Origin of the sequence: Bacillus sp. 2CMS4F (assembly GCF_023161785.1) — a bacterium.
GTDB lineage: Bacteria > Bacillota > Bacilli > Bacillales > Bacillaceae > Bacillus > Bacillus halotolerans.
The window spans coordinates 56629-114299 of sequence record NZ_JALNTO010000005.1 but is presented as its reverse complement, the minus strand read 5'-3'; the positions used below and the strand labels follow the sequence as shown (position 1 = coordinate 114299).

The 57671-nt window shown below is 47.4% G+C and carries 57 protein-coding genes (1 of these 57 running past the window's edge); 15 read left to right on the top strand and 42 right to left on the bottom strand.

Annotated features, from left to right (window positions below):
- The 7 genes from MTN95_RS09950 to MTN95_RS09920 form a co-directional block, all read right to left on the bottom strand.
- Nucleotides 1-2630, bottom strand: the 5' portion of a protein-coding gene (locus MTN95_RS09950; RefSeq protein WP_248338016.1) for an amino acid adenylation domain-containing protein. The gene continues 4510 nt to the left of window position 1, outside the view; 2630 of the gene's 7140 nt are visible here — the first part of the coding sequence; its start codon is at nt 2628-2630; its stop codon lies beyond the left edge, outside the window.
- A gap of 18 nt (nt 2631-2648) precedes the next feature.
- The gene (locus MTN95_RS09945; protein WP_105955489.1) at nt 2649-3584 is read right to left on the bottom strand and encodes an isochorismatase; all 936 of its coding nucleotides are present in this window, start codon (nt 3582-3584) and stop codon (nt 2649-2651) included.
- 25 nt (nt 3585-3609) lie between these two features.
- Nucleotides 3610-5229: a (2,3-dihydroxybenzoyl)adenylate synthase gene (locus MTN95_RS09940; RefSeq protein WP_105991638.1), complete on the bottom strand. Its 1620-nt coding sequence runs from the start codon at nt 5227-5229 to the stop codon at nt 3610-3612.
- A gap of 28 nt (nt 5230-5257) precedes the next feature.
- Nucleotides 5258-6454, bottom strand: a complete 1197-nt coding sequence (gene dhbC, locus MTN95_RS09935; protein WP_202852989.1) for an isochorismate synthase DhbC — start codon at nt 6452-6454, stop codon at nt 5258-5260.
- A gap of 25 nt (nt 6455-6479) precedes the next feature.
- Nucleotides 6480-7265, bottom strand: a complete 786-nt coding sequence (locus MTN95_RS09930; protein ID WP_095714062.1) for a 2,3-dihydro-2,3-dihydroxybenzoate dehydrogenase — start codon at nt 7263-7265, stop codon at nt 6480-6482.
- Between the two features lie 187 nt (nt 7266-7452).
- Nucleotides 7453-8322, bottom strand: coding sequence for a ferri-bacillibactin esterase BesA (gene besA, locus MTN95_RS09925; protein ID WP_105991636.1), 870 nt, complete (start codon nt 8320-8322; stop codon nt 7453-7455).
- A gap of 212 nt (nt 8323-8534) precedes the next feature.
- Nucleotides 8535-9131, bottom strand: coding sequence for a sulfite oxidase-like oxidoreductase (locus tag MTN95_RS09920; protein ID WP_105955493.1), 597 nt, complete (start codon nt 9129-9131; stop codon nt 8535-8537).
- A gap of 100 nt (nt 9132-9231) precedes the next feature.
- On the opposite strand from MTN95_RS09920, the gene MTN95_RS09915 reads away from it, so the two are divergent.
- Nucleotides 9232-9834: a biotin transporter BioY gene (locus MTN95_RS09915; protein ID WP_105955494.1), complete on the top strand. Its 603-nt coding sequence runs from the start codon at nt 9232-9234 to the stop codon at nt 9832-9834.
- 71 nt (nt 9835-9905) lie between these two features.
- Here the strand turns inward: MTN95_RS09915 and MTN95_RS09910 are convergent, their stop codons facing one another.
- Together MTN95_RS09910 and MTN95_RS09905 are read right to left on the bottom strand one after the other, a co-directional pair.
- Nucleotides 9906-11234: a Na+/H+ antiporter family protein gene (locus MTN95_RS09910; protein WP_105955495.1), complete on the bottom strand. Its 1329-nt coding sequence runs from the start codon at nt 11232-11234 to the stop codon at nt 9906-9908.
- 143 nt (nt 11235-11377) lie between these two features.
- Entirely contained in the window at nt 11378-12880 is a 1503-nt protein-coding gene (locus MTN95_RS09905) for a leucyl aminopeptidase (RefSeq protein ID WP_101860008.1), read from the bottom strand.
- A 155-nt stretch (nt 12881-13035) separates the two neighbouring features.
- Between MTN95_RS09905 and MTN95_RS09900 the strand changes: the two genes are divergently transcribed.
- Nucleotides 13036-13512, top strand: a complete 477-nt coding sequence (locus tag MTN95_RS09900) for a divergent PAP2 family protein (RefSeq protein ID WP_044158979.1) — start codon at nt 13036-13038, stop codon at nt 13510-13512.
- Between the two features lie 32 nt (nt 13513-13544).
- Here MTN95_RS09900 and MTN95_RS09895 read toward each other — a convergent pair whose 3' ends face one another.
- From MTN95_RS09895 to MTN95_RS09880, 4 genes are all read right to left on the bottom strand, one after another.
- Nucleotides 13545-14204, bottom strand: a complete 660-nt coding sequence (locus MTN95_RS09895) for a 3D domain-containing protein (protein ID WP_081638361.1) — start codon at nt 14202-14204, stop codon at nt 13545-13547.
- A gap of 104 nt (nt 14205-14308) precedes the next feature.
- Complete coding sequence (locus tag MTN95_RS09890; protein ID WP_024122715.1) at nt 14309-14629, bottom strand: YuiB family protein; 321 nt, start codon at nt 14627-14629, stop codon at nt 14309-14311.
- Between the two features lie 50 nt (nt 14630-14679).
- The gene (locus MTN95_RS09885; RefSeq protein ID WP_024122716.1) at nt 14680-14823 is read right to left on the bottom strand and encodes a YuiA family protein; all 144 of its coding nucleotides are present in this window, start codon (nt 14821-14823) and stop codon (nt 14680-14682) included.
- A 175-nt stretch (nt 14824-14998) separates the two neighbouring features.
- Nucleotides 14999-16219: an NAD(P)/FAD-dependent oxidoreductase gene (locus MTN95_RS09880; protein WP_029441137.1), complete on the bottom strand. Its 1221-nt coding sequence runs from the start codon at nt 16217-16219 to the stop codon at nt 14999-15001.
- A 330-nt stretch (nt 16220-16549) separates the two neighbouring features.
- Between MTN95_RS09880 and yumC the strand changes: the two genes are divergently transcribed.
- On the top strand, nt 16550-17548 hold the full coding sequence (gene yumC, locus MTN95_RS09875) for a ferredoxin--NADP reductase 2 (protein ID WP_024122718.1): 999 nt from the start codon (nt 16550-16552) through the stop codon (nt 17546-17548).
- A 40-nt stretch (nt 17549-17588) separates the two neighbouring features.
- Here the strand turns inward: yumC and MTN95_RS09870 are convergent, their stop codons facing one another.
- Nucleotides 17589-17729, bottom strand: coding sequence for a hypothetical protein (locus MTN95_RS09870; RefSeq protein WP_044158982.1), 141 nt, complete (start codon nt 17727-17729; stop codon nt 17589-17591).
- A gap of 279 nt (nt 17730-18008) precedes the next feature.
- Between MTN95_RS09870 and guaC the strand changes: the two genes are divergently transcribed.
- Nucleotides 18009-18989: a GMP reductase gene (gene guaC / locus MTN95_RS09865; protein ID WP_248338014.1), complete on the top strand. Its 981-nt coding sequence runs from the start codon at nt 18009-18011 to the stop codon at nt 18987-18989.
- Nucleotides 18990-19043: 54 nt separating this feature from the next.
- On the opposite strand, the gene MTN95_RS09860 is transcribed toward guaC, so the two are convergent.
- The 4 genes from MTN95_RS09860 to MTN95_RS09845 all read right to left on the bottom strand — a co-directional run bounded on the left by MTN95_RS09860 (nt 19044) and on the right by MTN95_RS09845 (nt 22049).
- Nucleotides 19044-19406: a HesB/IscA family protein gene (locus MTN95_RS09860; protein ID WP_248338012.1), complete on the bottom strand. Its 363-nt coding sequence runs from the start codon at nt 19404-19406 to the stop codon at nt 19044-19046.
- 78 nt (nt 19407-19484) lie between these two features.
- On the bottom strand, nt 19485-20339 hold the full coding sequence (dapF, locus tag MTN95_RS09855) for a diaminopimelate epimerase (RefSeq protein WP_248338010.1): 855 nt from the start codon (nt 20337-20339) through the stop codon (nt 19485-19487).
- Between the two features lie 122 nt (nt 20340-20461).
- On the bottom strand, nt 20462-21676 hold the full coding sequence (locus tag MTN95_RS09850) for a NupC/NupG family nucleoside CNT transporter (RefSeq protein WP_105991632.1): 1215 nt from the start codon (nt 21674-21676) through the stop codon (nt 20462-20464).
- Nucleotides 21677-21812: 136 nt separating this feature from the next.
- Nucleotides 21813-22049, bottom strand: a complete 237-nt coding sequence (locus MTN95_RS09845) for a YuzB family protein (RefSeq protein ID WP_010331736.1) — start codon at nt 22047-22049, stop codon at nt 21813-21815.
- A gap of 263 nt (nt 22050-22312) precedes the next feature.
- Here MTN95_RS09845 and MTN95_RS09840 point away from each other — a divergent pair, with 263 nt between their 5' ends.
- Entirely contained in the window at nt 22313-23380 is a 1068-nt protein-coding gene (locus MTN95_RS09840; protein WP_024122723.1) for an NAD(P)/FAD-dependent oxidoreductase, read from the top strand.
- 20 nt (nt 23381-23400) lie between these two features.
- Here the strand turns inward: MTN95_RS09840 and MTN95_RS09835 are convergent, their stop codons facing one another.
- On the bottom strand, nt 23401-23727 hold the full coding sequence (locus MTN95_RS09835; protein ID WP_024122724.1) for a YuzD family protein: 327 nt from the start codon (nt 23725-23727) through the stop codon (nt 23401-23403).
- 99 nt (nt 23728-23826) lie between these two features.
- Between MTN95_RS09835 and MTN95_RS09830 the strand changes: the two genes are divergently transcribed.
- Nucleotides 23827-24162: a NifU family protein gene (locus MTN95_RS09830; protein WP_175422398.1), complete on the top strand. Its 336-nt coding sequence runs from the start codon at nt 23827-23829 to the stop codon at nt 24160-24162.
- A 39-nt stretch (nt 24163-24201) separates the two neighbouring features.
- On the opposite strand, the gene MTN95_RS09825 is transcribed toward MTN95_RS09830, so the two are convergent.
- The 5 genes from MTN95_RS09825 to cotNH form a co-directional block, all read right to left on the bottom strand.
- Nucleotides 24202-26178 (bottom strand): S9 family peptidase, encoded by a 1977-nt coding sequence (locus MTN95_RS09825; RefSeq protein WP_248338008.1) that lies wholly within the window; start codon nt 26176-26178, stop codon nt 24202-24204.
- A 108-nt stretch (nt 26179-26286) separates the two neighbouring features.
- Nucleotides 26287-27216 carry a homoserine kinase gene (thrB, locus tag MTN95_RS09820; RefSeq protein WP_105953816.1) on the bottom strand — a complete coding sequence of 310 codons (930 nt, stop codon included), beginning with the start codon at nt 27214-27216 and terminating at the stop codon, nt 26287-26289.
- Nucleotides 27213-28271 (bottom strand): threonine synthase, encoded by a 1059-nt coding sequence (thrC, locus tag MTN95_RS09815; RefSeq protein WP_105954119.1) that lies wholly within the window; start codon nt 28269-28271, stop codon nt 27213-27215. The genes thrB and thrC overlap by 4 nt, the downstream gene beginning before the upstream one ends.
- Nucleotides 28271-29572 (bottom strand): homoserine dehydrogenase, encoded by a 1302-nt coding sequence (locus MTN95_RS09810; protein ID WP_101864117.1) that lies wholly within the window; start codon nt 29570-29572, stop codon nt 28271-28273. Before MTN95_RS09810 ends, thrC begins: the two co-directional genes overlap by 1 nt.
- Before the next feature lie 204 nt (nt 29573-29776).
- On the bottom strand, nt 29777-30790 hold the full coding sequence (gene cotNH / locus MTN95_RS09805) for a spore coat-associated protein CotNH (RefSeq protein WP_059292705.1): 1014 nt from the start codon (nt 30788-30790) through the stop codon (nt 29777-29779).
- 153 nt (nt 30791-30943) lie between these two features.
- Here cotNH and MTN95_RS09800 point away from each other — a divergent pair, with 153 nt between their 5' ends.
- Complete coding sequence (locus MTN95_RS09800; protein ID WP_024122730.1) at nt 30944-31444, top strand: phosphatidylglycerophosphatase A family protein; 501 nt, start codon at nt 30944-30946, stop codon at nt 31442-31444.
- 26 nt (nt 31445-31470) lie between these two features.
- Here the strand turns inward: MTN95_RS09800 and nucF are convergent, their stop codons facing one another.
- The 3 genes from nucF to MTN95_RS09785 are packed head-to-tail and all read right to left on the bottom strand — an operon-like array spanning nt 31471 to nt 33005.
- Nucleotides 31471-32241, bottom strand: a complete 771-nt coding sequence (gene nucF / locus MTN95_RS09795; RefSeq protein WP_044158995.1) for a 5' nucleotidase NucF — start codon at nt 32239-32241, stop codon at nt 31471-31473.
- A 29-nt stretch (nt 32242-32270) separates the two neighbouring features.
- Complete coding sequence (locus tag MTN95_RS09790; protein WP_248338005.1) at nt 32271-32705, bottom strand: DUF86 domain-containing protein; 435 nt, start codon at nt 32703-32705, stop codon at nt 32271-32273.
- Between the two features lie 24 nt (nt 32706-32729).
- The gene (locus tag MTN95_RS09785) at nt 32730-33005 is read right to left on the bottom strand and encodes a YutD family protein (RefSeq protein ID WP_003228682.1); all 276 of its coding nucleotides are present in this window, start codon (nt 33003-33005) and stop codon (nt 32730-32732) included.
- Between the two features lie 112 nt (nt 33006-33117).
- Between MTN95_RS09785 and MTN95_RS09780 the strand changes: the two genes are divergently transcribed.
- A complete protein-coding gene (locus tag MTN95_RS09780; protein WP_202852983.1) occupies nt 33118-33747 on the top strand; it encodes a YhcN/YlaJ family sporulation lipoprotein in 630 nt (209 codons plus the stop codon).
- A gap of 15 nt (nt 33748-33762) precedes the next feature.
- On the opposite strand, the gene lipA is transcribed toward MTN95_RS09780, so the two are convergent.
- On the bottom strand, nt 33763-34659 hold the full coding sequence (lipA, locus tag MTN95_RS09775; protein WP_010331747.1) for a lipoyl synthase: 897 nt from the start codon (nt 34657-34659) through the stop codon (nt 33763-33765).
- Nucleotides 34660-34896: 237 nt separating this feature from the next.
- Between lipA and lytH the strand changes: the two genes are divergently transcribed.
- Complete coding sequence (lytH, locus tag MTN95_RS09770) at nt 34897-35877, top strand: L-Ala--D-Glu endopeptidase (protein ID WP_044159001.1); 981 nt, start codon at nt 34897-34899, stop codon at nt 35875-35877.
- Between the two features lie 27 nt (nt 35878-35904).
- On the opposite strand, the gene yunB is transcribed toward lytH, so the two are convergent.
- From yunB to MTN95_RS09735, 7 genes are all read right to left on the bottom strand, one after another.
- On the bottom strand, nt 35905-36672 hold the full coding sequence (yunB, locus tag MTN95_RS09765; protein ID WP_248338003.1) for a sporulation protein YunB: 768 nt from the start codon (nt 36670-36672) through the stop codon (nt 35905-35907).
- Nucleotides 36673-36744: 72 nt separating this feature from the next.
- Nucleotides 36745-37050, bottom strand: coding sequence for a YunC family protein (locus MTN95_RS09760; protein ID WP_105953819.1), 306 nt, complete (start codon nt 37048-37050; stop codon nt 36745-36747).
- Nucleotides 37051-37114: 64 nt separating this feature from the next.
- Entirely contained in the window at nt 37115-38503 is a 1389-nt protein-coding gene (locus tag MTN95_RS09755) for a bifunctional metallophosphatase/5'-nucleotidase (RefSeq protein WP_248338000.1), read from the bottom strand.
- Between the two features lie 20 nt (nt 38504-38523).
- Nucleotides 38524-39345: a sulfite exporter TauE/SafE family protein gene (locus MTN95_RS09750; protein WP_024122737.1), complete on the bottom strand. Its 822-nt coding sequence runs from the start codon at nt 39343-39345 to the stop codon at nt 38524-38526.
- Nucleotides 39346-39362: 17 nt separating this feature from the next.
- Nucleotides 39363-40211, bottom strand: coding sequence for a DUF72 domain-containing protein (locus MTN95_RS09745; protein WP_105954120.1), 849 nt, complete (start codon nt 40209-40211; stop codon nt 39363-39365).
- A 37-nt stretch (nt 40212-40248) separates the two neighbouring features.
- Nucleotides 40249-40596 (bottom strand): YunG family protein, encoded by a 348-nt coding sequence (locus MTN95_RS09740; RefSeq protein ID WP_059334803.1) that lies wholly within the window; start codon nt 40594-40596, stop codon nt 40249-40251.
- A gap of 98 nt (nt 40597-40694) precedes the next feature.
- Entirely contained in the window at nt 40695-42038 is a 1344-nt protein-coding gene (locus MTN95_RS09735) for an allantoinase (RefSeq protein WP_248337998.1), read from the bottom strand.
- Nucleotides 42039-42218: 180 nt separating this feature from the next.
- On the opposite strand from MTN95_RS09735, the gene pucR reads away from it, so the two are divergent.
- From pucR to MTN95_RS09705, 6 genes are all read left to right on the top strand, one after another.
- Nucleotides 42219-43814, top strand: a complete 1596-nt coding sequence (pucR, locus tag MTN95_RS09730) for a purine catabolism transcriptional regulator PucR (protein ID WP_059292619.1) — start codon at nt 42219-42221, stop codon at nt 43812-43814.
- A gap of 200 nt (nt 43815-44014) precedes the next feature.
- Complete coding sequence (locus MTN95_RS09725) at nt 44015-45310, top strand: nucleobase:cation symporter-2 family protein (RefSeq protein ID WP_282459460.1); 1296 nt, start codon at nt 44015-44017, stop codon at nt 45308-45310.
- 6 nt (nt 45311-45316) lie between these two features.
- On the top strand, nt 45317-46609 hold the full coding sequence (locus MTN95_RS09720; protein ID WP_105991623.1) for a nucleobase:cation symporter-2 family protein: 1293 nt from the start codon (nt 45317-45319) through the stop codon (nt 46607-46609).
- Nucleotides 46610-46622: 13 nt separating this feature from the next.
- Nucleotides 46623-48107: a factor-independent urate hydroxylase gene (gene pucL / locus MTN95_RS09715; RefSeq protein ID WP_248337994.1), complete on the top strand. Its 1485-nt coding sequence runs from the start codon at nt 46623-46625 to the stop codon at nt 48105-48107.
- The gene (gene uraH / locus MTN95_RS09710) at nt 48107-48460 is read left to right on the top strand and encodes a hydroxyisourate hydrolase (RefSeq protein ID WP_248337991.1); all 354 of its coding nucleotides are present in this window, start codon (nt 48107-48109) and stop codon (nt 48458-48460) included. Before pucL ends, uraH begins: the two co-directional genes overlap by 1 nt.
- Before the next feature lie 289 nt (nt 48461-48749).
- Entirely contained in the window at nt 48750-48827 is a 78-nt protein-coding gene (locus MTN95_RS09705) for a YjcZ family sporulation protein (RefSeq protein WP_072175780.1), read from the top strand.
- A 576-nt stretch (nt 48828-49403) separates the two neighbouring features.
- Here the strand turns inward: MTN95_RS09705 and pucE are convergent.
- From pucE to allC, 7 genes are all read right to left on the bottom strand, one after another.
- Nucleotides 49404-49964 carry a xanthine dehydrogenase subunit E gene (gene pucE / locus MTN95_RS09700; protein ID WP_248337988.1) on the bottom strand — a complete coding sequence of 187 codons (561 nt, stop codon included), beginning with the start codon at nt 49962-49964 and terminating at the stop codon, nt 49404-49406.
- The gene (gene pucD / locus MTN95_RS09695) at nt 49955-52192 is read right to left on the bottom strand and encodes a xanthine dehydrogenase subunit D (RefSeq protein ID WP_248337986.1); all 2238 of its coding nucleotides are present in this window, start codon (nt 52190-52192) and stop codon (nt 49955-49957) included. Before pucD ends, pucE begins: the two co-directional genes overlap by 10 nt.
- Nucleotides 52193-53026, bottom strand: a complete 834-nt coding sequence (gene pucC, locus MTN95_RS09690) for a xanthine dehydrogenase subunit C (RefSeq protein WP_248337984.1) — start codon at nt 53024-53026, stop codon at nt 52193-52195. It abuts the gene before it with no gap.
- Complete coding sequence (gene pucB / locus MTN95_RS09685) at nt 52965-53630, bottom strand: xanthine dehydrogenase accessory protein PucB (protein ID WP_248337982.1); 666 nt, start codon at nt 53628-53630, stop codon at nt 52965-52967. Before pucB ends, pucC begins: the two co-directional genes overlap by 62 nt.
- Nucleotides 53627-54628, bottom strand: coding sequence for an XdhC family protein (locus MTN95_RS09680; RefSeq protein ID WP_248337980.1), 1002 nt, complete (start codon nt 54626-54628; stop codon nt 53627-53629). The genes pucB and MTN95_RS09680 overlap by 4 nt, the downstream gene beginning before the upstream one ends.
- 216 nt (nt 54629-54844) lie before the next feature.
- Nucleotides 54845-56095: a pyridoxal-phosphate-dependent aminotransferase family protein gene (locus MTN95_RS09675; RefSeq protein WP_202853947.1), complete on the bottom strand. Its 1251-nt coding sequence runs from the start codon at nt 56093-56095 to the stop codon at nt 54845-54847.
- A gap of 16 nt (nt 56096-56111) precedes the next feature.
- Nucleotides 56112-57350 carry an allantoate deiminase gene (gene allC, locus MTN95_RS09670; RefSeq protein ID WP_248337978.1) on the bottom strand — a complete coding sequence of 413 codons (1239 nt, stop codon included), beginning with the start codon at nt 57348-57350 and terminating at the stop codon, nt 56112-56114.
- Nucleotides 57351-57671: the final 321 nt, after the last annotated feature.

Below are 57671 nucleotides of genomic sequence, written 5' to 3'. Positions count from 1 at the left end.
TGTTTAGCAAGCACGGCATCAATTTCTCCAAGCTCAATGCGGAAACCGCGAATCTTGATTTGATGATCGGCCCGCCCGATGTAATCCAGAGACCCATCCGCACGCCAGCGGGCCTGATCTCCGGTTCGGTACATCCGTGTGCCCGGCGGTCCGTACGGATCAGCAACAAAGCGCTCCGCCGTTAAATCAGGGCGCCCTAAATATCCGCGGGCCAATCCGGTTCCCGCAATATAGAGCTCTCCCACAATGCCTGGCGGAACGGGCTGCAAACTATTATCGAGCACATATACCTGCGTATTCCAAATCGGCTTTCCGATCGGAGGCACACCCTGTACTCCTTTTTCGAGAAAAGCTGCCGCAGACCAAATGGTTGTTTCAGTAGGACCGTATAAATTAGTCACTGGACAATCAAGCGCCTGCAAGGCCTCTAAAAGCCCGCTCGGAAGCGCCTCTCCCCCGACAAGCACCCTGAGCTCCCGAAGTTTCTCAGGTTCGTTTGTGACCAACGCATGCCACAGGGTCGGCGTTGCCTGCATAATTGTTATATCAAAATATTCAATCATTTCGGCTAATGCCTGCGGCTCACGGATTGTATCTTTTTGAGCAACAACAATACTCGCTCCGCTGATAAGCGGGAGGAATAATTCTAAAGCAGAAATATCAAAAGCGACAGTCGTCACAGCCAGCAGCCTGTCTTGTTCATTAAGAGAAAATGTCTCCTGCATAGACAGCAGAAAATTACTTAAACTTTTCAGCGTAACAACAACACCCTTTGGCCTTCCTGTTGATCCTGATGTATAGATGATATACGCTGGATGGGCAAGAGATACATGTACATTTGGGTTGTCGGCAGAATAACGCTTCACAATCTCTTTTGTCACAGGCAGATCCAGCACAAGCTGCGGTGCCGTTAGATCGTCAGGCAGACTGTCTGCAATTTCCTCAGTCGTTATAATGCATGATGGCTTTGCATCCTTTAGCATGTATGAAATTCTGTCAGCAGGAAACTCAGGATCAAGCGGAAGATAAGCAGCACCAGTCTTTAGTACGGCGAGCATTGCAGCTACCATTTCGGAAGACCGCGGCAGGGCCAAGGCGACAAACTGCTCCGGCCCAAGCCCCTTTTCTATCAAAAGATGCGCGAGGCGGTTTGCTTGTTCATTCAGCTCTTGATAGCTTAATTGACTGTGATTGCAAATCAGGGCGATACGTTCAGGGGAACGGTCAGCCTGCTCCTGAAACATATCCGGAAGGCTGAGCAGCCGCTCGGATTTTGCTGTCTCATTCCATTCGCTTATGACCCGTGTTTTTTCTGCAGGCAAAAGAAATTCCATTTGCCCAATCAGCATGTCCTCACCGGCTGACGCCGTTTGTAAAAGCTGTAAGATCCGCTGCTGATGCACCTTTATTTCTGACTCGCTGTATACTTCAGGATTGGCATCCACATCAATTCGCAGCCCGCTTCCGTCTGTTCTGTCATAGACATTTATCGACAAATCATCCACAGGACCGGCTGACAGATTGTGCGTCGTCCCCCGGGCTCCGGCAAAGTCGAGACCGTAATCAAAAGGCATAAGATTAATTTGCGGGCCAAATAATCTATGATTTTCTCCTATTAGTTTCAGGTCCCGCCTCAGTTCCTCATGGCGGTATTTATGATGCTGCCGGATACTGCGGATTTCCCGGGAAATTTGCAGCACAAGCTCAGAAAAGCTCATCGAAGGACTCACAGACAGCCTCAGCGGGAGAAGATTCATCACCATAGCCGGAACATTCAAGGATGCCGATCCCATCCGTCCCATCATAGGCAGTCCGAGCACAACATCCTCAGAGCCGGTCATACGGTGCACATAAGCAGCTGATACCGCAATCACGACTTCATGCCAGCTTCCGGCGTAATAGCGCGCCGCCTCTTTCAGCGCGTTTACATCTGATGGCGGCAAATAAGCAGTCTCACGCAGAAAGCTTTTTGAGGTTCGCGGCGCCCGTTCTGCTAAACTGACAACTTTAGGCCTGTCCGCAAAACGATTCAGCCAGAATTGCCGATCCTCTTCATATGTTTCAGACGCGCGGTACGCTGCGTCCTCCTCCAAAATATCCTGCAAAGAGCCGAAGGAACGATCATCAGCGGACCGCCCTCCTGCAAGTGCAGTATAAGCATGTGCAGCCCGCTGGGCGATCAGAGAAAACCCAAAGCCGTCGATCGCAATATGGTGAATGCGCTGATACCAAAAGAAACGCTGTGGCCCGGCTTTAAACAAAGCTTCGCGGAACAATGGGTCATGCTGTAAATCGACCGGCTTTGCCAAATCAGCTTTCATCCAGTGTAAAGCTGTCTTTTCCGGATCAGGCTCAGAGCTGACGTCAATGACTTGGAGCTGTACATCCGGTGATGGATTCATCATCTGCCAAGGCCCGTCCATATCTTCACCAAAGCGGACATGAAGTGATTCCGCTTCTTTTATCACGTGCCGTAAAGCTTCTTCGAAAAGAGAAATGTCGATTGGGCCGTTGATTTCTATATATTCGGCTGTATTGTAGATTGGATTATCCGGATCAAGCTGCTGAGCAAACCAAATACCGGTTTGCGCTCCGGTTAAAGAATATTGAAGATCTTTTGTATCAGGCATCCGTTTTTTTACCTCCTTTTATAAATAGTCCGCGTTTGGCAGCACTCTCTCAATGCGGATTGAAAGCAATTTCTGCCATTCTTCTATTGTCGGCCGTTCAGCCAGTTCGACGAATGTCACCTCGGCTCCTTCACGGCGCCATTGTTCAACTAATGTCATGATCCTTACAGAATCAAGTCCCCTATTCAGTAAGTCTTCGTTATCTGCAATATCATCAGGCGATTCTTGAAGAAGCTCAGCAATTTGTGTTCGGATACTCTCGCAGGTAAATACATGTTTTTCAGCTTTTTCTGATGGCTTTTGAGCCGCAGAAGGCGTATGTTTCAGCTGATCAAGCAAGCTGTCGGTCATCAGCGTAAACGCACAGCGCCCAGCCGCATAATCAAGCGCCATTTTATGCTTGTCCCGAGAAAAGTCCGCAACTGCATCAGCAACAAAAAATGCTTCGATATCCTCCATAAACGCTTCACATGCTGTAACGAGACAGCCAATATGAGCATAAATCCCGGAGATGATCAGCTGATCGCGCCCCTGTTCACGCATGATCTCAAGCAGATTCGTTCTCTTAAATGCGCTGTATCTCCATTTTGTCAATACGAGATCATTGTCTTCCGGTGCAAGCTCGGCCACAATTTTTTCCTCGTAAGGACCGCTGCTTAATCCAGGTCCCCAAAAATCAGTCAGCAACGCCCGGTCCTCCGGATTTTGACTGCCGGGCTGCGCTGTGTAGACAACAGGTATTCCGAGCTGAACACATTGATCCTTCAGCTTGCGTATATTTGCTGAAAGCTCTGTTACCGGAGACGCTCCTGCTGTAAACGCGTCGACAAAATAGTTCTGCATATCGTGTATTAAGAAGACTGCCCGATTTGGATCAGGCACCCATGATACTTTGTTTGCTGGCATATCAGACGCTGTCGGCATTTGATACGGCTGAATGGCAGGAATAGCCATTTGAACACTCCCTTTCAAATCGTTTCTATTTTTTCGAACCTGCAAGAAGTTTTTCGGCGATCGCTTCGCGAAGCGCCTTTTTGCTTACCTTTCCTACCCCTGTCTGCGGGAAGGACTCAACAAATTCGATCCGGTCTGGAATTTTATATGCTGCAAGCCCGCGTTCTCTTAGAAAAGCTTTGAGCTCTGCGGCTTTCGGCGCTTGATCCCGGGGAATAATGAAAACACATGATCTTTCACCAAGAAATTGGTCAGGCATTGAGACCATTGCCGCATCATGCACAGCCGGATGCGCCAGAAGATGATTTTCAACCTCTTCAGCCGCCACTTTTTCTCCGCCGCGGTTGATTTGATCCTTTGCCCGTCCTTCCACGACAACATAACCGTCGGGTGTCAGTCTCACTAGATCGCCAGTGCGGTAAAAGCCGTCCTCGGTAAACGAAGCCGCATTGTGCTCATCAGCCTTATAGTATCCCCGGATCGTATACGGTCCCCGTGTCAGCAGGTGCCCAGTTTCACCAGGTTTCACGTCACGGTCCTGGTCATCCCACACACGTATTTCATCGTAAGAAGACATCGGCTTACCTTGGGTATTAACAATAACTTCCTCCGGGTCATCAAGCCTTGTATAATTAACGAGTCCTTCTGCCATTCCGAAGACCTGCTGCAAGGTGCAGCCGAATACAGATTTCACTTTGCGCGCGGCTTCAGCGCTGAATTTCGCGCCGCCTACCTGCAGCACTTGAAGGCTTGATAAATCGTCATCTCGTGAGGCAGCAGCGTCCATCCATACCATTGCAAGCGGCGGGACAAGAGCTGTTATTGTCACCTGTTCCCGTTCAATCAAAGGGAACGAGTCGTCCGGACTCGGAGAAGGAGATAAAACCACTTTTCCTCCAGCGTATAATACGCCTAGCACCCCGGGTGAGCTCAGCGGGTAATTGTGCGCCATCGGCAATGCGGCCAAGTACACAGTGCTGTGATCAAGCCAGCAAACCTCCGCACTCATCCGCAGGCTGTATATATAATCATCGTGAGTTCGCGGTATCAGTTTCGATAAGCCGGTGCTTCCGCCAGAAAGCTGGAGAAACGCCACATCCGAAGATTTTACTTCAGGCAGCTCGCCAGGTTCTGTATGCAATGCCTCAAGCGGCTGGAATTCCTCCGCCTCACCTGCGACAATGATGTGTTTCAAGGACGGCAGCTTGCTTTGAACCTGTCTGGCAAGTGTGCGGTAGTCAAATCCCGAATAAGAATCGGGGATGATATAAGCCTCCGCTTCAGCAAACTCGCAAAAATATGTAATCTCACTGCTTCGATGAGAGGGCAGTGCAAAGACCGGGAGCGCTCCCAGCCGAAAAAGCGCAAAGATGACTTCGAAAAACTCCGCGATATTCGGCAGCTGCACCACTACACGATCCATTTGTTTAATACCGAGCTTCTGCAATCCGGCTGCCAGAGAGTCAGCCCTTGTGTCAAGCTCTTGATAGCTCCAATGGGTGTCCCCGCATGTAATCGCGATACGATCGCCATGTTTGGCAGCCCTGTCTCTTAACATGTCTCCAAAAGTCTCACCGGCCCAGCACCCGTTCTCCCGGTACTTTTCCGCAAACTCCTTGGGCCAAGGCGTAAATCCATTCAGCATGCTGTTTCCCTCCTGCATTTATTTCTGATCATATGTGATTGACACCCATTGCCCGAAGCATTGTCCGAAACTTTGCGGATGTCTCCTGGAGCTCGTCCTCTGCTTTTGATCCGGCTACAACACCGGCACCTGCAAAAAGACGAAGTGAACGTTCTTCAGCCTCTGCACAGCGAATCGTAACGATCCATTCGCCATCGCCTGCATCGTCACACCAGCCTACCATGCCGGTGAAGAAACCGCGGTCAAAAGGTTCAATTTCCCGGATGGCTTCTCTTGCAAGGTCAGTCGGTGTTCCGCAGACTGCCGGCGTAGGATGAAGCGCGGCGGCTAGTTCCAGCGCGGTTACAGTCGGATCAGAAAGCTCTCCTTTAATGACACTGGACAAATGCCACATCGTCTCAGTTTGGATCAGCGAAGGCTTTTCCGGAACGTCCAGCGTCCGGCAAAAAGGCCGCAGCCCGGCGGCAACCGCATCAGCCACAACAGCATGCTCATGAAGATCCTTTGCGGAGGAAAGCAATTCATCGGCCCGGCGCTGGTCCTCAACAGGATCATCACTGCGAGGTCTAGAGCCCGCTAACGGATTGGATACCACCTGAGTTCCCATTCTCGAAACGAGAAGCTCCGGACTTGCTCCGAGTAGTGTCCGATGGGAAGATGAATCATCTTGGCCGGATACATCGGCTGCAAAAGTATAACCGTGTGTATTATGCCGCGCCAGATGGTGAAGCAGTTCTCCCGTTTGTATCGCTTCAGATGATGTCAGATGCAGCGATCTGGACAGGACAATTTTGCTGAGTGTGCCGTCAGCAATGCTTGCCAATCCTTGTTCTACACCTTTTTTATAGTCCTCCGGTGCAGGTACAGGCTGTATTTGATATGTATGTTCCCGCTGCTGTTCGATGTTGGCATGATCGAATTGAAGCGGTCCCGACCACCGTACCTCCTCCGGAACGACGAGCCGGGGCGATTTCAAATGATCAAATGGAACAGCTCCCACAACAACCGGACGGCTTTGCCCCGATTGCTTTGCTTTGTTAAGCGCCTCAGCAATGCGGCCGGGTAAGGTTTCTAATTGGTTTTGGCCGTCTGCATCCGGCACGGTTTCACTTATTCCTTTTCCAAGCAGCACACGGTGAGGGGAAGCCAGGAAAAAAGTGCCCGGCTGATAATCACGAAGCAAATGCTCCGCCTTTGTTTCAGATATAACGTTTTGTTCCAACATCTTCATAAACCTCCTTTGAGTTACGTTATACGCCTAAGGTCGCGCCGCCATCTACACATAAATTATGCATCGTAATATGGCCTGCCTGCTCAGAAACCAAAAAGAGCACGGCATCCGCAATATCCGAAGGCTGGGCCAGTTTTTTGAGCGGAATTCCCGTTTTAAATGTATCAAGCGATCCTTTGATGACTTGTTCTGCTCCATTTTCATCAGCCCATAAGGACCACTGCATGTCTGTTTCCGTTGACCCGGGAGAAACAATATTGCAGCGAATGTTGTATTCTGCAAGCTCAAGGCCAAGGCACTTTGTAAACATCACGGCCGCTGCCTTTGATGAGGCGTATGCCGCCATAGATGTCCTTGGCACACCGGCTGCATTTGATCCTACTGTTACAATCGAACCGGATCTGCGGTTCATCATATATTTGCTGACTGAGCGCGACGCGTTAAAAACACCAGTCGAATTCACTGAGAAAGTGGCCTCCCATTCCTCATCACTGAGAGAATGAATCAGCCCTGGCCGAAGCACACCCGCTACGTTCACCAATATGTCAATCGGGCCCATGTCACGTTCGATTCGAGCCGTGATATCGTCAATCGCCGCACTGTCTCTCACATCCGCCGGAAAGGCTTCGGCATGACACCCCTCAGCTTTGAGGCTGTTCACGACTTTTTCGAGCTTTTCTGGATTGTAATCAACCGCAGCAATGTGCGCCCCCTGACCGGCAAGCGTCCGCGCAACAGCTTCACCTATTCCTTGGGCAGCCCCTGTAATCAATGCGATCTTGCCTTCTATACCTCTTACATTCATTTCATCATTTCCTTTCTTCGCTTGTAACGCCAAAAATGACATTTTGCGAAAAAGACTGCTTCACCTTACCATTAATCGCAATCAGTTGATAATGATTATCATTATCAATTATAAAAATAATCATATCCTTATGTCATCCGACAGTCAAATATAATTTTTGTGACAAATATGGGAGCTGAGACAATTCTCAACTCATTGAAATGTGCGGGCCGTCAGGGTGAAGCGCGAAACGCAATGCCCTGCTGACCAAAACAGGAAGAACCGAAATATGTCCTTCTCCTGAAAACTCGCAAAATTCTGTCCGTACGCCTTGTTCAGCCAAAGTAGCCAGCCGCTCGTAAAGCTCCTTCGCGTTATCGTTCATTCGGCATTTATGATGCTTTTCCAATTCTCCTGCCGCAAGCAGAAGATTAACAGGCTGACCGTTTTTCTTTAAACAGGAAGCGAAACGCTCAGTTTCCTTTTCAATAAATGGTTTATTCCAATGAATGGACGGACTGCCCGCGATATACGTTTGGAATGCATCCGGTTTCGTTAAGAGCACCTGCAAAACGAAGAGCCCGCCAAGAGAGTGGCCAAAGATCGTTTGTCTGTTTCTGTCAATCTCATAATCTTGTTCAATCTCCGGTTTGAGATCCTCTTCAATAAACCTTAAAAAGTCCCCCGCTCCGCCATGCTCCGGCCATTCTTTGCCGTCAGGCCTTACCGGCAGCTCCGAGTAAGACGTAGGCATTGTAAAATCCCGGTGGCGCGCAGAAGAAAACGGTTCTGTTGTGTCATAGCCAATACCGACAATCACAGCGGGAATCACCCCTGTTTTCTCAGGACGGCGCCCCTGCACTCGAACAGCTTCCGACATTGTACCAAAAATAGAATTGGCATCGAGCAGATAAATAACCGGATAACCAGAAGGCGGCGGCTCTGTGCTCGGTTTTGAGATAAAGATTTGATAGCCGCGGCTGCCATTGCGTGAAGACATTTTACGCACTTCCGTTCCCGGAATGGTAAATGCGTTGTAGGTCCCGCCTTTAGCCCCATCTGTTTTTTTCTCAATCATGCAGTACGACATTCCTCTCCTTAAAACTGGCTGCATTTATGATAATGATTTTCACTATCAACTAGACAACTCAAATAATAGGTTTTCTGGCAAACAAAGTCAACTTTTTCCTTAATAAAAAAGGCACCTTATCTAAATAAGGTACCTGATGACTAGCAATATGGAAATAAAATCCTTGAAAAGATGCTGATTATCCTACGTTTACTAGAACCTTAATCCCATGTAAATCTCTGATTCTGCCAAGGGTCGCCTCTCATATGATAGCCGTTCTGCTCCCAAAAACCGGGATGATTTTCTTTCGTAAATTGGATGCCGCGCAGCCACTTAGCGCTTTTCCAAAAATACAAATGAGGAAACACCCCTCGCAGCGGGAAGCCGTGTTCAGGCGTTAAAGGTTCGCCGTTATGCGCATAAGCGAGCAGTGATGTTTCAGCCAAAAAGTCATCGAGCGGCAGATTTGTCGTCCAGCCCTCTTCCGCGTGTAAAATGACATAGCCCGCCTCTTCTCTTACCCCGGCTTTCTCCGCAATATCCCTTGTCCTTACCCCCTGCCAAACATTATCAAGCCGCGACCAGCCTGTCACGCAATGAATGTCATTTTCCGATTCACACTGAGGAAAGGCTTTTATATCTTCAAAGCTTAAAAGCATAGGGTGATCAACCAATCCGTATACTTGCAGATTCCACTTCGTCATATCCTCATAATACGGAACGTTCCCCGTATGAAGCACAGGAAACGAAGTCGTCACATTTTGATTGGGCGGCACTCTTCCTGACTGATCTGCCTGTTTTATTTTTCCGAAATACATGCAAATCCTCCTTTTGTTAACCTAAATTATATTTATGTTGACAATCATTCAGATCTTTATTACTCTATGATTGTGTATGTAAACCTAAGGGGGAACAACGATGAAACAACATAAACTTCGTGCGGGTGATATGGCGCTGATCGGCATGTTCGCCGCACTTATGGCTGTCGGCGCCAACATTACATCAGTCGCGCCCTTTTTGCAAGTTGCCGGCATTCCGCTGTCGATGCAGCCGTTTTTCTGCCTCTTGGCGGCTTTGCTTCTCGGCAGCAAACGCGCTGCTATCGCGATGCTTGTATATGCGCTGGTCGGATTGGCCGGGGCACCAGTGTTCGCTCAGTTTTCCGCGGGCTTCGCACCATTTGCAGGTAAAAGCGGCGGCTTCATTATCTCATACATTCCTGCAGCATTCGCAGCTGGATGGTTATTAGAACGCAAAATTCAGCCAAGTAAAACCCGTTTTCTGATTGCTTCTCTTATCGGAACGGCCATTATGTATATCATCGGCACCACCTATATGTATCTTGCGCTGAATCTGTGGATTCATACACCGGTGAGCTACGGCACGGCTTGGGGCTTTATGACTTGGTTTATGGTAAAAGACACGGCGCTGGCTGTGCTGCTGACGTTTATCGCACCTGCGATCTACCGCTCTATTCATAAAGCAACCGGCTTTAACAGACATCAAATATCGTCCACTTAAAAACCGTTCCGATGGACGGTTTTTTGAAATGATAAACAAAAAAGGCTCTCCCGTTAAGGAGAGCCTTTTTTCTATAAGACAAGCGCCGCAATCCAGCCAAAAATAACAAGCGGAATATTATAAAAGATAAATGTCGGCACACAAGTGTCCCAAATGTGGTGATGCTGTCCGTCCGCACTCAGACCCGAAGTCGGGCCAAGCGTACTGTCGCTGGCAGGTGAACCGGCGTCGCCAAGCGCGGCAGCCGCTCCGATAATCGCAATCGTTGCCATCGGGCTGAAGCCGAGCTGCATACATAGAGGCACAAAGATCGTTGTGATCACCGGAATCGTTGCAAAAGATGAGCCGATTCCCATTGTAATCAGCAAGCCGACAATCAGCATCAGCAATGCACCCAGTGACTGACTGTGCCCGATAATACCAGCTGATGTTTTGACCAATGACTCGACATCTCCGGTTTTTGTCAATACATTTGAGAAACCGGCTGCAACAAGCATAACAAATCCGATAAAGGCCATTAATACCATACCGTCAGTAATCAATGAATCCGCTTCGTCACGTTTCATTACACCGCTGACAAACAGGATAATCAGGCCGGCCAGCGCCCCCATAATCATCCCTTCTACTCCCAATGTCTGCGATAAATAAAGCTGGACGCCGAGTGACACTACAATGGCGAGAACCGCGATTCCCAGGCTTTTTTTCGTATATGGAGATGCTTTTACACCTGAGATTTCTTTTGTTTCATACACTTTTGGTTTACGAAAAACGATTACTGATAAAATCAAACCGACAACCATGCCTGCAACCGGTATGATCAGCGCGTACGGGATATCGCCAAGCGGAACGTTTAAACCCGCATCGGCCATGTTGTCCTTCAGCATGCCTTGGAATATCTGGCCGAAGCCAACAGGCAGTACAATATAAGGAGCCGTTAAGCCGAACGTAATCACACACGCAATCAGCCTGCGGTCCATTTCAAGCTCATTAAAGATTTTCAAAAGCGGCGGTATCAGCACAGGAATAAATGCGATGTGAACCGGTACCACGTTTTGTGAAAAACAAGCTACGATTAAAATAATCAGTACGATAAGCACTTTAGACAGTGCCTTTTTTCGAGTATCTTCTTTGTTTCCAATTAATTTCACAGAAGCTTCCACCATAGCATCCGGAAGACCTGTTTTCGTTAAAGCCGCAGCAAACGCACCAAGCATAGCGTAGCTGACTGCAACGGTGGCATTTCCTCCGAGCCCTTCTGTAAAGGCTTTAACCGTTTCACCAAGGCCGAGTCCTCCTGTTAAGCCGCCGGCCAAAGCACCTATGATTAAAGCAATAACTATATTGACACGCAGAAGGCTTAAAACAAGCATAAGCAGCACTGCGATGACGACTGCATTCATGATACCCCTCCAAAATCCTTTAGTTTGCTAATGTAGTAGATAAATAAAGTACGAACGTATCGTATCATATTCATGATACTTTAGTCAACTAAAGATTTTGGAGAAAAAAAACCTGCCGCGAAATCGCAGCAGGGCTATATTTATTATGCTTTTGCGTCTTCTTCCGCTGTGAATCTTTCTGCCAGCGTAGCCAGTGTTCTTGCCATGACGCCGGTTGCACCGGACGGACCGAAGCAGCTTGCTTTACTTGAAGTTGCTGTGCCTGCAATATCAAGATGGACCCAAGGAGTCGTTTCAGCAAACTCACCAAGAAACGTTCCTGCCATAATGGCATGGCCTTCCCGTCCCGGTGAATTGTTTAAATCCGCCATTTGGCTGTTTTTCACACGTTTTTTATCCTTTTCTGTAATCGGCAGCTGCCAGATGGCCTCACCGCACTCTTCCGCAGCTTCAGCCACCCGCTGATAAAAGCTCTCGTTATTTGTCATGGCGCCGGTTGTTTCTGTGCCCAATGCCACAACAACGCCGCCGGTGAGCGTTGCCACATCAACAAGAACAGACGCGCCATGCTGTTTCGCATATGTAAGGCCGTCTGCAAGCACAAGCCTTCCTTCTGCATCCGTGTTAAGGATTTCAATCGTTTTTCCGCTTAATGACACGATGACATCGTCAGGCTTCATCGCTCCGCCTGAAATCATGTTGTCGGTTGACGGAATGACAGCCAGCACATTTTGCTCCGGACGAAGCTCGCCGATCGTTTCCATTGCGCCAAGGACCGCTGCCGCTCCTCCCATATCGGATTTCATGCCGACAATTCCTGTTTTCGTTTTAATAGAGTAACCGCCTGTGTCAAAGGTAATTCCTTTTCCGACAAGTCCGATAACGTTTTCCCATTCCTTTTTGCCCTGATACTTTAAGACAATCATTTTGGGCGGTTCGGCAGAGCCTTGGTTTACCGCAAGGATCCCTCCCATACCGAGCTCTTCCATATCCGATTTCTCCAATATTTCACACTCAAAATCATACTTCGCCGCAAGCTCGGACGCATAAGAAGCCAAGTCAGTTGCTGTCAGCATATTTCCCGGCATATTAACAAGCGTTCTCGCCGAATTTGTGCCCTGCCCGTATGCCCGGCCGACAAGAAGACCGGCCTGCACTTCTTGTGTATCTTCATCTGTGACGGCATAGATGGATTCAAGCTGTTTATCCGGCTCATTTGATTTGTGCTTATAATCCTGCACCTCATAAGAAGCAAGCAGGCAGCTCTCAGCTAATGCGTGAGCGGCATCCGCTGCGGGAACTTCTTCACAAATAAATGTGTCAAGCAGTACGGCAGCCTCTTGTTTTCTGTCTTTATGAATGGCTTGAAAAACATGGGCAAAGCTTTCCTTCGCCTCTTCAAATGAATAATTCGCCTCTCTTCCCAAACCGACGAAATAAATACGTTTCATACCAGCGGAGGACGGAGGGAATACTTTTGATACTTGATTCCGTTTGGCAGAGACATCACCGTCTTTCAGAAGCTGAGTCAGATGGCCTTCCAGTTTTTCATCAATTTCCTTTGCTTTGCCTGTCAGCTGGCTTTTTTGAAAAAGTCCGACCACTAGGGTTTCAGTATGCTCTAATTGTTGAACCGCATAAAACATAAGGCTTACACTCCTAACGTAATGGGTATTTGTAATGAACAATGGTATAATAGGAAAAACATTCTTTCCTTACATTTATTTTATCAAACAACAGACAAAGACCTGCTTTTTTCTTTTGTAACACGAAAGATTTTCATATAGAAAGGATGTCGCCTATGGAACTTTTTATGAATTTTCCTTTATTATCAAGCCTTGCTGCCATCATCTTTGCACAAGTCATTAAAGTGCCGATACAATTTATCGTATCCAGAAAACTGGACTGGTCGCTGGTGACAAGCACAGGCGGCATGCCGAGTTCCCACTCCGCAGCTGTTACGGCGCTCTCTACAGGCGTAGCCTTAGAGCATGGATTAGGTTCCTCTCTCTTTGCGGTTTCAGCCATTTTCGCCGTCATTACCATGTTTGACGCAACCGGCGTCAGACGTCATGCCGGCGAGCAGGCAACAGTCATTAATAAACTTGTGATTGATTTTAACCGTTTTGTGAATGAAGCAAAAGATTTCCCGAAAGCCGAAGAGAAAGAAAAACAAAAAAAGCTGAAAGAGCTTCTCGGCCATCAGCCAATCGAGGTCTTTTTTGGCGGATTGACAGGAATTTTATTAACACTGGCACTGGCATACTTTTTTCTGTAAAAAAATAACGCTTCAGCCGCAGCTGGAGCGTTTTATTCTTTCACTGTTTTGTATTGATTTCTGAACACCTGCAATGATTTTGTTTCATTAAGCTTTACCAGTTCATCCTCAGTGACTTTTCCGGTCCCCTTCTTAATCACATACACGTCCAGGGTTTTTTTGCCCCATTCATTGTAGACATCATGAACGGTTTCAAAGTACAGATCAATGCGGTTTCCCTTGATGGCCGATCCTGTGTCCGCAACGACACCCAAACCATAGTTCGGGATAAATAAAATGGTGCCGATCGGAAAAACGGATGGATCGGCGGCAACCGTAGAGTATAAATCTCTTTTCACTTTAACACCTGAATATGTAAGCCCGTATAATGGATCACCAGGTTTTTTACCCGTCGATTCGACTCCCGCTGTATAGCCTGTAGCCGTTACTTTTTGCGCCGGATACTGGTTCCAGTCAAAGGCTTCTTCCAATGGTTTGTCTTTTGCTTTGGCTGCAGCGGACATCGTTTTTTCGTTTTTCTGCTGCAATGCTTTTAATGTCAGCCCTGTATTCTTCGAGTGCTTCTCATTATTTTCTTGCACCCATTTTGATAGGTCCTTCGCCTCTACTCCTGATATGGCTAAATATGTCGTGGCAAACGCGAGCAGAAATAAACAGGCCATCAGCAAACGTCTGATCATTTTCAACATTATTCACCTCTCCTCCGAATCATTGTTCCCAAATAGCGGGAGCAATATTCAAAACGGTGAATGCGCTGAAGGCACAAAAAAAAGCTTTCTTTAGAAAGAAAGCGGCATTAAAACATCTGATATCCTCTTTTTCTGAGCATGTTGATCGCTATGCCTGAGACAATGGCGCCGGCCAGACCGCTGGCTAAAATCAATACATCTGCAGCAGCTAACGATACGATTCTCTGAAACAGGCTGGCAAAGGATTCGCCTGGCGATTGGATATAGCTGATCAGCTTTTCCTTGCTGATTATAAAAAGGCATACAATCGGATAAATCACAGCCATAATCCAGGACATTCTCAGCAGCATGTTTAATAAGAAACCGATTCCAAAAAACAAAACAAAAAATAAAACAATTGAGATGATAACGACTGGCAGACTAATCAAAACCCCACCCCCTGCGTTACTTTTAGTGTACCGCGGGGGCTTTTAAAAAGTCAACGGCTGGAAAATGAATGACTGTCTTTACCTGTCCCCTGACATGACGGACAAGTTTCTGAACCGCCGAGGATTAATTGAAAATACCCTTTCCCTGAGCAAAACGGGCATGCCTGTGAAGCGGTTGTCGTTGCGGTTTTCATCTTAGCATCACCTTTTTTCTTAATTTTCAGATAATAATACCATACCAAGCTGTCAATGATAAAGTCAGATCATGTGACAAATCTTTTGATGTAAGCGGAAACATTTTTATTTTCCTCTTGTTCTCTTTTTATTTTGGCGTTTTTTAATAAAACAAAACCCGCGGAGAGCGGGTTTTTAGAAAAACTTAAACTTGCCTTTTTTCAGTGTGAGTCCGAGTCCGCCGATTAAAAACAGCGAACGGTTATCGATGACTTTTTTCATAAAAGAAGCCGGCGTGCCTTTCAGTTTTCTTCCGTACACGACTCCGACCGCATTATGCTCGCCAAGAGAAGCCACCGTTCCTTTTATATCAGGTTTGAATTCTTCAAGCTCGCCGCCCTTAATGAGTTTTGCAATGTTTTTAGCGACCGTAGTCCCCTGCTGCATCGCGATTTGGGCGGTCGGCGGATAAGGACGGTCAGTGTCTTCATTGATAAACAGCGAGCTGTCGCCGAGAATAAAGACGTTGTCATGTCCGGGCGCGCGGAGATCAGGATTGACTTTCACCCGGCCGCGCATATTTTCAAAGCCGGCTTCTTCCACAATCGGATGTCCGCGGACACCTGCCGCCCACACCACCGTTTGCGATTTGATTTGCTCGGGCTCCTCATCTTTTTTGCCGACTGTGACTCCTTCTGCGGTACACTCTTGAACCGCCGTGCCGATTTTAAACTCAACGCCATTCTCCTCAAGATAGTGAACAGCATAATCGACAAGCTCGGGATCAAAGCCCGGCAATACGGTCGGCGCTGCTTCTACGCAGATTATGCGTACAAGGCTTCTGTCAACGTCATACTCCTTGCAGAGCTCCGGCACGCGGGCAGCCAGTTCGCCAAGAAATTCAATACCCGTAAATCCGGCTCCCCCGACAACGATTGTTAACCTGTCCGGCCTTTTTTCAGCTTCGATGTTGTAAGTCGCAAATTGCAGCTCAATATGTTCCCGAAGCACGCGAGATGTATTGATATTGGCGATCGGAAACGCAAATTCTTTTAAGCCTTTAATGCCGAACGTTTCAGGTACCGCCCCGAGGCCGATAACTAAATAATCGTACTGCAGCTCTCCATTGGCAAGCACAACTTTCTTCTCGTCTATTTTGATTGCCTTCACGGTATCCTGTACAAAATTGACACGTGACTGGTTGATTACATCTTTTATCTGATAACGGCAGCGGTCATGATGGAGCGTACCGGCGCTCGCTTCGTGCATCCATGTCGTTTCGTAATGATAATTGTGTTTATTCACAAGCGTAATATCAGCATCATTCGGACCGACATGCTTCGTCAGCCTTGTCACTGTCATCAATCCGCCATAACCTGCACCTAAAATCACGATTTTGGGCTTATTCAATGCCATCACATCCACCTTCTCTTTTTTTTGCTGTTAGACGCATATAAAAATCATCATTTGTGTTATCTTCAGCTTATTGGCAGGATTTTATGAAATATATTGAAAAGTTTTTTGTGAAGTCCACACCCATAGCACTACTATCATGTGTATCCGGCTGGTTCATGAAACATTCAGAAAAAAGATGAATTCATGTTTTTCTTATCGTATCGGCCCGCGGGCATATGATCAAGAATGAATGCGCATACAATGCACTCGCAAATTTTTCTGCTGACTCGTCAATTTTAAGAGCAATATGGTATAATTAATAACAATTTTCATTTAGGAGGCAATTTTCGTATGCGAGAGGATACAAAGGTTTATGATATTACAATTATAGGCGGGGGACCGGTCGGCTTATTCACCGCTTTTTACGGAGGCATGAGACAGGCAAGCGTCAAAATTATCGAAAGCCTGCCTCAGCTTGGCGGACAGCTTAGTGCCCTGTACCCTGAGAAATATATATATGATGTAGCAGGATTCCCGAAAATCCGCGCCCAAGAGCTAGTGAACAACTTAAAAGAGCAAATGGCGAAATTCGACCAAACGATTTGTTTAGAGCAAGCGGTTGAATCTGTTGAAAAACAAGCAGACGGCGTGTTTAAGCTTGTGACAAACGAAGAAACCCATTACTCTAAAACGGTCATCATCACAGCAGGAAACGGCGCATTCAAACCAAGAAAGCTCGAGCTTGAAACAGCCGAACAATACGAAGGCAAAAACCTTCACTACTTCGTTGATGATTTACAAAAATTCGCCGGCAGACGCGTTGCGATTCTGGGCGGAGGAGATTCAGCGGTTGACTGGGCGCTTATGCTTGAGCCAATCGCAAAAGAAGTTTCCATCGTTCACCGCCGCGATAAATTCCGCGCGCATGAGCACAGTGTGGAAAACCTTCACGCATCTAAAGTGAATGTCCTGACTCCATTTGTTCCGACAGAGCTCATCGGAGAAGACAAAATCGAGCAGCTTGTGCTTGAGGAAGTGAAAGGCGAGCGCAAAGAGATTTTAGAAATCGATGACTTAATTGTCAACTACGGCTTCGTCTCATCTCTTGGACCGATTAAAAACTGGGGACTTGAAATTGAGAAAAATTCCATTGTCGTCAAATCGACGATGGAAACAAATATCGAAGGCTTCTTCGCAGCAGGTGACATTTGCACATACGAAGGAAAAGTCAACCTGATCGCAAGCGGCTTCGGCGAAGCACCGACAGCTGTTAACAACGCGAAAGCTTACATGGACCCGAAAGCTCGCGTACAGCCTCTGCACTCTACAAGTCTTTTTGAAAATAAATAATAAAAAAAGGAGTTTGTGTCAAGGTGACACAGCTCCTTTTTTATTTAAAGATATTTATATAATTCATCGCAGTTCCGATAACCAGCGCAATCACAAGGGCTGCTACAACCCAGATCGTGGTCATGATAATGCGGTCTTGGATCTTTTGGGACTTCGGTGTTTGTTCTTCGTTTTGAGTCATCTCCACTCGCTCCTTTCACATGTCCATGTCATAAAGAAAGCCTGGTGCTGTAGGACCAAGCTGTGCTGAACTTCTATATTAGCGTTTTATCATCCGCTCTATGAGATCATTCGTTAAGACTATGATACCCAAACTCATCCTGAATGACAAGCTTCCGCACCTGAATCACATCCATCATCAGATAAATCGTTTGACATCCTCCCTAAAACAGAGTACATTATACAAGGCGAACATTTGGTATATATTTATTATAAATATTCGTATTTAGGAGTGGATTCTATGGAAAACGTGTTTGATTACGAAGATATTCAGCTAATTCCTGCAAAATGCATTGTAAACAGCCGTTCTGAATGTGATACATCCGTACGTTTAGGCGAACGTACATTTAAATTGCCCGTCGTTCCTGCCAATATGCAGACGATTATAGATGAGAAACTTGCGGTTTCATTAGCCGAAAACAGCTACTTTTATGTGATGCACCGCTTTGAACCTGAAAAACGGATTGACTTTATAAAGGACATGAACGCACGCGGCCTCTTCTCTTCTATCAGCGTTGGGGTCAAAGATGAGGAGTATGCATTTGTCCGTCACCTGGCAGAAGAAAATCTGGTCCCTGAATACGTAACCATCGACATCGCTCACGGACATTCCAATGCCGTCATTGAGATGATTCAGCACCTCAAAAAGCATCTTCCGGACAGCTTTGTCATCGCGGGAAATGTCGGAACACCGGAAGCTGTCAGAGAGCTCGAAAATGCCGGAGCGGATGCCACAAAAGTCGGCATCGGACCGGGAAAAGTATGTATAACGAAAATTAAAACCGGTTTCGGCACAGGCGGATGGCAATTAGCCGCGCTGCGCTGGTGCGCAAAAGCCGCCAGCAAACCGATTATCGCGGATGGCGGAATCCGCACACATGGCGACATCGCAAAATCAATTCGATTCGGCGCCACCATGGTCATGATCGGTTCACTATTTGCCGGACACGAGGAATCACCGGGACAAACCATTGAAAAAAACGGAAAGCTCTACAAAGAATACTTTGGCTCAGCCTCTGAATATCAAAAAGGCGAAAAGAAAAATGTCGAAGGCAAAAAAATGCACGTAGAGCATAAAGGCGCAATCATGGATACGCTGATTGAAATGGAACAGGATCTTCAATCTTCTATTTCTTATGCTGGCGGAACTAAGCTGGAGGCTATCCGCAATGTGGATTATGTCATCGTGAAGAATTCGATTTTTAATGGAGATAAGTATTAAAAATAAAAAAAGCCAAGTCAGCGGCTCGCCGCTTGACTTGGCTTTTTTCTATCATTAGCACTCTTCTGGTTTACCTGCATTCGTCGCTGTCCTGAAAGAAGAACCGCAGCCGCATGAGGCGATGGCGTTTGGATTATCGATGGTAAAACCGCCGCCAAGCATGGATTGCTTAAAGTCTATAATAGTGCCGTTCATGATATCAAGGCTTTCTTTGTCAACGAGAACAGTAATGCCGTGCTCCTCAAACATACTGTCTGCTACGCTTTTTTCATGCTCAAAGCCCATTCCGTATGAAAGGCCGCTGCAGCCGCCGCCTTTAACGCCGACACGCAGAAACGCGTTTTCTTCTTCATGCTCTTTCATCATATCTTTTATATGCAAAGCTGCTGCTTCTGTAATTGTTACAGGGTTGCTCATTAATGTGAACCTCCTTTTAAAAACCGGATGTTGTCTTTTATTATAAACTTGATCGGCTCATTTCTCAAACTAGCTGTTTTATAAAAAATAGACGCCCTCACAAACAGTCTCTGCCGGGCCTGTCATCATCACATGGCCGTTCTCTTTCCAATTAATGACCAAATCTCCGCCCGCTAAATGGACCGTAATGTCTTCATTTCGTCTTGATACGCCGTTTAAAACAGATGCGACAGCCGCTGCACAAGCGCCTGTTCCGCAAGCCTGAGTGATGCCTGATCCCCGTTCCCACACGCGGAAGTGCAGTTCATGTTCATTCACGGTTTCCACAAACTCGACATTCACACCTTCCGGAAATTTTGGATCTTTCTCAATCACCGGCCCCAGTGTCGTCAGCGGAGCCTGTTCAATATCGGCAATCGGAAAAACGATATGCGGATTGCCCATGGAAACCGCGGTGCCTTTTAGTTCAGCTTCGCCAAATGTCATTGTTTCATTAATGGTTTGCTCCTCACCGCCGCCAAGCATCGGAAGCTCGGCTTTTGTCAGACGCGGTTCACCCATATCGACAGTGACAACATTCACTTTTCCGTTTTCAGCTTGAACCTCCGCTTTTACAAGCCCGGAGAGGGTTTCAATCAGAAAAGATGTTTCCTCAACCAGCTTATGCTCATACGCATATTTTGCAACGCAGCGCAGGCCGTTGCCGCAGTTTTTCCCTTCAGACCCGTCATTATTAAAAATCCGCATTTTGACAGGTGCTTGATCTGAAGGACATATGAGGATCATTCCGTCGGAGCCGATCCCTGTATAAACGGAAGACACTTGAACCGCTATTTCAGACAGTTGTTCTTCCGGCAGTTGTTCTTCAAATTGATTCACGTATATATAGCTGTTTCCAAGTCCGTGCATTTTGGTAAATCGAAATGAGTTCATAGAGGCCTCCAACTTTTTCTCTTTTTCTTAGTATAAAAGCTATTATAAACGGACACAATACAATTATCCCCCGTTTTTCATACATAAAAGCTCCTTGCAATGACGCAAGGAGCTTTTATCTTTTATATGAACATGCCGGCAATAGCTGCGCTCAGCAGATTGGCTAATGTTCCCGCCAGAACAGCCTTTAACCCGAGGCGTGCGATATCTGAGCGGCGGCTTGGCGCTAAACCGCCAAGCGTACCGAGCATAATCGCAATCGAAGAGAAATTTGCGAATCCGCATAACGCAAAACTGATAATCGTAGCGGTTTTTTTAGAAAACTCGCCGATGTGCGGACCGAAATGAGAATAAGCGACAAACTCATTCAGCACCAGTTTCTGGCCGATAAAGCTTCCGGCATGCAAGGCTTCATGCCATGGCACACCAATCATAAAGGCGATTGGAGAAAACACATAGCCGAGGATAGATTCTAATGTGACATCTTTTAAACCGAACAAGCCGAAAACACCGCCGAGAATACCGTTGACCACGGCGATTAATGCGACGAATGCAAGCAGCATCGCACCAACGTTCAGCGCAATTTGCAGACCTGTTGACGCACCCTTTGCAGCCGCGTCAATCACATTGGCCGCTCCTTCGCCTTCATCCATTTTGAAATCGCCTTTTACTGTTTGCGGCGTTTCCGTTTCAGGAATGATTAATTTTCCGAATACCAGACCCGCAGGAGCAGCCATGAAGCTCGCCGCGAGCAAGTATTCAATCGGAATACCGAGAAGGGCGTAGCCAAACAAAGTTGAACCCGCAACAGCCGATAGACCGCTCGTCATAATTGTAAACAGTTCAGAGCGCGTCAGCCCTGCAATGAGGGGCCTGATCACTAACGGAGATTCCGATTGCCCTACAAAAATATTAGCAGCAGCCGCAAGAGATTCCGTTTTGCTTGTCCCAAGAAGTTTCGACAATCCGCCGCCGATCACACGGAAAATGAGCTGCATGATTTTTAAATGATATAAAACTGCGATCAGTGCTGAGAAGAAAATGATAACAGGCAGTACACTTAATGCAAACGCCGGGCTGTCGCCGACTTTTAAAAGCGGCCCAAATATAAAACTGATGCCTTCATTCGCATAATCAATCAGAAGCTGTACACGGCTTGAAAACCATAAAAAAACAGCGCGTCCCGCTTCCCATTTCAACACGATGTATCCAAACGCCACCTGTATACATAAACCAACGATGACGGTTCTTATTCTAATATTGCTTTTCTTTTCTGAAAATAAAAACGCGATGGCGATTATCCCAACTGCGCCGAGCAGTCCCCAAAGAACATTCATGAATACACCTACACCTCTTAAAATTTATTTAAAACAAATCTTTTATACGATAACAATAATATTTTTTGATGTCTACACATTTTTTCAGTACTTTTGTACCGCAAAATAAAAAAGGGCCTGAGACAGGCCCTTTTCTTCAAAACATTGGGTTTTCTTCAATAAATGTATATATATTCTCAACAAGCTCAGCAGGTGTTTCACCCGTAACGACTTCTCCGTTTACTAGAGCGAATAGTGATTCCATACATTTCCCGCAATAGCTTAAACAGCCGTATTCAAGAACATCCAGATTCGGATCTTTCTCTAAAATCGCTCGGGCTTCCTGAGAGCCGTGAGCCAGATTGCTGACACAAAATTCAATCATTGGATTCATGCGGTTTCACCTCACATATGAACATTATCGCGAATTTTTCACTATTCGTCAAAGACAACGAACGCATTAAAATTTATTATCGTAACATATCATTCCTGCAATAACGTTTTACTAATTTGCCTTTTAAGGCTAATTTGTAGGTTATTTTGAAACTAATATTGTGATTTTAGATCAAATTCGATATAATTCTAGATGTTATTTTACAAAGTTCGTATTTTTCATCAATGTGTCTATCATACTCTTCGGGTTAAAGGGGAATTCAAATGAAAAAATTGGTCTTGATCGGCGGAGGTTACGGAAACATGCGTGTTCTTCATCGCTTATTGCCCAACCAGCTGCCTCATGATGTTTCAATCACGTTAATTGACAGAAATCCTTATCACTGCTTAAAAACAGAATATTATGCCCTTGCCGCAGGCACAATTTCTGACCACCATATCAGAGTGACGTTCCCAGAGCACCCTCGCCTGGATGTCGAGTACGGCGATATTTCATCAATTGATATTGCACAAAAACAAGTGCTGTTCCATGACCGCGAACCGATTTCTTACGATGACGCAGTGATCGGGCTCGGCTGCGAGGATAAATATCATAACGTGCCGGGAGCGCCCGAATTCACCTACAGCATTCAAACCATCGATCAGTCCCGCGAAACCTATCAAAAGCTGAACAACTTATGCGCCGAAGCGACTGTTGCCATTGTCGGAGCAGGCCTTAGCGGCGTTGAACTTGCAAGTGAATTAAGAGAAAGCCGTGACGATCTGAACATTATTTTGTTTGACCGCGGAGATCTCATTTTATCAAGCTTTCCCGAGCGTTTGAGCAAATATGTGCAAAAATGGTTCGAAGAGCACGGTGTCCGCATTATTAACAGGGCAAATATCACAAGAGTAGAAGAAGGCGTTGTGTATAACCACGATGACGCAATTTCCGCAGACGCCATCGTATGGACAGCCGGCATACAGCCGAATAAAGTCGTCAGAGACTTGGATGTGGAAAAGGACGCACAAGGCCGTGTCGTGTTAACCCCTCATCACAATGTCCCGGGTGATGAACATCTGTACGTTGTCGGAGATTGTGCCAGCCTTCCTCACGCACCGAGTGCCCAGCTGGCAGAAGCTCAAGCAGAACAGATTGTCCAAATATTGCAAAAACGCTGGAATGGTGAAGCCCTTCCTGAATCAATGCCTCAGTTTAAGCTGAAAGGCGTTTTAGGTTCACTCGGAAAAAAAGCCGGCTTCGGACTTGTTGCTGACCGGCCGCTGATCGGCCGTGTTCCGCGTTTGCTGAAATCCGGCTTGCTGTGGATGTACAAACACCATAACGGATAATAGCAGAACCGCTGATGAAGTCAGCGGTTTTCTGTATAACCGTATCTCTCCATTTCCTCATATACATCCTTCAATTTCGGATTGCCTTCTCCGACAATTTTATTTTCGACGAGGACGAGCGGATAAAAATATTCGTCATTTCTGATTTTTTCCGCAAGCTGTTTTACGTTTTCGACGTCAGGCGGCTCGTAAATGTCGATGTATTGGATTTCAAAAGGCTGATTCGGATATTTTCTTTTCAGCGCAGCCTCAAGCCATTCATATGTATCTTTAGCCGTCGGCATATTGACACAGCTTGCACAAACGGTTTCTGCCCCATATACGCTGAGCATGACTGTTTTGGTCATTGATAATGCCCCCATTTCTCTGCGTTAGTTCTTTCTATTAAGTATACAGAGACAAAAGACGTTTTTATAGAAAAAAACCGTTTTTGTGTTCAAGTCTGAATGTGCTATAATAATGGGAGCAATTCTGCAAACCAAACAATAGATTTTTATTGTTACACTGAATATAATGGTTTTATGACGACGAAAGGAGCGAATGTCATGACTGAAGTTGAAATGAAAGAACAGGTGCAGGAAGTACTGGACAAACTTCGTCCGTTTTTACTTCGTGACGGCGGTGACTGTGAGCTTGTAGACATTGATGAAGGTATTGTTAAGCTTCGTCTTTTAGGCGCGTGCGGCAGCTGCCCAAGTTCAACAATTACGCTGAAAGCCGGAATTGAACGCGCTCTTCTTGAAGAAGTGCCGGGTGTAATTGAAGTAGAACAAGTCTTTTAATAAAGCAGCCAGGCTGATATTTGATCAGCCTGGCTTTTTTTATGAGAGATATTGGTCAAACCATGAGCTTATATAGGCCAGGCGCTTGATCCGCTGTCCCGGGTGTCCGCTGCGTGACAAATTATGCGATGCTTTCGGAAAACGGACCAGCACGGTTTCCTTGTCCATTTTTTTCAAGGCGATAAAAAGCTGTTCAGCCTGTTCAATCGGGCACCGGTCATCACGTTCGCCATGAAGAATTAAAAGGGGCGTCTCCACGTTTGCCGCATATTTTAAAGGGGAACGGTCCCACAGTTTTTCCGTATCGGTAAACATGTCATGCTCAAGCTGCCAGTCCGTGAAAAAATAGCCGATATCACTAACGCCGTGAAAGCTGAGCCAGTTTGAAATCGAACGCTGAGTGACAGCTGCTTTAAAACGATGTGTCTGCCCCACGATCCAGTTGGTCATAAAGCCTCCGTAGCTTCCGCCTGTGACCCCTATCCGCTCGGCATCTATCTGCGGGTCTCTTTTGATCGCCTCATCCACTGCCTGCATCACGTCCTGATAGTCTTTTCCGCCGTAATCCCCTCTGACTGCGTTCACAAATTCCTGTCCGTAGCCATGACTTCCTCTTGGATTTACATAAACCACTGCATATCCTTTCGCCGCCAGCACCTGTAATTCGTGAAAATATGTATGCCCGTACATCATATGCGGACCGCCGTGTATATTGAGAATAAGCGGATAGTTTTTGCCCTCTGCAGCGTGAGCAGGTTTCATCAGCCAGCCGTTCACCGTCATCCCGTCTTCTGTCACATATTGAATGTCTTCAGGTAACGAAATGAGGTGCTCGTCAACAAACTTGTCATTCGCATCAGTCAGCCGTTTTTCTTCCTGTCCAAGCGGAATGCTGTAAAGCTCACTAGGTCTGCCAGGCTTTGTCACACTGGCAATAAAGCTGTGTTCATCAGGATGCATAGAAAAGCTGTTGATATATTCTTTTTCTAACCGAATCGGATATACGAGTCCCTCTATAGAAACATAATAGATTCCCGTGCTGCCTTGTTCTGTGCCGATGACATAAAACCCTTGACTGTCTTTTGTCCAAACCGGGCGTTGTTCAGCTCCTCCTATCAGCGAATCTCCAATCAACGCATCCGCTAAGTGAACGTCCAGCATATCAGTGAGACACGTAAGGCGGTCTAGCTCTATATCATAAAGCCACGCTTTTTCTAGCGTTGCATTCCGATATTCCTGTTCATGCCCAAGCAAAGCAAGGTACCTTCCGTCCGGTGAAAAAGAGCTGGGTCCGAATGAGCCGCGATGAGAGGTAATCAGCTTGAGATCTTCTGTCTCCAGCGACACCATGCAGACATCGTGCGGCTTGCTGGCATCATCCGTTTCAGTCAAATTAGCCGAAAAAACGAGAGATTTGCCGTCAGGAGAAAAAGCCGGATCGAAGTGGTCAGCTTTTTCATTAGTCAGCTGTTTTACCTCACCAGACTTCACGCTGACAAGCACAAGCTGAGCATACGCGCCTCTCGTCAGCCCTTTTCCGTCCCGTTTATAGGCTAAACCATGCACTTCAACCGGTTCAAAGCTGTCGGGTTCCGTTTTCTCTTGATCATAAACACTTTCTTCATCTCCAAGACTGACCGTGACAAGCACTGACTCTCCATCCGGAGACCATACCGGCTGAGACACACCATACGGAATATCAGTCAGTTTTTTTGCCTCACCGCCTTCAGCGCTCATTATATAAAGCTGAGACACATCGCCATCACGGTCAGAAACAAACGCAATCTGGCGTCCGTCAGGAGACCATCTAGGATCAGTACTCCGCTTTTCTCCATATGTCCAAGGAATGGACGCGCCGCTTTCTGCATCATATACCCATATATTTGAAGTATATGAATCTTTCTCTTTGTTTGCTTGTGACTTCACATAAGCCGCACGCTTCCCGTCCGGGGCGTATTGAGGGTCTGTCACCGAGACAATGGCTGTCATATCTTCCGCGGTCATCAGCTTTTTCATATCAATCTCCTCCTTTTTACATGTATTTCGTTTTTCTAAATAAAAATCCCTTTATATCAGGAAGAAAAAAAGCGTCCTCCGCTGACGCTGAGGAACGCTTGGAATGAACTATACACTTTTCACTTGATAGAAAGGATTTCGCTCTATTATACTTCCCTCTTTCGGAACGGTCAAAGCGTCGACTTCACAATGCGGGAAATGAAGTGCGAGCTGCTCTTTCAGCGCTTCTCCTTTTCCTTTTTCGGTCATGACGAGAATCGTCGGCCCCGCTCCGCTGAGGGCAGTTCCATAAGCGCCTTTCATCTCGGCAACATGCTCCACTTTAGACAATTCCGGGACAAGCATCGCCCGATACGGCTGATGGAACATATCCTTTTTCATGATTTTTCCGACAAGCGGCCAATCCTTTGACATGATCGCCGCGATGAGAATGTTGCTGACGGCGCTGGCTTTTACAGCGTCCGCATATGGAAACTCTGCCGGGAGCACGTCCCGCGCGTCTCTTGTCAGCACCTCGTAAAAAGGAATGACAACCACGACATCAATGTCGGCATCCGGCACGCGGATCATTTGCGTCCCGTCGTCTTCATGCAGTCCGATCACAAGCCCGCCGACGAGAGAAGCGCCTGCATTGTCCGGATGTCCTTCTTCAAGGCTGGCTAAATGCAGCTTGTCTGCTTCGGAGAGCTGTAAACCGCATAATTCGTCTGCCAGTTCTATAGCCGCCACTATGGCCGCAGCACTGCTGCCAAGACCGCGTGCAAGCGGGATGTCGCTCCACACTTTCACATGTGCAGGAGGCATTGCTTTTCCGTACATATCTGCCGTCCGTTTCGCCACTTGATAGATCATATTATCTGTACCCGCCGGAATTCCGGCGACTGTTTCTGTTTCAGCTTCAAAAGACCAATGATCGCTTTCAAAGACGGTCAGCTTCAAATATCTGCTGAGCGCCATTCCGACTGAATCAAAGCCGGGGCCTAGGTTAGCCGTGCTTCCTGGAACAGTGACAGAGAACAGCATGTCGGCATCGTTCATACACGGGCCGCTCCTTTTAAGTATTCGAGGATGCTGTCTTCATCAGTCGGCAGGGTGACCGGCTTCATTTCAGAAATGTCGACCGCTGTGTTCGGGTCTTTCAGCCCGTTCCCTGTTAACACAGCCACAACCTTGCTGCCTTTCGGAATTTCTCCGGATTTTACTTGTTTCAGCACACCTGCAATAGATGCGCAGGAGCCCGGTTCTGCAAACACGCCTTCTTCACGGGCAATCAGCTGATACGCATGAAGAATTTCATCGTCAGTGACTTCGTCAATTTTCCCATTGGACTCCTCAGCCGCTTTTACAGCTTTATCCCAGCTTGCCGGGTTTCCGATACGAATCGCTGTTGCCACTGTTTCCGGGTTTTCAATAACTTCGTTGCGGACGATCGCAGCTGCACCTTCCGCTTCAAAACCGCGCATTTTCGGAAGGCCAGTGCCGTTTTTCTCATGATATTCTTTGAAGCCTTTCCAGTACGCTGTGATGTTTCCCGCGTTTCCGACCGGGATCGCCAAAACGTCCGGTGCTTCGCCCAGCTGTTCGCATACTTCAAAGGCAGCTGTTTTTTGGCCTTCGATGCGGTAAGGGTTGACCGAGTTGACAAGCGCGATCGGTGATTTTTCACAAATTGAACGGACAATTTTAAGGGCATCGTCAAAGTTGCCGTCGATCGCAATGATTTCAGCTCCGTACATGACTGCTTGAGCGAGCTTGCCAAACGCGATTTTCCCGTTCGGGATGATGACAATACATTTCATATCGGCGCGGGCTGCATAAGCAGCCGCAGCCGCTGATGTATTTCCGGTTGACGCGCACATAATCGTGTCGTTGCCTTCCTCTTTCGCCTTTGCCACCGCCATGACCATCCCGCGGTCTTTAAAAGATCCAGTAGGGTTTACGCCTTCTGTTTTGGCATGGAGCTCAATCCCGAGCTGTTCAGACAGCTTCGGCAAATGAATGAGCGGCGTATTGCCTTCATGTAACGTAAGCGCCGGTGTTTGATCCGTTACGGGTAAAAACTCTTTATATTGATGGATAAGTCCTTTCCACATTAGCTCCAACCGTTCCCTTCTACACGATATGTGCTTTTGACTTCTTGAACGACTTCCAAATCATTTAAGTTTTGCAGGATATCACTGAAATCAGCTTCTGATGTGTGGTGTGTGACGATGACGATTTCTGCTAACTCATCATGCCCCTTAATCGGCAGCTGAAGAATTTTTTCAAAGCTGACGCCCCGTTCTGAGAACACAGACGTGATTTTCGAGAATGAGCCCACCTCATCCTTCACGTGAATTCTCAAGAATTGCTGTGCATAAATATCGGACGGCGACTTCATGTTTTTCTCATATTGCGGCGCAACAAAGCTGTTGCCGGTTACGCCGAGACGCATGTTTTTCATGACAGCAACCAGGTCAGACACAACTGATGTGGCTGTCGGCATGCTTCCCGCTCCCGGGCCATAGAACATCGTCTCTCCGACAGCTTCGCCATACACGTAGACGGCGTTATATTCATTATGCACGGCAGAAAGCGGATGGTGGTCTGGAAGCAGCGTCGGCTGAACGCTGACTTCAATTTTGCTGCCGTCACGCTGGGCAATCCCGATCAGCTTCATTGTGTAGCCGAGACGTTTGCTGAAGCTGATATCCTCGTCTGTAATCTGGGAGATCCCCTTCACTTTGACATCTTCCAGATCGACGTTCATTGAGAAGCCGAGACGCGCCAATATTGCCATTTTCCGTGCGGCGTCGAGCCCTTCCACATCTGAAGTCGGGTCAGCTTCGGCAAACCCCAGATCCTGGGCTTCCTTAAGCACTTCCTCGTAAGGGCTTTTCTCTTTAATCATTTTGGTTAAGATAAAGTTCGTTGTTCCGTTTACGATTCCCATCATTTTAGTAATCCTGTCTGATGAGAGGCCTTCCTCTAATGTGCGAAGAATTGGAATCCCGCCAGCAACGCTGGCTTCGAAGTAAATATCACAGCCATTTTCCTTTGCTTCGGCTAGCAGTTCAGAACCGTACACGGCCATTAAATCTTTGTTTGCCGTGACAACGTGTTTTTTCGTTCTCAAAGCGTCAAGCAAATATTGTTTTGTCTGCTCAACACCGCCGATTACCTCGATGATGACATCAACATCTGGATCGTCGATCACATCATATACTTCTGTCGTGAGCACTTCCTTCGGCAAATCTACTTCTCTTTTTTTCTCTACATCTTTCACAAGCACTTTTTTTATTGTAATTGGACAGCCAACCTGATGCATCAGCTTATCCTGATGGTCTTGAATAATTTTAACGACACCGCTTCCGACGGTACCTAAGCCTAAAAGCCCTACACGAATTGCTTTCAAAAAAACTCCACCCTTCTTCGAATTGTCCTCTCAAGAGAGACAATTGTTAACTCAACACAGACATATAAGTTACAAATATTATATAAGCCCACTTCTGTTTTGACAAGACAACAATCTGCTGAATTTTGCGAATGTAAACGCTTAACCAATTGATATGACAAGATTCTTTATTTTCTAATTATTTTTGTCAGATTTTCTCCTTCCTTACAAGCCGCCCTTTCCGAGCCAGCTGACAGGGGGAACAAAAATGTTCTGCGCCCTCATGTTCATAAACTCCTGGGCGGCATTCAGAAATTGTTCATAGCCCGAATCGCTGAGAATGTAGTCGAGCTGCTCTTCATAATAGTGCTTTTCCGATTCTGAAGAAATATAGTAGCCTTCCACGATTTCATAATAATGAAGCGGAAAAAGGAGACGGCTGTACAAAAGACGTTTCGAAAATGAAGACAGCGGTGTGATTTGCTCGTATTCCTGCAAAAAGCGAAAGCCCTGCCGGTTAAAATCATCACGATGGTGCAAAAATGTGTGTCTCATATATTCGGCTAAATCGCGTGCAGCGTGGTCAAAGACCCAGTCAGCCGGAATCCTGATAAGGGATTCAGAAGACCACGTATTTCTTTCCATCCTCTGATGGCATATTGTTCCTGAATCAGCTGCTTGCGGTTTGTCATCGAGCTCAGTATCGACTAAATATTGAATTGCATTTTCTGACAGTCCTAAATAATATGGAAACGATTCAATCATTTTTTTATCAAAGGGCTCGTGCGGAGGGGTATGAACCTTTCGCTGCCAAAACGCTTCAAGCTGATCAATGCGTTTTCCCCACAGGTCTTTCCACTGCCCGATTCTTCCGGCCTCCTTCACTTCGTACGGGTATCCTCTGCCCTTTCGATGAAACTCCGCCAGTTCTGTCCCTATGGAAAATGCCCGGTTTGAAAAAGGAGGAGCCGCCTTCAGCAGGGCGTACGTTTTTCCTTCATGTTCAAAGGTCAGCTCGCCTTCTTTTGTAAAGATAAAAACGGAAACGTATGGGTCACTTTGTTCTTGTAAATACTGACTCATGTAATAAAGCTCCGCCAGCTCCTCATCTGAGAAATGGGAAACGGGAACAATCAAAAAGAAGGAATTCGGTGTTTGAAAGCATTGATACGTATGCTGATACATGGAAAGCTGCCTGATATGAATGCCGTATTTTTCTTTTATTGTGCCTTTCACAATGATCACCTGCCTGTTGAATTAGGGCTCATCACATCGTAGTCATACACAGGCGGAATTATGAATACATATTTTAATCCGACGAAGGAGCAAGAAAAAGTCGTAAACATCTCGTACGTTTTGTATAAACTAGTAAAAAAAGATTGGGTGAAGTTGATGTCAGATAAAGAACAAATCAGTCAGATGGAAGCCAAAGCAAGAGAACGGATGAAGGAGCGCGGCGTTGAGGTATCTGATATTGCCGAGCTTGTCTTTTTTCTGCAGAAAAAATATCATCCGGATTTAACCATGGATGAATGCACGTTGAATGTGAATCGGGTCCTCGCAAAGCGTGAGGTGCAAAACGCGATTTTAACGGGCATTGAATTGGACGTTCTTGCTGAGCAGAAAAAACTGTCTGAACCGCTGCAAACGATGCTGGAGATAGATGAAAGCCTATATGGAGTAGATGAAGTTCTGGCTTTTTCCATCGTGAATATTTACGGGTCCATCGGGTTTACAAACTATGGATACATCGACAAGGAAAAACCCGGTATCCTCGGCCGTTTAAATGATAAATCAACCGGCGAATGCCATACATTTCTTGATGACATTGTCGGCGCTATTTCCGCTGCGGCCTCCAGCAGGCTTGCACACCGCGCGCGGCATACAGAATAAAGGGCACCCTTTTGGGGCGCCCTTTTTTATATATGCTGAATCCACTCAGTCAGAGAATCAATAGCGTGAGTCGGTTTTTCCATATCGTCTGTCATATGCTCTCTTTTCGTTACGCCTGTGTGGACAAGCAGCGTATCCATCCCTGCATTAATGCCTGCCATAATGTCAGTCGCGTAGTTGTCGCCAACCATAAGTGTTTCGGATACGTCAGTGCCGAGAACACGCATCGCCTGCTCCATGATGATGGATTCCGGCTTGCCGATAAATACCGGCTGCACGCCTGTGGATACGGTTAACACGGAGGTCAGTGAACCGTTGCCCGGCAGAAGGCCTCTTTCAGTCGGTATGGCAATGTCACCGTTTGTGGAAATAAAGCGGGCGCCATTTCTGATTGCGAGGCAGCCGACGGCAAGTTTTTCGTATGTAATCCCGCGGTCAATTCCGACAACAACAAAGTCCGCATCTTCCTCTGCAAAGGTCAGGCCGTTTTCTTCAATCGCCTGGCGAATTCCTTCTTCCCCGATCACATACACAGACGCGTCTTTTTTCTGCTGGGCGATATGCTGGGCAGTCGCCATGCTTGTCGTAAAAACCTGCTCCTCTGTTGCCGGAATGTCAAAAGAGACCAGCTTGTCCGCCACCTGCTTCGGTGTGCGGGAAGAGTTGTTTGTCACAAAAAGATAAGGAATGCCGCGGTCTTTCAGCGTTCTCACAAATTCACAAGCTTCCTCGATTTTTTCTGTGCCGTTGTACATCGTTCCGTCTAAATCAATTAGATATCCTTTATATGTTTTCATTTTTAAACACTCCTGTGGCTTTCCTGTCGTTATTTAAACGCGGAAACAGGGCCCAGCTCTGTTTCCAAGTAGCTTCTGATTCGTTTCGGAAAGACTTGAAGGACCGCTAGATGCGCGGTGATCAGCTTGTAAAGCTCTGCACTGTCAGCGAGCTGATATTGCTGAACCAATGTTTTTCGGTACGCAATCAATTGCTTCAGCTCTGCCCCCTCTTCTTCCGTTACGACTTTTTCATCAACCAGTATGTCCATGATATCATCATAGCTGCCCGGGTCCCGCATAATAAAACCGTCAATCATGTCATTTCCTGTATCGAGAATGCATTCGATTAACAGGTGGCCGATGCGTTCAAGCGCGAGCCCCTCGATCTCGGATTCCCAGTCTGTTTGTGAATGAAACAGCGCCAGCTGACGCTCGTAGAACCCAAGTGTATGCTCTATTTTGTTTCTGTCAACAAAATACATGACAGCATCCCCTTTGTGTAATGGTTATTTTCTGATCCGTTTTAAGACAAAATACGCACAGCCGAAATTACAGTATTCGTAAATGTATTCGTCCAATGTGCTGATTTTCGTTTCAAAGGTCGCCTTTTGATTCTGGTCGTCAAAGAAGCCCTTGAGCCTGAGCTGGCCGTATCCCCAGTCTCCCACAATGTAATCGTATTTATTTAAAATATCGGAATAACGGGCTTTAAAAGCCTCTTCGTTGAAGCCGTCTTTGAAATTGTGCACCAGCTCAAATTCGGCATTTTGAATAAGAATCATGATCTCACCTCTTTTTCACTCATTCCTATCATAATTCATTGCCCCGTCCCCATCAATTGCTAAAGAATAATTCGTGTGATTTGGCTACCCTACACATGAGGAGGGATTACAAATGAAACGAACTGCTGTCAGCCTCTGCCTGATGACCGGGCTTTTATCCGGATGCGGAGGCGCAGGATTCAATAACGCTGAGCAGAATGCCCAGCATCAAAATGAAACCAGACCCATTCATGTATCTGACCGCGATGAGGCTTTTAACAGGCATGATGAGAATGAACAGTTTGGTTATGTCCGCTATCAAAAAGAACAATTGGACGCCGAACAGCAGGAGACACCGGCGCCAGACCGTGAAGAAACCGCTCACATCATATCAAGCTTAACGGTTCAGCTCCCTCATATTCAAGATGCCGCAGCGCTTGTCACTGACCAAGAAGCGCTTGTCGTGTACAAAACCGATTCGAAAAACCGTGAGCTGACAGCTGATCAAGTGAAAAAAACGGCGGTTTCGGTGATTCCACGTTACTATCATGTGTACATTTCCGACAATCCGAATCACATGCAGGCCATCAAAAATTACAGCAATCTCGGTTCCAGTTCAAGAGATGTCAGAGATATCATGTCGGGGACGATACAAGAAATGAAAACCTCCCCGCAAGGAAGCCCTGTCTCGGAAAACGAAAATGCCAATGGAGAAACACGCCAGGACAAGGAAACCAATAGGAATGACAAAAACGCCAGATGATCTGGCGTTTTGGCATTATGCTTGCGCTTGGCGTTTTTTAGATGCTTCGTTAACCTGTTCATCCGCATGGTAGGAGGAACGGACAAGCGGACCGGCTTCACAGTGGCTGAAGCCTTTTTGCATCGCGATTTCCTTCAATTCTGCAAATTCATCAGGGTGATAATATTTTTGGACTTTTAAGTGCTTCTTCGACGGCTGCAGGTATTGGCCGATTGCCATAATATCAACATTGTTTGCCAAGAGGTCGTCCATCACTTCGATAATTTCTTCTTTCGTTTCACCGAGTCCGATCATGATGCTTGATTTTGTCGGGATGTCAGGCTGCATTTCTTTCGCGCGGCGCAAAAATTCCAATGAACGGTCGTAAGTCGCACGCGCACGGACTCTTGGCGTCAGGCGGCGAACCGTTTCGATATTGTGATTCAGGATGTCAGGGCGCGTATCCATTAACGTTTTTAAGTTATCATAGTTTCCGCCCATATCTGACGGAAGCACCTCAATCGTTGTGAACGGGCTTTTTCTCCGGATTGCACGGACAGTTTCCGCGAAAATACCCGCACCGCCGTCTTTTTGGTCATCACGCGCAACAGCTGTGATAACCGCGTGTTTCAGATTCATCAGAGCGACGGAATCTGCTACGCGTTCCGGCTCTTGCAGGTCAAGTTCAGTCGGAAGGCCCGTTTTGACGGCGCAGAAACGGCACGCTCTCGTACAAACAGATCCTAAGATCATAAATGTCGCTGTACGTCTCACTGCCCAGCATTCATGAATATTCGGACATTTTGCTTCTTCACATACGGTGTGCAGATTATTTTCCCGCATGAGTTTTTTGAGTCCTGTATAATTTTCATTTGTATTTAATTTAATTTTGAGCCATTCGGGCTTTCTGAGGTGTTCGTCTTTCTTTGCCAATTCCCATCATCTCCAATATCCAATATACTCAATTTCTGACACGAAACATTCTGAAAACGAGATAGGTGCAGTTTTTTCATTTCTGCAACAAAAATAATGTTTTTCTAACTAAAGAAAGTCTTTTCTTTAGACACTTTAACATAGGAAAAATTTCTCGACAAGGGAAGATGATTACTGACATTTTCTCGCCGGGTTGCCGCAAACTATGTGTATTCAATATTGAAAGGAGATTATTTTGTGAAAGTTGTGTTATCTGCCCTTCTTCTCCTTTTGTTTGCATTTGAACCTTATGCGTCTGGAAAAGAGCTTTCAGATCCGGTGCTTTCCAAACGGATGGAATTATATCATAAAGTCGAGGCTGTAACGCAGATTCCTTGGTATGCGCTTGCCGCTGTTGATCAATACGAGGAGAATGTGCGGAGCAACAGAAAGGATCTGCCTGACAAAACGGGAATCATCAGCATCTATGTACCGGATGAGATCTGGAGCGGACCAGAAAACCCGAACCCGAAAGACGATGCGCCGTTAAGCATAAAAGTGTTTGACGGAATCGGAATGGACGGTGACGGCGACGGGAAAGCCGAGGTCAGCAATGATGAAGACATTCTGTATACATTCGCACAATATCTGCTGTCGTACGGCACAGATGAGGAGAATATCCGCATCGGGCTCTGGAATTATTACCGCCGTGATCAAACGGTGGGAATCATATCCGAGTTCATGAAGCTGTTTAAGGCTTACGGTCATATTGATTTGGGCGAGCATGCGTTTCCGCTTCCGATCAGAACGGATTACAGTTACCGCAGCACGTGGGGAGACGCCCGGGGCTTTGGGGGAAGGCGGATTCATGAAGGAACAGATCTCTTTGCCCACTATGGCCTTCCTGTTAAATCCACCTGTTACGGCGTCATTGAAATGAAAGGCTGGAACCGCTTTGGAGGATGGAGAATCGGCATCAGAGATATTAACAATACGTATCATTATTTCGCCCACCTCAATGGGTTTGCAAAAGGCATTAAAACAGGGCAGATCGTTGAGCCCGGCCAAGTGATCGGGTCAGTGGGCAGCTCAGGATACGGCCCGCCTGGCACGGCCGGAAAATTCCCGCCGCACCTGCACTATGGCATGTATAAGGATAATGGAAAAACTGAATGGTCGTTTGATCCTTATCCACATTTGAGAGCGTGGGAGCGCTATGAGTACAAGAAAAAGAAATGACGAAAGCCGCCTCATGAAAAGGCGGCTTTATTTGCTGTTTTTTTCATTTTTTGAATCATGGCTGTCTTCTTCTTTGCTGCTTGGAAGCTGGACAGAAGGCGTAACACTTGAACCGCCGCTTCCGTTATAAAATTGCGGCACTTCGCCCTGCACTGCTTTAATTGATACAGGAACATTATTGGTGACCACGGCTGTTTTGCTTGCGAACGGGATGATGACCTTCACTTTAATTTCTACGAAGATGCTGATATCAATAAGTGCGTTATTAATGCCGTATGGCTTTATTTTTGTTTTGACGTCTGTAAAGGCGTCACCGATCAAATTGAACCGGACCGGGATTTTCGGGCCGAGGTTTCCAAGAAGGCTGTTTCCTGTCACCTGTCCCAATGGGATGTTGATCATAATATTTTCACTGGCGCCGCTGTGTCCGGTGTGGGTTTCCATCTCTTTCAGATGAGACTGAAGCTGTTTTGTCACCTTTGTTTTCACACTGTTTATAATCTGTGTATTAAAATCGATTGTCGTTAAATTTCCGTTTTCATCAGAATTCATTTGAAACATATCTTTCATATTTTCGCTGTCAGACATATAATCCTCAATCGAATCCTGAATCACCTCTGTTGCCACACGCTTCGTTTCCATTTCACCGATGCTCATTAATACCGGTTTAATCGAGCCGTTGATAATCCAAAGGCTGACTGTTGTTGATATGATAAAAAATACGAGTGACAGCAGCAGCACGTACCGGAAAGGCAAAGGTCCTCTCTTGCGAAGAGGGCCGCGATATCTTGGCAAGAAAATCCCCCCTTACATATCACAATGTATGCTTGTAAGGGGGGACATAGTAATAGCCAAGGCCAATTTATTTTATTTCACCATTTTTAAAAGCGCTTCTCTGCCGCTCATGCCGGTATGAATGCCAAGATCTTCTGCGGCATATGTGACGGATTCTAAAGGGGCGTCTAACAGCTGGTCAATTGTTCGCACACCAACCGCCCGTCCCGCCACAATTCCACGCTCCTTTAATTTTTCATTCAGCAGCGCCACATCAAGCGCGCCGCACATAATGTATCCGTGATCATTGGAGACTGCCATGAAATTTGTTTTTGGAAGCTTTACTGTCACAGCTGTAAAAGGCTGTCCTTCGATCATAATCGGTGTCAGATTTACCACGTCAACCACTCCCTTCCTTCATCACTTTATGATGAAGGGCACGGCTTGTTGTGGGCTGACCTCCTTATTGTGCAAGCTTCCAGGCAAGCAGATCCCGCAAAAATTCCGGCATAAAATATTCTTTTACCTCGGCGTCGCGGATGATCGGAAACAGCCTGCCGAGCGTAAACATGTCAAGCACGGCCACAGCGTATTGTTTATTTTTATCTATGTCATCTCCGTTCAGCGTAATCCGGGTGACGTGCGTCATCCCATCGTCCAGCCGTTTTGTTTCGACATCGACACCCGCGTACACCATTTTCCCCATTACTTCTCCCCGGAAGCCCAATCCTTTAATTCGAAGCTGCTCCATCTGTTCCGAAGCGGCATGAACAATCGTTTCCTTCAGTTCCTCTCCCGTCAGGCGGACAGTAACCGGGTTGATGGGGTGAGGGCAGATGCGGTGCAGGTCAAGTTTGGTCACCGGGCCGGCTTTAAGCGGTCCGAGGATGACGCCGGAATTCACCATGCTGATGTCGGCTCCGCACCATTCCTTTAGCGCATATGCCAGAAGTAAAGGCAGATCGGATTCTTCAAACCACTTGACTTCAGCATCTTGCGCAAGCTCCGCAACGGCAACGGACAGCTTTTCCTTGGCTTCACGTTCTTTTTCCTCAAGAAATGCTTTGGTTTCCGCCGATTCTCCTGTCCATTCCGCCATGTTTTGAACAGACGCTGTTTTGCTGATGATTTTTCGCTTTTCAGTGTCCATCGTGATGTCTACACAGCCGACATAGTTTCCGTATTTCTCAGCGCTGGCAAGCAATACGCCGTTGACCATCTGTCCATTTTCAAGCAGATGGTGAGTATGAGACTCGAGGATAACGTCAATCTCCGGAACTGCTTCAGCAACCGCTTGATCGTCAAGAATTCCCAAATGCGACAGGAGAACGATGATATCAGCCTGTCCTTTCACTTCCTGTATGGTTTCTTTTATACTTTCGAGCGCATCAGTAACAGTCCATTCCAGCTTGTCATAGACGGGATAATACGGCACCGTTACGCCTAACAAAGCAATGGTCATGCCGTTTCTCAATGTTTTGATATGGTAAGGAACCGCCCAGGACGGGCGGTTTCCGTTTTTGTCATACAGATTAGAGACGATAACGGGAAACTCGGCATGATCATATAAAGAAGCAAGCTCTTCATGAGGAAGCGTAATCCCCTCGTTATTGCCGATAGCCGCTCCATCAATTTGAAGACGGTTTAAGAGGTCTACATTGGTTTTTCCGAATGTCGCCTCTGTCACAAAATGAAAACGATCAATATGATCACCAATATCAAAAACGAGCGTCTCTTCGCTGTGCAACTGATGTTCTTTTCTCTTTTGCTCAATATAATCTGTTATTTTGGGCCAATTTTCAAAATGGCTGTGCAAATCATTTGTGTGATATAAGCGGAGCTTCTCTTTCATACCATTCTCTCCCTAATCGTTCAGCTGAAAATGCCTTCATAAATGAGCTGGCAGCCGATCAAAATTAATACGATCCGCATAATCATGACGATCGTTTTCGTCTGCATTTTTCGGTTGATGGCGGCGCCAAGCCTTCCGCCGAACCAAGCGCCGGGCACAAGTGCGAGGGCATACAGCCAATTCACATGCCCGGACATGATATGTGAAACAGATCCTGTCATAGAGGACAGGAAAATAATGAACATGGACGTTGCCACCGCAACCTTTGGCGGGAACAGAAATAACAGCATCATGGCCGGAACCATCAGCGAGCCGCCGCCTATTCCAAAGAGCCCGCCTAAAAAGCCGACAACAAAGGCGATGGCAATCCCGACAGATGCCTGATATGAGTAAGTATAGGGCTCTCCGGCATCATCCTGAAAAGTCCGTATTATTCCTCTGTGCTCTTTGTTTACCGGCCGCGCCTTCGCTTTCAGCATTAAGGATAATGAAATAAGAATCATAAATATGCCAAACCAAATGGAAAACGAGTTTGAATTAAAAAGCTTTGACACGTAAGCCCCAATAATGCTGCCGGGACCTGAACCGATAAAGAAAATGAGCCCGCTTTTATAATCAACCGTTTTATATTTAATATAAGCCAAAGTTGAGGAAAGACCCGTAAAAATAATGACCAGAAGCGAAGTCCCGATGGCGACTTGCGGCGTCACATCCTGAAAATACGGCGTCACCGCGCTTAAAAACATCATGGCCGGAACGATGACAATCCCGCCGCCGAGTCCAATCAAACTTCCTACCGTACCCGCGATAAATCCCAGTACGATCAAAATCACAAACGACATCAATCAAAACCTCTTTTCTAAAATAAATCGAGCTGTCTCGGAGAAAGTCCGGGGTACTCGATATCAAGCAGTTCAAGCATCTGCTTGCCGTTATCCGCGGCGTCTCCGCCGGAATTGTTGTTGAACAGGACAAATACATCTTTACACTGCTGCTGCAATTCGTTCAGATGCTTTTTCCAGTCTTCCAGCTCCTGTTTGTTATAGCGGTATAAATATCTGACCTCACGCCAGTTTTTCCCGCCATCGGGCTTCATCCAGCCCTGCTTATTGCGTCCGTGAAACCTGACGAGCGTTTTGTTTTCATCGGTCGCCCGCAACACAGTCGGGACGCTTCCCTCGCCGATTTGCGGTTCGTCACATACGCTGTGAATCCAGCCTTCCGCTTTCATAAAGGAAAGCGTCTGCTCATAAAATGGCGGCGAAAACCAGGAGCGGTTTCTGAACTCAAGCGCGCAAGGAATATCGCCCATTTGATTTTTGCACCATCTTAAATAAGCGACATTTTCTTTCTTGCAGTCAAACCACGGCGGAAATTGAAACAGCACCATGGCGAGCTTATGGCTATGTAAATATGGCGTTAAGGACAGCTTAAAAGCATCAAACATCTCCTCTTTGGAGTCAAACGGAATGTCGCCGCGCTGATGCCCCGTCATGCCCTGATACGCTTTAATGATAAATTGGAAGGTTTCCGGTGTTTCCTTCACCCACTTTTCATTGTTGCGCGCCGGCTGAATCGCGTAAAAGCTCGCGTCTAATTCCACGATCGGAAAATGGGAGGAATAGGCCTGCAATTTTTTCTGGCTGGCCGTTTTCGGCGGATAAATGCTGTCATGATCCCCCCATCCCGTCAGTCCGATATAAATCACATTCATTCACCTCTCTTCCAGTTTATCACACGCGTTTTCAGGTTTCCTCGGAAATGCTGTTCATATTGCGGAAAAACGCTGAGCGCAGATGCTGATATTGTTCCTCATTGGTATCCAAAAACGCCTCCTCTCTTGAGGAAGGGATATTTTGGTACTCAATAGGCTCCTGAAACTGTTCACTCGTAAAGTCATACACAGCCCCATTTATGCTGTTATAAAAATGCCAGCTCTCACCGACCTTTGTTTTGAAAATATCGCCTCCGAATTGCTCCTGTATCACCAATGCCGTCACGCCGCATTGGCCGCATGCCGGACATTCTTTCGTCCATTTGGAACTCGTATGCAGCGACCATGATTGGTTTAGTATGTGTTTGATGTGTTCCATCATCGAAAGCCCCCTTTTTAAAAAGATACCACGATGATGGATTTTTAAAAACTACAGTCACTGACATAAAAAAACCGGCAGAATTCAATCTGCCGGGCTTACGAAGGAACGACCAATGCTCCCTCAATTCCGCTGTCTGCTTTCTCCCCATCACTGTACACGCTCCGTCCTCTGCTGTAGGTGGCCGAGATGCGGCAGGGGAAAGTATGTCCTTCATAAATGCTCTGCTTATGTTTTGCAAACATCGTTTCTGTTGTGACTGTGTACGGCTCCATGCTGACGAGAACGAGATCCGCGTCCCGCCCCTCTTCAAGCCGCCCTTTTTGCTGAAGGCCGAATCGCTTCGCGGGTGCCCCCGCTGTCCATTCAGCAATGGTTTCAAATGGAATATCCCGCTCAAGGGCCAATTCAAGCATGGCCAATAAAGTAAACTGCCCGCCGCTGATTCCGCCCCATGACAAAAACATATTATCCTCCCGCTTCAGAGAAGGACGGCAGGGGGAGTGGTCCGAGGACACCATGTCAATATCCCCCGCGATCAGCGTATCAATTAACGCCTCTTTTGATGGCTTCGATCTGAGCGGAGGGGCGCATTTTGCGACAGAACCCTTTTCCCGTAAATCGTCATGGCTGAACAAAACATAATGCGGGCATGTTTCGACCGAAACATCAAGCCCTTCCCGTTTCGCCTCTCTGATCAGCCGGACCGCTTTCGCCGTGCTGATATGGACAAAATGAACTGGACAGCCCGTCACTTTCGCATACTGAATCGTGCGATACACCGCTTCAGCTTCGGCTTCCTCCGGGCGGGAGGCCGCGTACGCATCCGCATTCACTTTCCCTTTATTCGCCCATTCCATCTGCAAAAAGCTTGTGATCGCATCGCTTTCTGCGTGAAGAGCAAGGATTTTTCCTGCGGCCGCAATTTCTTTCATTCCTTTGAGCAAGGTCCGTTCATCAACAGAGCGAAACTCCTCTGTGCCTGATTTTGATAAAAATGCTTTAAATCCTATCGCACCCGCTTCAGCCATCGGATGTATGTCATCAATATGACCGGGCACAAGGCCGCCCCATAACGCAAAATCCACCGCCGATTTTCGCCTGCCGATTTCAGCTTTTGCGAGAAGGTTTTCAGCCGTCACCGTGGATGGAATGCAGTTCAGCGGCATATCAAAATAAGTGGTGCAGCCGCCTGCAGCCATCATCTGTGAGCCCGTTTCAAACCCTTCCCAATCCTCTCTGCCCGGTTCGTTGAAATGAACATGGCAATCGACCGCACCCGGAAAAACATATTGCCCGCTAGCCTCCACAACTGGCGCCCCCTCTGCTTCAATTGCAGAACCGATCTTGGCAATGGTCCCGTTTTTCATTGCAATATCAGCTTCTTTAACACCATCCGGCGTGACTGCCTTTGCTCCTTTTATTACTAAATCGTAAGCCATACTGAACCCTCCCCTGTAAGGATGATGAATTTTTATGTCAGTTTATGTAACACAATCAGTCTATTTTCAACATTTTACTGTTACTATGATCGTATTACATCAGCAAAACAGCTAGAATTAATAATGAAATTTATTCATCTTAACCAATGGTTACTTTTTGTGCGAAAAGGAGAATGAGCTATGAATATTTTTGATGTGATGAAAATACCAGCTTACGAAAATGCAGTTTTAATTGCGGGAAAAGCAGGGGGAGAAAGAGAGGTTCAGCATGTCAACATGATGGATGCTCCTGATATCGCGGATTTTTTGCATAAAGACGAGCTGCTCGTCACCACCGCGTATCACCTGAAGGACAATCCTCACCAGTTATCAGAGCTGATTCGGCAAATGGCAAAACGCGGCTGTGCCGGTCTCGGCATTAAAACAAAACGGTACCTGGAGGATATCCCGAAAGAAATCATTGACCTCGCCGATTCACACGCGTTTCCGATCATCGAGCTCCCTGAGCATATACGCCTCGGAGACATTGTCAACGCCACGCTGAGCCATATTCTTGATATGCGTTCAAACGAGCTTCAGCAAGCCATTTACGCACATAAAAAATTCACAAACCACATTATGAGCGGCAAGGGATTGCAATCTCTGCTCAAAAAGGTATCAGACCTCCTTCATCTTCCCGTGCTGCTCCTTGACCAGCATGCCAAAATGCTTTCTGCATCTCATCAGATTTCATTTGAAACCGAAAAGCTCAAAAGCACGCTGCACACCGTGTCCGGGCCGTTTTTCACTTGTTTTTCTTCGATCTCAAATCAGAAAACATATTCTGTCCTTCCTATCTATAATCACGAAAAAAGCTGCGGCTACCTGCTTATACCGGAAATGGTCCAAGCCGCTGATAAAGGATTGATTCTCACCATTGAACAGGCTGCGAACGTGATTTCCTTTGAGCTGCTGAAGGAAAACGCGCTGAAGCAATATAGCCGGCGGGCGCGGAATGAGTTTTTCAGTAATTTTATCGAGCGGTCGTTCTCTTCTGACGACGAAATCAAAAACCGGGCAAAAGAATTTAAGCTCCGCTGGGATCAAAAATATATGTGCATCGCCGGAAAGCTCGACCGGAATGACAGATCGATCAGCTTTACTGAAAATCAGCTGGCCTCTGACAGCGTATTTGAATTTCTTGAAGGCGAATTGTCTGCCTTCCCGTTTCCGCCTCACCTCTTTATTAAAGGAAATGTCGGCATTCTGCTGATCGAGGCGACAGACAGCTGGAGTGAAATGCACGCCTCGGTGATCAGCTTTTTAGAACAGTTCCAAACACAGGTCAAAACCCAATTTAAACGGACATTGTCCTTTGGCATCAGCAACATTTGCCAAAAGCTTATCGATGTTCCGGACGCTTTCACAGAAGCGTCTGACGCTCTCCAATCAGGGCATTTATCAAGAAGCACGGAGTTTATCCAAGTGTATCACGCAAAAGATGTACCTGAGCTGCTCCGACTGCTTCCGGTTGAGGATTTGAAGAAATTTTACAATTCCACTCTTCAAAGCCTGGCTGAAAAGCAGCAGGAGGATCAAAGCCTGCTTCATACACTGTCTGTCTATCTAGAGACACACTGCCAGATTTCCGAGACGGCAAAACGTTTGTACGTGCATCGCAATACGGTCATCTACCGCCTCGAAAAATGTGAAGAATTACTGGGCAAAAGCTTAAAAGATCCCGAAACGACAATGCGGTTGCGGCTTGCTTTGCGGATGCAGCGGCTGATTAGCTAGCACTTGTCACATGATGTTACAAACGAAATGTCTTTTCGTTACTTTCAGCAATAACGCTCCTATTTTTCAGCTACTGTAGCCAATGACAGCCGGCAAACGGCACGTTATCATGTTACTAAAGTTCACATAAAAAAGGAGGGACTGTAGTGAAACAAAAACCGTTTGCAGTGTTCACTCTTGGCCTGCAGCATGTGCTGGCCATGTACGCAGGTGCGATTTTGGTGCCTCTGCTTGTCGGCAGAGCGCTGAATGTAACGTCGGAACAGCTGTCCTATCTATTGGCGATTGACCTGTTAACATGCGGAGCCGCGACGCTTTTGCAAACCTGGCGAGGAGCGTACATCGGCATCGGCCTTCCCGTCATGCTCGGCAGCTCGTTCGTGGCCGTCACCCCGATGATTGCAATTGGTGCAAATTACGGCATTTCAGCGATTTACGGTTCAATCATTGCAGCCGGTGTCTTGATCTTCTTGTGTGCCCGTTTCTTCGGCAAGCTGATCGTGTTATTCCCTCCTGTCGTAACAGGAACTGTTGTGACCTTGATTGGTCTTTCTCTTGTTCCGACAGGTGTGAAAAATATGGCTGGCGGAGAAAAAGTAAACGGCAGCGCCAATCCCGAATACGGTTCACTCGAAAACCTTCTTCTTTCTGTCGGCGTCCTTATCCTGATCTTAGTCCTCAACCGCTTTCTCAAAGGGTTTGCCCGAACGCTTTCCGTTCTGATCGGGATTGCTGCGGGTACTGCGGCCGCTGCCGTCATGGGCAATGTCAGCTTTTCATCTGTATCTGAAGCCCCATTCTTTCAAATCCCGAAGCCGTTTTACTTCGGCGCTCCATCTTTTGAAATCGGTCCGATCATCACGATGCTGATCGTCGGAATTGTCATTATCGTTGAATCAACCGGCGTTTTTTACGCCATCGGAAAGATATGCGGCCGGCCCCTAACCGAAAAAGATCTGGTCAAAGGCTATAGGGCAGAGGGGATCGCCATTATGATAGGCGGGCTGTTCAACGCCTTTCCCTATAATACATTTGCACAAAACGCCGGATTATTGCAGCTGACAAAGGTGAAAACGAGAAACGTCGTCGTCACCGCGGGCTGTATCCTTCTTTTCCTTGGGCTGATTCCTAAGGTTGCCGCTCTTGCTTCCTCCGTTCCCGCGGCTGTACTCGGCGGCGCAACCGTTGTCATGTTCGGCATGGTTATCGCCTCCGGAGTAAAAATGCTCAGTACAGTGGATCTGAAAAACCAATATCATCTGCTGACCATCGCCTGCTCAATCGCACTCGGCATCGGCGCCAGCACAGTACCGGCGATTTTCGCAGAGTTTCCCGCTCCGATCCGCATTTTGGTCAGTGACGGCACCATCACAGGAAGCCTGACCGCGCTCTTTTTAAACCTATTCTTCAGTTTGCGCGCCAGCAAGAAAAAAACCGTTCAGAAGGAAGAACTGCCGGTATTAGAAAACACACTTGTTTTAGAAAAAGAGGTGTAAATAGAGATGAAGGAACAGCATCATTCCTTTCAGCTTTTGATGCTTGGGCTTCAGCATATGCTGGCGATGTACGCAGGAGCCATTCTCGTCCCTCTGATCGTCGGAGCTGCGATCGGGCTCAATGCGGGCCAGCTGACGTATTTAATTGCCATTGATTTGTTTATGTGCGGGGCTGCGACTCTGTTACAGCTCTGGAAAAACCGCTATTTCGGCATCGGCCTTCCTGTTGTGCTCGGCTGTACGTTTACTGCAGTCGGCCCGATGATTTCTATCGGCAGCACATACGGTGTCTCAGCGATTTACGGTTCGATTATCGCAGCCGGGCTGATTGTCGTTTTAGCCGCGGGCTTCTTCGGGAAGCTTGTCCGTTTTTTCCCGCCGGTCGTAACCGGCTCAGTCGTTATGATTATCGGCATCAGCCTGATTCCGACGGCGATGAATAATCTGGCCGGCGGCGAAGGCAGCAAAGACTTCGGCTCACTAGGCAACGTGCTGCTTGGCTTTGCCGTTACAGCCTTTATTTTAGTGCTGTTTTATTTCTTTAAAGGGTTTATCCGCTCCATTGCGATTTTGCTCGGCCTTGCAGCTGGAACGGCAGCCGCTTTCTTTATGGGAAAAGTCGATTTTTCTGACGTCGCGGAGGCATCCTGGGTTCATATTCCTTCTCTATTTTATTTCGGCACGCCAACCTTTGAGCTTCCCGCCATTCTCACCATGCTATTGGTTGCGATTGTCAGCCTTGTTGAATCAACGGGTGTTTACTTTGCTCTTTCCGATATGACAAACAGGAAACTAACAGAAAAAGATCTTGAGAAAGGCTACCGTGCGGAAGGGCTTGCGATTGTGCTTGGCGGCTTATTTAACGCGTTTCCGTATACAGCCTTCTCGCAAAACGTCGGCATCGTTCAGCTTTCAAAAATGAAAAGTGTCAATGTCATCGCCATCACGGGATTTATGCTGATGGCAGTCGGTCTGATTCCAAAAGCCGCGGCATTGACGACCGTGATCCCGAATGCAGTGCTCGGCGGCGCGATGATTGTCATGTTCGGCATGGTCATTTCTTACGGCATTAAAATGCTTTCCGGCATCGATTTTAAATCACAAAGCAATCTCCTGATCATTGCTTCTTCTGTCAGCTTAGGGCTTGGCGCCACGACGGTGCCCGCTTTGTTTTCATCTCTTCCGGGAGCAGCTTCCGTGCTGACCGGAAGCGGCATTGTCATTGGCAGCTTAACCGCGATCGCACTGAACGCTTTTTATCAATTCAAACGGCCCCATGGCGCGGAAATCAATACGTAAAGGGTGATGGCTCATGTTCACGATTGACGACCTGAATCAAATGGATAGACAAACACTGACTGACACACTTGGATCTATTTTCGAGCACTCTGCATGGATTGCGGAGGAGGCCGCGGCACTCCGCCCGTTTTCCTCCCTTTCTGATTTGCATCAAAAAATGTCCCGCTTAGTCAAAGCTGCGGATCGCAAGACACAGCTTGAGCTCATCTGCAAACACCCCCGGCTCGGCACCAAGAAACCAATGAGCGCTTCCTCTGTAAAAGAGCAGCAAAACGCAGGGCTCAGTAAGCTTGAACAGCAGGAATACGAGGAATTTCTCAAACAAAATGAAGACTACTATCACAACTTCGGTTTTCCTTTTATTTTAGCGGTAAAGGAAAAAACGAAACAGGAGATCCGCCAAGCCCTGCTGACAAGGCTGAAGAACAAACCAGAAACAGAATTCCAGCAGGCACTTGAGGAAATATACCGCATCGCCCGCTTTCGTTTAGAGGACATCATTACAGAAAAAGGAGAGATTCAAATGAAAAGAACCATGTCTTACGGCAAAGGAAATGTGTTTGCCTACCGAACGTTTTTAAAACCGCTCACAGGCATAAATCAAATCCCAGAGTCTTCTTTTACGGGCAGAACCAATACAGTTGTCGGCATTGATGTGACATGCGAAATTGGCGGAGATGCCTTTTTGCCGTCATTTACAGACGGAGATAATACACTCATCGTGGCTACGGATTCGATGAAAAACTTTATTCAGCGCCACCTCGCTTCCTATGAGGGAACAACCACCGAAGGCTTCTTGCATTATGTGGCTCACAGATTTTTAGACACCTATTCACATATGGACACGATCACTCTGACAGGCGAAGACATTCCGTTTGAAGCGATGCCTGCATACGACGATCAAGAGCTCGGCACAAGCCAGCTTGTCTTCAGAAGATCGCGCAATGAACGCGCTCGGTCGGTGCTGAAAGCAGAACGAACTGGGGATACGATAACGCTGAAGGAGCAATACAGCGAAATCACGGATCTCCAGCTTGTCAAAGTAAGCGGAAACTCCTTCGTCGGCTTTATCAGAGACGAATATACGACTCTCCCTGAAGATGGCAATCGGCCGCTCTTTGTCTATTTAAACATCAGCTGGCGTTACGAACATGCGGATGATGCATACGCCGCCGATCCAGCCCGTTACGTGGCGGCTGAGCAGGTCCGCGACTTAGCGAGCACTGTATTTCACGAGCTCGAAACGCCCTCCATTCAAAACTTAATCTATCATATCGGATGCAGAATATTAACGAGATTCCCGCAGCTCGCGGATGTCAGCTTCCAATCTCAAAATCACACATGGGATACAGTCGTCGAAGAGATTCCGGGCACAAAAGGAAAAGTCTACACAGAACCGCGCCCGCCATTCGGTTTCCAGCGGTTCACCGTGACGAGAGAAGACGCCGAGAAAGAAAAACGGAAAGCCGGTGAAGCATTAGGGAGCCTGAATGCCTGATGGGGAAGCTGACAACGCATATCTTGGACTTAACCTGCGGCAAACCCGCGGCGAACGTAAAAATCGAATTGAAGCGGCTGGGCGAAGACAAAAGTCTTATTCTTATCAAAGGGGCTTTTACGAATAAGGACGGCCGAGTCGATGCTCCGCTCCTTGCGGGAGAAGAGCTGAAGTCCGGGGAGTATGTGATGGAGTTCCATGCGGGGGACTACTTTGCGGGAAAGAAAGCGAACACGGCTGAGCCGTTCTTAACGATTGTAACAGTTCGTTTCCATCTTTCTGATCCGGAAGCTGATTATCATATCCCGCTTTTGCTGTCGCCGTTTGGTTATCAGGTGTATAGGGGGAGTTAAGAAAAGAGCCCGCCCGCTGGTGAGGCGGGCTCCGCAAATGATTAGGGGTTGCTGGGTTGCTGGATCACTGCATAAATAAAAGACCCTCCCTATTGTGAGAAGGTTCCTGCGAATTATGCCACATCCGGACCTCGTATTTGAGAGTTCGAGTTTATTTTTAAATATTAAATTTATCGTTCTCTATTTCTACTTAGACTAAAAAAAATTTAAAATCAATTAAACTAGTATCACTATCAAGTTATCTCCATCAGCATATCATGTACTATCCTCTTTTAAGGGAGGTGAAGTTATGAGGTCATTCCCTTTGATCGTGGTGCTATTTATCCTATTAATCATCGTTGGCACTTCTTTCTTCGGTGGCTATTAAGAACTCACCTTACCCCATATCCGTCAGACGCCATAAGAATTCTTTATGGCGTTTGTTTTGCTATAGCGACAAGGTTTTGACAGGGAAATATAACACTCGCTACAAATCCTCGTCCTCCATTACAATATGAGATGAGAGCGAGATGTTTTCCCACAACGCGGCCGCGTCTTGATCACGCTCTTCAATTAATCCTACCATTTAGAAACGCTTGTTAACGGATTTGTTAGTTTCTATCGGATCGATTTCTTCCGCACCTACAAAAATTTTTTTTCATTCCCTTTTCTCCAAAATGAATTATTTTATTTTTTCAATCGATTTAACAGGTACTTCCGGTGGATTGAGTATTAAGTCAATCCGTTGAACAGTGACAAAGACGACAGAAAAAATCAGGGAACAAAGAAAGGTTAGTAAAAGTATTTTCCACCAATTTAAGTTATTCATCATCTCTTCTCCCTCTTTCCTTAATTTGTAACATTACCCATTTCTAGTATCAAACACAACTAGGCAAAAAGTAAAGGGAGAAGAGGTATTTCATCTTCACGATCTGTAATTGACGTTTATCCTTTATCGATTCGCTTAATTTTTTATATCCGGTGCTTTGCCGTAGCTGCGGGAAAAGTCCAATGACTCCCTTTTCCCACTTGCTACCTCTTTTCTAATCCTGCAAGCCGACCGCATAATCCCTCCATAACCGGTACACCTGCACAAATTGCCCGCCAGCCCTTCTTCAATATCTTCGTCAGTAGGTTGCGGGTTTTCCTGAAACAGAGCTTTGAGCGCAATCGTCATCCCTGGTGTGCAATATCCGCATTGGAAGCCTCCTTCCTCCAGGAAAGCGGTTTGGCAGATATCCAGTTCTTCTTTTTGAAGCCCCTCAATGGTTGTGATCGAATGGCCGTCCGCTTGGTATGCCATGGTCATACACGCATTGGCGAGCTTGCCGTCTAGCAGGACAGAACATGCACCGCAACGGCCGATTCCGCAGGAAATTTTAGTTCCGGTCAGCTGGAATTCCGTCCGCAGAAGGTCACTCAAGCAAGCTGTAGGAACCGCATCAACCTCCCGCGCTATTCCATTTACGTTCATTCGGAACCGATGCTTTTTTACAGAGAAAGATCCTGCTTCTTTTACGTCCATTGCTTTATCCCCTTTCTGTCTATCTCACCAAGCAGCTCTTCACGCGAAATCGGCAGCTTGTTCACCCAGCAGCCGACGGCATCATGTACCGCCTTTACAATCGCCGGGGTGATGGCGATCGTTCCTATTTCTCCGACACCGCGCGGGCCATATGAGTCACCATCCATCAGCTCTTCTATCGCGGTCAGTTTCATTGCCGGAACATCTTTGATTCCCGGAATTACATATTGATCCAAATTCTCCGCCGTGTAACGGCCGTCCGTCATTTTTGCTTCCTCCATCAGCGTATAGCCGAGCGCCATAGCAGCGCCGCCTTCGATTTGTCCACGATAGCCCTGCGGACTGACAACCGGACCTGCCGCAATGGCGTGCTCACAATCTATCACTCTGACATCGCCTGTTAATAGATCAACCTCCACCTCAACTGCAGCCGCTCCAAATGAGTAGAGAAAATGGCCGCCGACCACAGGATCAGGCGTTGTCGGAAAATCGAATGCTGTTTCCTCAGTCAAAGGACCTTTTTCTGCCAATTCCTTATAGGTCACCACCAGATCCTTTGTATTATGCATCCGCAGCCCCCCAGCGCTGAGAATGAGTTGTTCAGGCAAACACGGGACCAATTGTGCGGCACGTTTTTTCAGCTGAGCTAGAAACGGTTTCTTCAAACGCTGGATCGCGTGCCACACCATGCTCGTGCCGCGGGATGCTGTGGAGGAGCCTGACTTTGGCACTTTTGCTGTATCCCCGATGATAATGGAAATATCCTCCGCCGCACAGCCCAGCTCTTCGGTGACAATATGTTCAATCGCGGCGAGTATGCCCTGCCCGCACTCTTCAAACCCAAACGAAGCCGTGATTTTGCCGTCACTTGAAAGGGAAAGGCGCCCTCCTGCGGCATCCATCCGGCCATAGCCAAGCCCGCCCCCGTGCATGGTAATCGCGGCTCCAACACCTCTTCGTTTATAACGAGACGTCTGATGTTTTCTTTTGAGAATAGGAGATGCAGAAATGACGTTCAACACCTGCGCCGCTCCGTCAGTGGGCGCAATCCGATGCTCAAGCGGGCCCAGGTCATGCGATTTTCTGATATTTCTTCTTCGCAGCTCCAGCGGGTCGATGCCGAGTATGCTGCTGAGGCGATCTAGATGGGTTTCAAGCGCAAATGTGATTTGATTGCCGCCAAAGCCTCTGAATTCTCCCGCCACCCCATTGTTCGTATACACAGAAATCCCTTCAGTACGGATATTCGGAATGCGGTACGGACCGGCGGCATGCTCGGCAGAAAAATCCAGGACTGCCGGTCCCAGCGTGGCGTAAGCGCCTGTATCGGCAATGATTTTCACATCATGAGCCAGAAGCTTCCCTGTTTGATCAGCCCCTGTTTTGATCGTGATTTTCATCGGGTGGCGTTTGATTCCTGAGCGTACAGATTCCTGCCTCGTCTGATGAATTTTGACCGGACGCCCGCTTTTACGGGCTAAAAGCGCGGCATACGGCTGAATATTCAGCTCATCCTTTCCGCCAAATGAGCCGCCCATCGGACTCGACACAACCCGAATTTTCTCTTCAGGAATACCAAAAATGCGGGCAAGCTGAAAACGGTCCTTGTAGCCGTGCTGAGTGCCAGCGTACATTGTAAAACCCCCGTCACGTTCCGGAACAGCTACACCCCCTTCCGTTTCCATATACGTATGCATCTGCCGCGGCAGTTCGTAGGTTTCTTCAAGGATGGTGTGACACGATTGGAATCCCGCTTCCACATCGCCGTGCGAGAAAAACGCACGATGAAGGATGTTACCGTCCGGGTGCAGCATATGCGCATCTGGTCGGAGCGCTTTTTCCGGAGAATCAATGACCTCCAGCTCCCTGTACACCACGTGAATCAGCTCCAGCGCGGCTTCGGCAATGTCTTCTGTTTCTGCGGCGACTGCGGCAACTGCATCCCCCACATAACGCACTCTATCCTCGCATAGAACCGGCTGGTCAGGAATGACAATCCCAAAACGGTTGAAACCCGGAACATCCTTATGGGTGACGACCGCCCGCACACCTTCCATTTCTTCAGCCTTTTTGGTGCAAATCGACACGATTTCCGCATGAGGGCAAGCGCTTCTCAGGATTTTGCCGTACAGCATTCCCGGAAAGGTGAGATCAGTCATATACTTCAATTCACCCGTGACCTTTTCCCTTCCATCCGGCCTTATTCTTGATGATTTGCTTATGCTCATTTATTCCCCTCCCTCAAACATCAGCTCGGACATGATGACGTTGGCAGCCGCTTTTTTTCTGTATGCCGCTGACACGAAAGCATCGGCTGAAAACGGCAGCTCCTTGATAAGTGTTTCGTACAGCTCGTGCGCCTCCCATTCAGGCTCCATCCATTTACCTTCGCTCTCTATTAATCTTTTCGGCCTGATATCGGCATGGCCCGCTGCGAGGCGAATGTCACCGTCTTTCAGTAAACGTCCTGCCGCCACAGCAACCGCTCCTGTAAATGCCTGCCGCCTTCCGAGCTTTCGGAAAAACACACGATCTCCCTCTGGACGCGGGATGATCACACGCGTCACGATTCCATGTGAATACGCTTCACTGGAGATCCATTCAGCAAGCGGCAGCCTGACAAGCTCCTTCTGATAAACGATAAGCTCCGCATCAAGCACAAGCAGAAGCGGAATCAAATCCCCTATTTTACTCGCTATGTTGCCGCCAATTGTGGCCCGGCTTCGGATTCCCGGCGCTGCAACAGCAGAAACTGCATCACATAAGCAAGCCAGCTCCCGCTTGATGAGGCTGTTTTTTCTGCATTCATTCAGCGTGGTGAGCGCCCCGATCGACACGTTGGTGCCGTCAGCGGTAATGCCTTTCATCTCATCAATGCCTTCAAGGCTGATGAGATGCGCTTTCGGAAGAATTCCTTTGTCCCATTGAAGCTGGAGCAGCGTGCTGCCCGATGCTGCACACACATCTGGCGCAAGCTGCTTCAAAAGAGAAAATGCCTCATTAAGCGCTGCCGGCCTCCATAATTGAATGTTCATTCGCGCCTGTGTCACTTGTCCGTTCATGTATTCGCCTCCTGACAGTGTCATATTCCTCCGGCGTATCAATATCTTCCAGTTCCTCGCACGCTTTCACTGCCAGCACCGCTCCAGTGCCAAGCTGTCCGTTTTTCAGCAGCCTGCGGGCACCCTCATCTCCCTTTAACTCCTTTACATATGGAAAACAGGCGGATGAGAAATAAATAGGCGGACTGAGCGTACGCAAAGATGCTGACACGGCAAACATTTCATGAGCCCTTGATATCAGGGCATTTACATGATCGACAGAAAGCTGCGGCTGGTCACCCAACAGAATGACGACCCCGTCTGCCCCCATGCTTTCCGCTTTTTTCACCCCGCTGCTGACAGAATGCCCTTGGCCCTTTTCCGCCTCTTTACAGACATGCAAACTCCAGCGATCCAGAAAAGGCGGTGCTTGATATTGCGCCCCGATCCACTCAAGTGAAGCATTTTCTGTCCTCTCGACAATCAGCACATGGTCAAGACGGGATAATAGAGCTGTTTTTAATGAAGCCGATCCGATCGTTTCTCCTTTTAGCGGCAATGCCAGCTTGTTTGTGCCCATTCTCTCACTTTTTCCGGCCGCCAGAAATATACCGATAATGCTCATATAACCGCCAGCCGTTTTCTTGTTTGAAGGACTTCCGCAACGATGCTGACGGCAATTTCCTCTGGGCCTTCCGCGCCGATTTTCAACCCGACCGGACTGTAAAAATGCGCGGGCGGCTGTTTTCCATTCAGCAGCCGTTTCGTGCGGTTTTCGGAACCCAAAAGCCCGATATAATGAAGGTCCCGAGAAAATAAGGATTCAACGATGACTTGATCGTGCTGAAAATGGTGAGTCGCCACAACAGCGGAATCCTGAGGCGAAAATCCAAATTCACCGAGCATCTGCTCCGGAAAGGCAGTGATCAGCTGATCTGCTTTTGGAAAAAGAGCGGCTGTGCAATATGCAGGCCGCCAATCTGTCACAATGACAGAAAATCCGGTCTCAGCCGCCAAATTGGCGAGCGGTATCATATCTGGGCCCGCCCCAAACAGAATGAGACGCGGCTTCGGCTCAATACGCTGAATAAAAATGTTTGATGATGGATCAAAATGCGGTACATGAAGCGTTGAAGCGGTGCGTTGAATATCTTGAAGCGGCACATCCGGCCAGTGCCCAAAATACCCGTTCTCTGACAAAAACAGATAACGCCCTGACTGTGAGGATTCAATCTGTGTAACGGCTGTTACGGCTTTTCCTGAATGAAGGCAGTCTCTTACTCTTTCATAGTGCCGCTTTTTTTCCTGAGAGATTCGTTCCGCATAGATATGAATAACGCCATTGCAGCCGACTCCCATGCCCCACGAAAGATCGTCTTCAGCTCTCATGTCATAGGATATAAGCGCTGTCGTCAGCTGATCGCCGAGCTCACCGATTCTTTCGGATACATCCTCTTCCAGACACCCGCCGCTCAGCAAGCCGATTCTTTCTCCGTTTTTCTTAAAGAGCATGGTGGCGCCTGCTTTTCGATATGCAGAGCCTTCAACTTGAACAATAGTCGCCAGCACAGCTTCATCCTGATCTTCCCGAAGCGCATCTAATATCGTGTGAAAATACTCCAATGCCGCATCCCCCTTTCAAAAATTGCTGTAAGAAATAAAACGTCATTTTATAGGTGCCTTGTATAAAGAATAGATGAAAAAAGAAAAAGTGACTCATGCTCCGTCAGAAAATGCAACACAGAGAAAACGGATTTGTAAAAAGAGTCAAACGGAGAAAATCAGATTGGAGAATGAGCGAAAATGAAAAAAGCCTGCGGAATTCCGCAAGCTTTTTCTTTAAATCGCTGCCTGGCTCTTAGCATTTTCATATACATCAAGCGCGGCCTGAAGCGCTTTTCCCGCTTCGATCACAGCGCCGTGTCTGAGGAGCACAGCTTCTAATCCGGCAAGGACAAACAGTACGTTTTCTCTTCTGCAGCTGTAGCCCATCGTACCAATTCTCCAAATCTTCCCGGCTAAAGGGCCGAATGAGCTGGCGATTTCGATTCCGAACTGTGCCAAAAGCATATGGCGGACCGACTCTCCGTCCACGCCGTCCGGGATTTGCACACAGGTGACAACAGGCATTTTGCAGCTCTCATCCCCAAACAGCTTCAGCCCCATCGCCTTAATCCCGGCTATTAATGCGGCCTCATGGTATTGATGCCGCTCGAAACGTGCTTCAAGACCTTCATCAAGCACCAGTCTCACGCCCTCACGCAAGGCATAAAGCATCGTCGTCGCTTCTGTATGATGATTGAGCCGCCGTTCGCTCCAATAATCCTCAAGCTGGCTCAAATCAAAATAATTGCTGGTGATCGGACGATTTCCGGTAAGCGGCGCCTTGTCTGCCTGAGTCGCAATTCCGCGTTCCACCTTTTTGCGCGCCGCAAGGATGTCCGCCACCCGTTCATTATATGTAATCGGCGCCATCCCCGACGGAACAGACAAACACTTTTGCGTGCCGCCGATAGCTGCGTCAATGTTCCATTCATCCACTTTCACCTCGCAGCCCCCAATTGTCGCTACCGCATCGACTATAAACAGTGCATCCCAAGCACGGCACGCTTCTCCGATCGCTTTCAGCGGATGAATTCGGCCAGTTGATGTTTCCCCATGTACCATTGCTACAATTTTCGGCTTCACTTTTTCCATTTCCCGTATAATAGCGTCAGGGTCTAAAACCGTTCCCCACTCACACTCAAGCGTATGAACATTCGCCCCGTACCGCTCGGCAATTTCAGTCAGCAAAAAGCCGAAGCGTCCGTATATCGGAATAAGCACGTCATCTCCCGGTTCAATGACACTCGCTAACACCGCTTCGATTCCCGCCCGGGATGTGCCGTCAATCGGATACGCCCAGCGGTTTTTTGTTTGAAACAATTCTCGGAGCATCTCCATCGTTTCATTCATGATATCGGTAAACGCCGGGTCAAATTGGCCGACAACCGGCGTGCTCATCACTCTTAATACACGCGGATCGACCTCTACGGGTCCCGGTGTCATAATCGTTCTTAATGGTGTACATAATTCTTTTCTGCCTGACACAGCCATTCCTCCTTCATCAGTAAGCCAGTTTGTATAATAAATCAGTCAATGTGCGGACGCCGATCTCAAGCTGACGTGCAGAAGTAAATTCCTTCGGCGAATGGCTGATGCCGCCTCTGCTTGGCACAAACAGCATACAAGCGGGGCAGCTCCTTCCGATCATTTGCGCATCATGCCCTGCCCCGCTCACCATTTCTTCACAGCTGATACCGTTTTCTGCCGCTGTCTCAAGAGCCTTGGCAGAAAGCGTTTCGTCCATCGGCACAGGCTCTATCCGCATATATTCATCAATCATAGCGTGAATCCCTTTTTCGTCACAAATGCCGTTGATGACAGCAGTCATTTCTTTATGAAAATGCTCCAGTACATGCTGATTTTGATGTCGAATATCGATTGAAAACTGCACCCGTCCAGGTATGACATTGGCCACATTGGGCTCCACCGTCATTTTTCCGCATGTCAGACGAAGCTCATCCGGCTGTTCTTCAGCGCGAAACAGCAATTCATGAATCACTCGGCTGCTGGCTGCGAGCGGGTCCTTGCGCCACTTCATGGAGGTGGTCCCTGCGTGGTTGCATTCTCCCTCAAGCGTAATCAGATATCTCCTCTGCCCGACTATACTTGTCACCACACCGAGATCTCGTCCTGACATTTCAAGCGTCTGTCCTTGTTCAATGTGAATTTCAATAAAAGCGTTGATATCTGTCCTGTGCGCTGACGGATACACGCCTCTGCCAAAACCGTTGTCATGCATCGCCTCTTGTAATGAAACACCTGATCGGTCTCTCGGTACTTCCGCATGCTTCAATGACAAAGCTCCCATCATATTCCCTGATCCCCAGTATGTCATCGGAAAACGGCTGCCCTCTTCCTCACATAAAGACACGGCCTCAAGCGTTTTTTTCGGCGCTCCGTATGTTTCTTTGAGCTGCTTTAAAGCAAGCATTGCCGCAAGCACGCCATATGAGCCGTCATACTTTCCCCCATTGATCACAGTATCGATATGTGAGCCGGCTAAAATCACTTCATCCGGGGACTGGGTGCCCTGAAGCCTTCCAAAGACATTGCCGACATCGTCAAATCTGGCGTCAAGCCCAAATGCCGACATCTCCGCTTTCACGGCGAGCTGCGCGTCCATCCACTCCTTGGTGTACAAAAGTCTCGTCACCCCGCCATCAGCAGACGCACCGAATTGGGCAAGCCAATCGATGTAATCAGCGATGCCGCTTTCTGCTGAAAGCCTCTGCTTTTCCATGTGCTTCCTCCTCTGTCCGTTATGGTGACTTCATTATAGAGGGAGGAAGACGTATAGTTCATCAGCACATAAACCAAAAAAACGTTTATTTTTTGGTCATAATAACCAGTCTGCCATTCCATTTTAGGAATAGCAGCCAGTAAGGAGGAGAGTCAATAGGCAGCGATGGATTACAAAAACAGCGAGAGGAAAAAGTGGCTCTAAAGATTTATTGTATGAACTAGCGAAAAACACGGGAAGGCAATGCTTTCAGTGAAGCAGCACTCGATCAAGGAACAGCGCTTGCCAAAACTCAGCGGGAGCAATAACGCGGACTAAAGA

Coding starts and splice junctions, on each gene's coding strand:
- MTN95_RS09880 (WP_029441137.1), bottom strand. CDS start 16,219: ATGGCATTGAATAAGCCCAAAATCGTGATTTTAGGTGCAGGTTATGGC.
- MTN95_RS09790 (WP_248338005.1), bottom strand. CDS start 32,705: ATGTATTTTGTTGACAGAAACAAAATAGAGCATACACTTGGGTTCTAC.
- dapF (WP_248338010.1), bottom strand. CDS start 20,339: ATGAACTCATTTCGATTTACCAAAATGCACGGACTTGGAAACAGCTAT.
- MTN95_RS09885 (WP_024122716.1), bottom strand. CDS start 14,823: ATGAAAACCGCAACGACAACCGCTTCACAGGCATGCCCGTTTTGCTCA.
- MTN95_RS09860 (WP_248338012.1), bottom strand. CDS start 19,406: ATGAGCAACCCTGTAACAATTACAGAAGCAGCAGCTTTGCATATAAAA.
- MTN95_RS09900 (WP_044158979.1), top strand. CDS start 13,036: ATGGAACTTTTTATGAATTTTCCTTTATTATCAAGCCTTGCTGCCATC.
- yumC (WP_024122718.1), top strand. CDS start 16,550: ATGCGAGAGGATACAAAGGTTTATGATATTACAATTATAGGCGGGGGA.
- MTN95_RS09800 (WP_024122730.1), top strand. CDS start 30,944: ATGTCAGATAAAGAACAAATCAGTCAGATGGAAGCCAAAGCAAGAGAA.
- MTN95_RS09915 (WP_105955494.1), top strand. CDS start 9,232: ATGAAACAACATAAACTTCGTGCGGGTGATATGGCGCTGATCGGCATG.
- MTN95_RS09735 (WP_248337998.1), bottom strand. CDS start 42,038: ATGGCTTACGATTTAGTAATAAAAGGAGCAAAGGCAGTCACGCCGGAT.
- dhbC (WP_202852989.1), bottom strand. CDS start 6,454: ATGTTGGAACAAAACGTTATATCTGAAACAAAGGCGGAGCATTTGCTT.
- MTN95_RS09870 (WP_044158982.1), bottom strand. CDS start 17,729: ATGACTCAAAACGAAGAACAAACACCGAAGTCCCAAAAGATCCAAGAC.
- MTN95_RS09835 (WP_024122724.1), bottom strand. CDS start 23,727: ATGACCAAAACAGTCATGCTCAGCGTATATGGGGCAGAAACCGTTTGT.
- allC (WP_248337978.1), bottom strand. CDS start 57,350: ATGGAAAAGCAGAGGCTTTCAGCAGAAAGCGGCATCGCTGATTACATC.
- pucD (WP_248337986.1), bottom strand. CDS start 52,192: ATGAGCATAAGCAAATCATCAAGAATAAGGCCGGATGGAAGGGAAAAG.
- MTN95_RS09930 (WP_095714062.1), bottom strand. CDS start 7,265: ATGAATGTAAGAGGTATAGAAGGCAAGATCGCATTGATTACAGGGGCT.
- MTN95_RS09785 (WP_003228682.1), bottom strand. CDS start 33,005: ATGATTCTTATTCAAAATGCCGAATTTGAGCTGGTGCACAATTTCAAA.
- MTN95_RS09780 (WP_202852983.1), top strand. CDS start 33,118: ATGAAACGAACTGCTGTCAGCCTCTGCCTGATGACCGGGCTTTTATCC.
- pucB (WP_248337982.1), bottom strand. CDS start 53,630: ATGAGCATTATCGGTATATTTCTGGCGGCCGGAAAAAGTGAGAGAATG.
- MTN95_RS09755 (WP_248338000.1), bottom strand. CDS start 38,503: ATGAAAGAGAAGCTCCGCTTATATCACACAAATGATTTGCACAGCCAT.
- pucR (WP_059292619.1), top strand. CDS start 42,219: ATGAATATTTTTGATGTGATGAAAATACCAGCTTACGAAAATGCAGTT.
- uraH (WP_248337991.1), top strand. CDS start 48,107: ATGGGGAAGCTGACAACGCATATCTTGGACTTAACCTGCGGCAAACCC.
- thrC (WP_105954119.1), bottom strand. CDS start 28,271: ATGTGGAAAGGACTTATCCATCAATATAAAGAGTTTTTACCCGTAACG.
- pucE (WP_248337988.1), bottom strand. CDS start 49,964: ATGGACGTAAAAGAAGCAGGATCTTTCTCTGTAAAAAAGCATCGGTTC.
- pucL (WP_248337994.1), top strand. CDS start 46,623: ATGTTCACGATTGACGACCTGAATCAAATGGATAGACAAACACTGACT.
- MTN95_RS09720 (WP_105991623.1), top strand. CDS start 45,317: ATGAAGGAACAGCATCATTCCTTTCAGCTTTTGATGCTTGGGCTTCAG.
- MTN95_RS09750 (WP_024122737.1), bottom strand. CDS start 39,345: ATGTCGTTTGTGATTTTGATCGTACTGGGATTTATCGCGGGTACGGTA.
- thrB (WP_105953816.1), bottom strand. CDS start 27,216: ATGAACGATGCCGACATGCTGTTCTCTGTCACTGTTCCAGGAAGCACG.
- guaC (WP_248338014.1), top strand. CDS start 18,009: ATGGAAAACGTGTTTGATTACGAAGATATTCAGCTAATTCCTGCAAAA.
- nucF (WP_044158995.1), bottom strand. CDS start 32,241: ATGAAAACATATAAAGGATATCTAATTGATTTAGACGGAACGATGTAC.
- MTN95_RS09910 (WP_105955495.1), bottom strand. CDS start 11,234: ATGAATGCAGTCGTCATCGCAGTGCTGCTTATGCTTGTTTTAAGCCTT.
- MTN95_RS09725 (WP_282459460.1), top strand. CDS start 44,015: ATGTACGCAGGTGCGATTTTGGTGCCTCTGCTTGTCGGCAGAGCGCTG.
- MTN95_RS09845 (WP_010331736.1), bottom strand. CDS start 22,049: ATGAATCCAATGATTGAATTTTGTGTCAGCAATCTGGCTCACGGCTCT.
- MTN95_RS09850 (WP_105991632.1), bottom strand. CDS start 21,676: ATGAATGTTCTTTGGGGACTGCTCGGCGCAGTTGGGATAATCGCCATC.
- MTN95_RS09825 (WP_248338008.1), bottom strand. CDS start 26,178: ATGAAAAAGCTGATGACCGCGGAAGATATGACAGCCATTGTCTCGGTG.
- MTN95_RS09945 (WP_105955489.1), bottom strand. CDS start 3,584: ATGGCTATTCCTGCCATTCAGCCGTATCAAATGCCGACAGCGTCTGAT.
- MTN95_RS09840 (WP_024122723.1), top strand. CDS start 22,313: ATGAAAAAATTGGTCTTGATCGGCGGAGGTTACGGAAACATGCGTGTT.
- MTN95_RS09940 (WP_105991638.1), bottom strand. CDS start 5,229: ATGCTGAATGGATTTACGCCTTGGCCCAAGGAGTTTGCGGAAAAGTAC.
- MTN95_RS09920 (WP_105955493.1), bottom strand. CDS start 9,131: ATGTATTTCGGAAAAATAAAACAGGCAGATCAGTCAGGAAGAGTGCCG.
- besA (WP_105991636.1), bottom strand. CDS start 8,322: ATGATTGAGAAAAAAACAGATGGGGCTAAAGGCGGGACCTACAACGCA.
- MTN95_RS09705 (WP_072175780.1), top strand. CDS start 48,750: ATGAGGTCATTCCCTTTGATCGTGGTGCTATTTATCCTATTAATCATC.
- MTN95_RS09740 (WP_059334803.1), bottom strand. CDS start 40,596: ATGGAACACATCAAACACATACTAAACCAATCATGGTCGCTGCATACG.
- pucC (WP_248337984.1), bottom strand. CDS start 53,026: ATGAACGGACAAGTGACACAGGCGCGAATGAACATTCAATTATGGAGG.
- MTN95_RS09830 (WP_175422398.1), top strand. CDS start 23,827: ATGTGCTATAATAATGGGAGCAATTCTGCAAACCAAACAATAGATTTT.
- MTN95_RS09905 (WP_101860008.1), bottom strand. CDS start 12,880: ATGTTTTATGCGGTTCAACAATTAGAGCATACTGAAACCCTAGTGGTC.